Source organism: Stappia sp. MMSF_3263 (assembly GCF_030733745.1).
Lineage (GTDB): Bacteria > Pseudomonadota > Alphaproteobacteria > Rhizobiales > Stappiaceae > Stappia.
Genome location: NZ_JASHIK010000010.1, coordinates 109937 through 167057, shown reverse-complemented (window position 1 = coordinate 167057; position 57121 = coordinate 109937). Strand labels below are relative to the sequence as shown.

48 protein-coding genes and 1 pseudogene (2 of these 49 cut by a window edge) are annotated in these 57121 nt (G+C 66.8%); 31 read left to right on the top strand and 18 right to left on the bottom strand.

Going from position 1 to position 57121, the window contains the following annotated elements; all coding sequences use genetic code 11:
- Positions 1–109: the 5' end (the start) of an ABC transporter ATP-binding protein gene (locus tag RBB46_RS13060; RefSeq protein ID WP_306029427.1), read on the bottom strand. 671 nt of this gene lie to the left of the window's left edge; only the first 109 of its 780 coding nucleotides appear in the window; it begins with the start codon at positions 107–109; the stop codon falls past the left edge of the window.
- Positions 106–927: an ABC transporter ATP-binding protein gene (locus RBB46_RS13055; RefSeq protein WP_306029426.1), complete on the bottom strand. Its 822-nt coding sequence runs from the start codon at positions 925–927 to the stop codon at positions 106–108. Before RBB46_RS13055 ends, RBB46_RS13060 begins: the two co-directional genes overlap by 4 nt.
- 235 nt (positions 928–1162) lie before the next feature.
- Here RBB46_RS13055 and RBB46_RS13050 point away from each other — a divergent pair, with 235 nt between their 5' ends.
- The 5 genes from RBB46_RS13050 to RBB46_RS13030 are packed head-to-tail and all read left to right on the top strand — an operon-like array spanning position 1163 to position 5112.
- Positions 1163–1924: a GntR family transcriptional regulator gene (locus tag RBB46_RS13050; protein ID WP_306029425.1), complete on the top strand. Its 762-nt coding sequence runs from the start codon at positions 1163–1165 to the stop codon at positions 1922–1924.
- Positions 1921–2304: a TIGR04076 family protein gene (locus RBB46_RS13045; protein ID WP_306029424.1), complete on the top strand. Its 384-nt coding sequence runs from the start codon at positions 1921–1923 to the stop codon at positions 2302–2304. Before RBB46_RS13050 ends, RBB46_RS13045 begins: the two co-directional genes overlap by 4 nt.
- A gap of 4 nt (positions 2305–2308) precedes the next feature.
- Complete coding sequence (locus tag RBB46_RS13040) at positions 2309–3379, top strand: aldo/keto reductase (protein WP_306029423.1); 1071 nt, start codon at positions 2309–2311, stop codon at positions 3377–3379.
- Positions 3376–3804, top strand: coding sequence for a hypothetical protein (locus RBB46_RS13035; protein WP_306029422.1), 429 nt, complete (start codon positions 3376–3378; stop codon positions 3802–3804). The genes RBB46_RS13040 and RBB46_RS13035 overlap by 4 nt, the downstream gene beginning before the upstream one ends.
- 33 nt (positions 3805–3837) lie before the next feature.
- Positions 3838–5112 carry an ABC transporter substrate-binding protein gene (locus RBB46_RS13030; protein WP_306029421.1) on the top strand — a complete coding sequence of 425 codons (1275 nt, stop codon included), beginning with the start codon at positions 3838–3840 and terminating at the stop codon, positions 5110–5112.
- A gap of 112 nt (positions 5113–5224) precedes the next feature.
- On the opposite strand, the gene RBB46_RS13025 is transcribed toward RBB46_RS13030, so the two are convergent.
- The gene (locus RBB46_RS13025) at positions 5225–6013 is read right to left on the bottom strand and encodes a hypothetical protein (protein ID WP_306029420.1); all 789 of its coding nucleotides are present in this window, start codon (positions 6011–6013) and stop codon (positions 5225–5227) included.
- A 125-nt stretch (positions 6014–6138) separates the two neighbouring features.
- Here RBB46_RS13025 and RBB46_RS13020 point away from each other — a divergent pair, with 125 nt between their 5' ends.
- From RBB46_RS13020 to RBB46_RS13010, 3 genes are all read left to right on the top strand, one after another.
- Positions 6139–6717: a MarR family winged helix-turn-helix transcriptional regulator gene (locus tag RBB46_RS13020; RefSeq protein ID WP_306029419.1), complete on the top strand. Its 579-nt coding sequence runs from the start codon at positions 6139–6141 to the stop codon at positions 6715–6717.
- Positions 6718–6765: 48 nt separating this feature from the next.
- On the top strand, positions 6766–7455 hold the full coding sequence (locus tag RBB46_RS13015) for an MOSC domain-containing protein (RefSeq protein WP_306029418.1): 690 nt from the start codon (positions 6766–6768) through the stop codon (positions 7453–7455).
- A 287-nt stretch (positions 7456–7742) separates the two neighbouring features.
- Positions 7743–9761 carry a VWA domain-containing protein gene (locus RBB46_RS13010; RefSeq protein WP_306029417.1) on the top strand — a complete coding sequence of 673 codons (2019 nt, stop codon included), beginning with the start codon at positions 7743–7745 and terminating at the stop codon, positions 9759–9761.
- A 67-nt stretch (positions 9762–9828) separates the two neighbouring features.
- Here the strand turns inward: RBB46_RS13010 and RBB46_RS13005 are convergent, their stop codons facing one another.
- The 5 genes from RBB46_RS13005 to RBB46_RS12985 form a co-directional block, all read right to left on the bottom strand.
- A complete protein-coding gene (locus RBB46_RS13005; protein ID WP_306029416.1) occupies positions 9829–10701 on the bottom strand; it encodes a carbohydrate ABC transporter permease in 873 nt (290 codons plus the stop codon).
- A complete protein-coding gene (locus RBB46_RS13000) occupies positions 10698–11612 on the bottom strand; it encodes a carbohydrate ABC transporter permease (protein WP_306029415.1) in 915 nt (304 codons plus the stop codon). The genes RBB46_RS13005 and RBB46_RS13000 overlap by 4 nt, the downstream gene beginning before the upstream one ends.
- 137 nt (positions 11613–11749) lie before the next feature.
- Entirely contained in the window at positions 11750–13045 is a 1296-nt protein-coding gene (locus tag RBB46_RS12995) for an ABC transporter substrate-binding protein (RefSeq protein WP_306029414.1), read from the bottom strand.
- 108 nt (positions 13046–13153) lie between these two features.
- Positions 13154–14236, bottom strand: coding sequence for an ABC transporter ATP-binding protein (locus tag RBB46_RS12990; RefSeq protein WP_306029413.1), 1083 nt, complete (start codon positions 14234–14236; stop codon positions 13154–13156).
- The gene (locus RBB46_RS12985; protein WP_306029412.1) at positions 14233–15024 is read right to left on the bottom strand and encodes a DeoR/GlpR family DNA-binding transcription regulator; all 792 of its coding nucleotides are present in this window, start codon (positions 15022–15024) and stop codon (positions 14233–14235) included. The genes RBB46_RS12990 and RBB46_RS12985 overlap by 4 nt, the downstream gene beginning before the upstream one ends.
- 332 nt (positions 15025–15356) lie before the next feature.
- Here RBB46_RS12985 and RBB46_RS12980 point away from each other — a divergent pair, with 332 nt between their 5' ends.
- From RBB46_RS12980 to RBB46_RS12945, 8 genes are all read left to right on the top strand, one after another.
- Positions 15357–16361, top strand: a complete 1005-nt coding sequence (locus RBB46_RS12980) for a metal ABC transporter solute-binding protein, Zn/Mn family (protein ID WP_306029411.1) — start codon at positions 15357–15359, stop codon at positions 16359–16361.
- A 5-nt stretch (positions 16362–16366) separates the two neighbouring features.
- The gene (locus RBB46_RS12975; RefSeq protein WP_306029410.1) at positions 16367–17194 is read left to right on the top strand and encodes a metal ABC transporter ATP-binding protein; all 828 of its coding nucleotides are present in this window, start codon (positions 16367–16369) and stop codon (positions 17192–17194) included.
- Positions 17195–17202: 8 nt separating this feature from the next.
- Entirely contained in the window at positions 17203–18432 is a 1230-nt protein-coding gene (locus RBB46_RS12970; protein WP_306029409.1) for a metal ABC transporter permease, read from the top strand.
- Positions 18429–19355, top strand: coding sequence for a metal ABC transporter permease (locus RBB46_RS12965; RefSeq protein ID WP_306029408.1), 927 nt, complete (start codon positions 18429–18431; stop codon positions 19353–19355). The genes RBB46_RS12970 and RBB46_RS12965 overlap by 4 nt, the downstream gene beginning before the upstream one ends.
- A 422-nt stretch (positions 19356–19777) precedes the next feature.
- On the top strand, positions 19778–22123 hold the full coding sequence (locus tag RBB46_RS12960) for a hypothetical protein (RefSeq protein ID WP_306029407.1): 2346 nt from the start codon (positions 19778–19780) through the stop codon (positions 22121–22123).
- A 9-nt stretch (positions 22124–22132) separates the two neighbouring features.
- Positions 22133–23335 (top strand): hypothetical protein, encoded by a 1203-nt coding sequence (locus RBB46_RS12955; protein ID WP_306029406.1) that lies wholly within the window; start codon positions 22133–22135, stop codon positions 23333–23335.
- Positions 23328–24293: a hypothetical protein gene (locus tag RBB46_RS12950; RefSeq protein WP_306029405.1), complete on the top strand. Its 966-nt coding sequence runs from the start codon at positions 23328–23330 to the stop codon at positions 24291–24293. The genes RBB46_RS12955 and RBB46_RS12950 overlap by 8 nt, the downstream gene beginning before the upstream one ends.
- Positions 24262–27936, top strand: coding sequence for a hypothetical protein (locus RBB46_RS12945; RefSeq protein ID WP_306029404.1), 3675 nt, complete (start codon positions 24262–24264; stop codon positions 27934–27936). Before RBB46_RS12950 ends, RBB46_RS12945 begins: the two co-directional genes overlap by 32 nt.
- A 565-nt stretch (positions 27937–28501) precedes the next feature.
- Here RBB46_RS12945 and yghX read toward each other — a convergent pair.
- The 3 genes from yghX to RBB46_RS12930 form a co-directional block, all read right to left on the bottom strand.
- Positions 28502–29428, bottom strand: coding sequence for a YghX family hydrolase (yghX, locus tag RBB46_RS12940; protein WP_306029403.1), 927 nt, complete (start codon positions 29426–29428; stop codon positions 28502–28504).
- A gap of 174 nt (positions 29429–29602) precedes the next feature.
- Positions 29603–29902, bottom strand: coding sequence for a GNAT family N-acetyltransferase (locus tag RBB46_RS12935; RefSeq protein ID WP_306029402.1), 300 nt, complete (start codon positions 29900–29902; stop codon positions 29603–29605).
- A 372-nt stretch (positions 29903–30274) separates the two neighbouring features.
- The gene (locus RBB46_RS12930) at positions 30275–32182 is read right to left on the bottom strand and encodes a PhoX family phosphatase (protein ID WP_306029401.1); all 1908 of its coding nucleotides are present in this window, start codon (positions 32180–32182) and stop codon (positions 30275–30277) included.
- Between the two features lie 172 nt (positions 32183–32354).
- Here RBB46_RS12930 and RBB46_RS12925 point away from each other — a divergent pair, with 172 nt between their 5' ends.
- The 3 genes and pseudogenes from RBB46_RS12925 (at position 32355) to RBB46_RS12915 (ending at position 36328) form a co-directional block, all read left to right on the top strand.
- Positions 32355–33245, top strand: coding sequence for a metal-dependent hydrolase (locus RBB46_RS12925; protein ID WP_306029400.1), 891 nt, complete (start codon positions 32355–32357; stop codon positions 33243–33245).
- Positions 33242–34063 (top strand): class I SAM-dependent methyltransferase, encoded by an 822-nt coding sequence (locus RBB46_RS12920; protein WP_306029399.1) that lies wholly within the window; start codon positions 33242–33244, stop codon positions 34061–34063. Before RBB46_RS12925 ends, RBB46_RS12920 begins: the two co-directional genes overlap by 4 nt.
- A gap of 100 nt (positions 34064–34163) precedes the next feature.
- Positions 34164–36328: pseudogene (locus RBB46_RS12915) on the top strand (esterase-like activity of phytase family protein).
- Positions 36329–36450: 122 nt separating this feature from the next.
- Here the strand turns inward: RBB46_RS12915 and RBB46_RS12910 are convergent.
- Complete coding sequence (locus RBB46_RS12910; protein WP_306029398.1) at positions 36451–37152, bottom strand: class I SAM-dependent methyltransferase; 702 nt, start codon at positions 37150–37152, stop codon at positions 36451–36453.
- Positions 37152–38339, bottom strand: coding sequence for a tRNA 2-thiouridine(34) synthase MnmA (gene mnmA, locus RBB46_RS12905; protein WP_306029397.1), 1188 nt, complete (start codon positions 38337–38339; stop codon positions 37152–37154). Before mnmA ends, RBB46_RS12910 begins: the two co-directional genes overlap by 1 nt.
- 544 nt (positions 38340–38883) lie before the next feature.
- Between mnmA and RBB46_RS12900 the strand changes: the two genes are divergently transcribed.
- The 9 genes from RBB46_RS12900 (at position 38884) to flhA (ending at position 50728) form a co-directional block, all read left to right on the top strand.
- The gene (locus tag RBB46_RS12900) at positions 38884–41592 is read left to right on the top strand and encodes a flagellar hook-length control protein FliK (RefSeq protein WP_306029396.1); all 2709 of its coding nucleotides are present in this window, start codon (positions 38884–38886) and stop codon (positions 41590–41592) included.
- A gap of 57 nt (positions 41593–41649) precedes the next feature.
- Positions 41650–42318 (top strand): flagellar hook assembly protein FlgD, encoded by a 669-nt coding sequence (locus RBB46_RS12895; protein WP_306029395.1) that lies wholly within the window; start codon positions 41650–41652, stop codon positions 42316–42318.
- Positions 42319–42606: 288 nt separating this feature from the next.
- Positions 42607–42882: a DUF1153 domain-containing protein gene (locus RBB46_RS12890; RefSeq protein WP_181759451.1), complete on the top strand. Its 276-nt coding sequence runs from the start codon at positions 42607–42609 to the stop codon at positions 42880–42882.
- Positions 42883–43289: 407 nt separating this feature from the next.
- A complete protein-coding gene (gene fliF, locus RBB46_RS12885; protein ID WP_306029394.1) occupies positions 43290–44927 on the top strand; it encodes a flagellar basal-body MS-ring/collar protein FliF in 1638 nt (545 codons plus the stop codon).
- On the top strand, positions 44924–45988 hold the full coding sequence (fliG, locus tag RBB46_RS12880; protein ID WP_306029393.1) for a flagellar motor switch protein FliG: 1065 nt from the start codon (positions 44924–44926) through the stop codon (positions 45986–45988). Before fliF ends, fliG begins: the two co-directional genes overlap by 4 nt.
- An 18-nt stretch (positions 45989–46006) precedes the next feature.
- Positions 46007–46735, top strand: coding sequence for a FliH/SctL family protein (locus RBB46_RS12875; protein ID WP_306029392.1), 729 nt, complete (start codon positions 46007–46009; stop codon positions 46733–46735).
- A 59-nt stretch (positions 46736–46794) separates the two neighbouring features.
- Complete coding sequence (gene fliN, locus RBB46_RS12870) at positions 46795–47097, top strand: flagellar motor switch protein FliN (protein ID WP_306029453.1); 303 nt, start codon at positions 46795–46797, stop codon at positions 47095–47097.
- Between the two features lie 18 nt (positions 47098–47115).
- Positions 47116–48489 carry a sigma-54 dependent transcriptional regulator gene (locus RBB46_RS12865; RefSeq protein WP_306029391.1) on the top strand — a complete coding sequence of 458 codons (1374 nt, stop codon included), beginning with the start codon at positions 47116–47118 and terminating at the stop codon, positions 48487–48489.
- Positions 48490–48565: 76 nt separating this feature from the next.
- Positions 48566–50728 carry a flagellar biosynthesis protein FlhA gene (gene flhA / locus RBB46_RS12860; RefSeq protein WP_306029390.1) on the top strand — a complete coding sequence of 721 codons (2163 nt, stop codon included), beginning with the start codon at positions 48566–48568 and terminating at the stop codon, positions 50726–50728.
- A 75-nt stretch (positions 50729–50803) separates the two neighbouring features.
- Here flhA and RBB46_RS12855 read toward each other — a convergent pair whose 3' ends face one another.
- The 3 genes from RBB46_RS12855 to aguB all read right to left on the bottom strand — a co-directional run bounded on the left by RBB46_RS12855 (position 50804) and on the right by aguB (position 53279).
- On the bottom strand, positions 50804–51136 hold the full coding sequence (locus RBB46_RS12855; protein ID WP_306029389.1) for a hypothetical protein: 333 nt from the start codon (positions 51134–51136) through the stop codon (positions 50804–50806).
- A gap of 156 nt (positions 51137–51292) precedes the next feature.
- The gene (gene aguA, locus RBB46_RS12850; RefSeq protein ID WP_306029388.1) at positions 51293–52384 is read right to left on the bottom strand and encodes an agmatine deiminase; all 1092 of its coding nucleotides are present in this window, start codon (positions 52382–52384) and stop codon (positions 51293–51295) included.
- A gap of 1 nt (position 52385) precedes the next feature.
- Positions 52386–53279: an N-carbamoylputrescine amidase gene (aguB, locus tag RBB46_RS12845; protein ID WP_306029387.1), complete on the bottom strand. Its 894-nt coding sequence runs from the start codon at positions 53277–53279 to the stop codon at positions 52386–52388.
- Positions 53280–53472: 193 nt separating this feature from the next.
- Here aguB and RBB46_RS12840 point away from each other — a divergent pair, with 193 nt between their 5' ends.
- A complete protein-coding gene (locus RBB46_RS12840; protein ID WP_306029386.1) occupies positions 53473–54093 on the top strand; it encodes a GNAT family N-acetyltransferase in 621 nt (206 codons plus the stop codon).
- Between the two features lie 30 nt (positions 54094–54123).
- Here RBB46_RS12840 and RBB46_RS12835 read toward each other — a convergent pair whose 3' ends face one another.
- On the bottom strand, positions 54124–54600 hold the full coding sequence (locus RBB46_RS12835; protein WP_306029385.1) for a YbaK/EbsC family protein: 477 nt from the start codon (positions 54598–54600) through the stop codon (positions 54124–54126).
- Positions 54601–54746: 146 nt separating this feature from the next.
- Between RBB46_RS12835 and RBB46_RS12830 the strand changes: the two genes are divergently transcribed.
- Positions 54747–55367, top strand: coding sequence for a hypothetical protein (locus RBB46_RS12830; protein ID WP_306029384.1), 621 nt, complete (start codon positions 54747–54749; stop codon positions 55365–55367).
- Between the two features lie 33 nt (positions 55368–55400).
- On the opposite strand, the gene RBB46_RS12825 is transcribed toward RBB46_RS12830, so the two are convergent.
- Positions 55401–56312, bottom strand: coding sequence for a metallophosphoesterase (locus RBB46_RS12825; RefSeq protein ID WP_306029383.1), 912 nt, complete (start codon positions 56310–56312; stop codon positions 55401–55403).
- 489 nt (positions 56313–56801) lie between these two features.
- Here RBB46_RS12825 and RBB46_RS12820 point away from each other — a divergent pair, with 489 nt between their 5' ends.
- Positions 56802–57121, top strand: partial view of an NUDIX domain-containing protein gene (locus RBB46_RS12820; protein ID WP_306029382.1) — the 5' portion only. 160 nt of this gene lie beyond the right edge of the window; only the first 320 of its 480 coding nucleotides appear in the window; the start codon lies at positions 56802–56804; its stop codon lies beyond the right edge, outside the window.

Sequence of the window (57121 nt, the reverse complement as noted above, 5' to 3'; positions counted from 1 at the left end):
GCGTGAAGTCGATGCCCTTGACAATGGGCAGGTCCGGCTCGTAGCCGGCAATGAGGCCGCGCGTCGACAGCGGTGGGGACGGGGCGGCGAAGGGCGGAGGCGCGTTCACGGTGTCACCTCGCCGAGATAGGCTTCCACCACCTCGCGATTGGCCATGATCTCGCCGGGCGTTCCCTCGGCGAGTTGGCGGCCGGCGGCCATCACCACGATGCGCCCGCAGAGCCGGGCGATCATGTCCATGTTGTGCTCGATCAGGAGCACGCTGACGCCCATCCGGTTGATCTCCACGATGCGCTCGACGATGACGTCGAGCAGCGCCGGATTGACGCCGGCGGCCGGCTCGTCGAGCAGGATCACCGCCGGTTCGGCCATCATCACCCGGGCAAGTTCAAGCAGCTTGCGCTGGCCGCCGGACAGCACCCGGGCCGGCGCGTCGGCAAGATGGGACAGCGTGACGAAGTCGATCAGCGCCAGGGCCCGCTCGCGCGCCGCCCGTTCCTCGCGTCGCACGGTGCCCGGCTGCAGGAAGTTGCGAAGGATGTTTTCGCCGCTCTGGTTCTGGCCGGCGGCCATGACGTTGTCGAGCACGCTCATGCCGGCGAAGGGGCGCGGGATCTGGAAGGTGCGGCCGAGCCCCATGGCGAGCCGGCGGGCGGCCGGTTGTCTCTCGATGGGTACGCCCTTCAGCCGGATCTCGCCGCTATCGGGGGCAAGGCTGCCGGCCACAAGGTTGAAGAAGGTGGTCTTGCCGGCCCCGTTCGGGCCGATCAGGCCGAGGATCTCGCCGGCATGCAGATCGAGCGACATGCCGTCGACGGCGCGGTTGCCGCCAAAGCTGCGGGCAAGATCGCGAACCTCGAGCACCGGCGGGGTATGCGCGCGGGGCGATCCGGGTCCGTCTTTCCTCTCTCCGGTTCCGCCCTGCACGGCGCGACTCCCTCCGCCGCAAGCCCTGCCCCGAAAGGTTGGATGCTTGCATTTGATGTTTGATCAAACATATCTTGATCACAGATCTCGAATGATTGTAAAGATGGGATGTGAGCTTTTTCAGGTTCCCGGATAGCGGCCTCGAACCGCGCCGGGACGGTCGCCGCCCCGGCATGGGCCGCGTGCCCGGGTCGGGTCCGCGCCGGATGGGCGCGAGGGAGAGGGAAGACTTGCCATGATCGCCAGGGTCGCGACCGGAACGCGTCGCATGCAGCCGTCGGAACAGGTGTCCGCTTCCGCCGACGGCGTGCTCGCGCCGCTCAATCCGGTCGGCCGGCAGACCGTGCAGGACAGCGTCTACGGTGAACTGCGCCGTTCGTTGATCCAGGGGCTGTTCGATCCCGGCGAGGTGCTGCGCATCGTCGATGTCTCCAACCGGCTCGGCACCAGCACCATGCCCGTACGCGAAGCGCTGGCCAGGCTGATCTCGGAGCAGGCGCTGGAGGCGATGCCGAACCGCTCGATCCGCGTGCCGCTGATCTCGCGCGACCGGCTGGAGGATCTCGCCAGAGCCCGGGCCATCATCGAGAGCGAAGTGATCGGGCTTGCCATTCCCAATGTCGACGATGCGCTTGTCGGCGAACTGGCGCGTCTCACCGATGCCTGCGACGCGGTGTTGGCGAGGAAGGGGCGGGAGATGTCGGGCGAGGCGGCCGATCTCAACCACGCCTTCCACTTCACCCTCTACCGCGCCGCCGGATCGCAGGTGCTGATCCCGATCATCGAGAGCCTGTGGCTGCAGTCCGGACCCTACCTGCGCGCCTCCGCCCGGCTGTTCGACGAGGCGGCGGACGGCTCGGCCACCCATTTCCACCGGGAGATCGTCGAGGCGGTGGCGCGGCGCGACACGGTCGCCGCCCAATCGGCATTGAAGGCCGATATCGGGCGGGCCTTCGACATTCTGCGCAGGCATCTTGGCGACGAGGCCGGGCAATGAGCGCGACCGTCACACCGGGCGACGACACGTTCGAGCTCTACGACCTCAAGGTCGAGGTGGTCGCGCCGGAGGGCGCGACGATCTATTGCGGGGCAAGGCCCGGCGATCATTTCGAGCTGCGCGGCGAGATGCTGCACCTGCCGCCGGGCCAGGGTTTCTCGATCTACTCGCTCGCGGCCGTGCTGCCGCTGCTTGCCGCCAAGCAGCGCCCGACGCATGCGAACGACTGGATGACGAGCGATGCCGACGTCGCCTGTCCCGATCCCAATTGTCCGACCCGGATGCGCATCACCCGGCTTGGCCTCCGGCGTTTTTCCCATGCCCAGACGACGGCGGTGCCGCTGCAATGCATCCCTTCTTCCCCTCAGTCCGACGAGTGATCCCGTGACCAACCAGACCGAACCGGAAACCTGGACGCTTGGCGAGGGCGCCGCGGTGTCGCGCGTCATTCGCGGTGGCTGGCAGCTTGCCGGCGGCCACGGCGCGGTCGACAGGACGACCGCGGTCGAGGACATGATCGCCTTCGCCGATGCCGGCATCACCACCTTCGACTGCGCCGACATCTATACCGGTGTCGAGGAACTGATCGGTGCGTTTCGCGATGCCTATCGCAATGCGCGCGGCGCCGAGGCCCTGTCACGCATTCGCGTGCACACCAAGATGGTGCCGGATCTGGACAAGCTGATCGGCATCGACAAGGCACATGTGGAGGCACTGATCGACCGGTCGCGGGCGCGGCTACGCTGCGATACGCTCGATCTCGTCCAGTTCCACTGGTGGGACTACAACGCGCCGGGCTGGCTGGAGGTGGCGTTGTGGCTGGCCGAACTGCGCCAGGCCGGAAAGATCCGCAATATCGGGGTCACCAATTTCGACAGCGATCATCTGGGGGCGATGCTGGCGGCCGGCGTGCCGGTCGTCTCCGCGCAGGTGCAATACTCGGTGCTCGACGCGCGGGCGGAGAAGCGCATGGCCGGACTTGCCGCGCGGCACGGGCTGTCCTTCCTGTGCTACGGCACGGTCGCGGGCGGCTTCCTGAGCGAGAAATGGCTCGGCCGGCCCGATCCCGGCGAAACGCTGGAGAACCGCTCGCTCGTCAAATACAAGCTGATCATCGACGATTTCGGCGGATGGGATCTGTTCCAGGCGCTGCTGGCGACGTTGAAACTCGTCGCCGACCGCCACGGTACGGACATCGCCAGCGTCGCCAGCCGCTATGTGCTCGACCGACCGCAGGTCGGCGCGGTGATCGTCGGTGCGCGCAATCGCAGCCATCTTGCTTCCAATCTCGGCATTCTGGCGCTGCGCCTGACGCGTGACGACATTGCCGGCATCTCCTCGGTGCTGGCCTCGCGGCGGGAGCTCGACGGCGATGTCTACACGCTGGAGCGCGACCGCCATGGGCGCCACGGGCGGATCATGAAATACAATCTCAACGACAAGAGCGCGGCATGAGCGGCGCCGGTCATCTTGCCATGGCAGCCGAGCGCGAGATCGTCGAACGGCACGTCTTCTTCGAGCGCTGGTTTGCCGGCTGTCTTGGCGAGGTCGACTATCGTGAGGCCATCTCCGCGTTCGACGCCGGCTTCGCGCGCATCGATCCGGCCGGCGCGGTACAGGACCTTGCCGGGCTGGGCGCCATGCTGCGCGGCGCGCGGGGCCGGTTTCCCTCGGGTTTTTCCATCTCTGTCGACACGTTCGCTCCCCTGTGGGAGCGCGAGGACGCGGTGCTGATGAGTTACGCGGAACACCAGCGGCACGAGGGGCGGGCGACGTCGCGCCGTGCGGCCGCGCTGTTCCTCAAGGATGCGGATGCCCCCCACGGGGTGGCGTGGCGCTTTGTCCAGGAAACCTGGATCAACGACCGACCGGGCATGTGATCCGGCGGCGCAATGACGAGAAGGGGAACTGCAATGCACAAGATGAAATGGACTACGGCCCTTGCCGCGGGCGCGTTCGCCCTTGCCGGCGCCTCCGCTTCCGCCTCGGCCTGCGAGATCACCGTCGGCCTGGTGCTCGAGCTGACGGGCCCGGCCGGCCAGTACGGACAGGCCGGCGCCAAGTCGGTGGAGATGGCGTTCCGCGACATCAACGAGGCCGGCGGCGTGCATGACGGCTGCAAGCTCGTCACCGACACGCGCGACAGCCAGAGCCAGGGCAATGTCGCCGTCGACCAGGCGACCCAACTGGTCAACATCAAGAAGGTGCCGGTGATCATCGGCGGCATCATCTCGTCGGTGTCGATCCCGGTGCTGACCTCGGTGACGGCAACGGCCGGCGTCGTGCAGGTGTCGCCCGCTTCCTCCTCGCCGACGCTGACCGCGCTGGCGCGCGACGGCAAGACCGGCGGCAACTTCTTCCGCACCATCACCTCCGACGCGCTGCAGGGCACGGCGGCGGCGAAATACGCCATCGACCAGGGGCTGACGAAGCTGGCGCTGATCCACGTCAACAACGACTTCGGCGTCAACATGGCGAAGGAGTTCTCGGCCGCCTACGAAAAGCTCGGCGGCACGATCACCTCGACCACACCCTACAACGAGAAGCAGTCGAGCTACGCGGCAGAGGCGTCGGCGGCGATGTCCGGCGAGCCGCAGGGCCTCTATCTGGTCAGCTATCCGGTCGACGGCGCGACGATCGCCCGCGCCTGGATCTCGCAGGGCGGGCCGCAGACCTTCCTGCTCAATGACGGCATGAACTCGACCGACTTCATCGAGAGCGTCGGCGCCAAGTTCCTGGAGAACGCCTACGGCACCTCCTCGGGCACGACGCCGACCCGCTCGACGGAATATTTCTACGCCAACTACAAGGACTTCTCCGGCGGCATCGAGCCGAGCGCGCCGGCGGCGGACCGGTCCTACGATGCCGGCGCCATTGTCGGCCTCGCCATCGCCCAGGCCGGCTCGACGGAGTCCGCCGCCATTCGCGCGGCCATTCCGCAGGTCGTCGCCGCGGGCGGCGAGCCGATCTATGCCGGCAAGGAGGAGTTCGCCAGGGCGCTTTCCCTGATCAAGGATGGCAAGGCGATCAAGTACGAGGGCGTCATCGGGCCGGTCGGCTTCGACCAGTATGGCGACATCACCGGTCCCTTCCGCCTGTGGAAGATCGCGTCCGGGGAAGTGACGACCGTCGGGCAGATGTCGGCGGCCGACGTGATGGCCGTAAAGGAAGAGCTCGCCTCGAAATAACCCGGGGTCACGGAGCGGCCGGTCGGTCGCTGTGCACGAAAAGACTGCCTCCCATCGAACCTTGACGCCCGCGCCGGACCTCCGGCGCGGGCGTTTTTCTTCAGGGGCGAGGTTACTTCACCTTGCCGGGCAGGCTGAGATCGCCCGAGGCGACGTCGAAGACATCGGTGACGCAGAGCAGCGGCGCGTGCAGGTCGGCATGGACCCGGAGCGCCGCCGTCACGCCGTCATAGGACGTGCCGGCGAGGATCTCCGCGTCGCGGAAGGGCACGGTCAGGCGGATTTCGGGTCCCTCGAAGCGCGGCGAATAGCCGGGACTGTCGATGTAGAGCGGCAGGCCCGGCCAGGTGGCCGGAAGCGCCGGCGTAGCGCCGTCGGGAATGTCGCGCACGGCAAGCGCGCCCGCGCCGCAGGCCTCGTTCGGCGCCAGCACCACCCAGTGGCTGTGCCAGCGGGCGCCGTCATTGGCGAGATCGCCGTCGCCGTCCTCGTCGTAGAGCGGCGTGTCGTCGAAGTCCGGATGGCTGGTGGCCGCCAGCGCGAGGATACCGGAGCCGCCCTCGAAACCGACCGTCGCCGGATCGAGCGAGGTCGGCCAGACATAGGACAGCACCGGTGCGCCGGCAAGCTGCCCGGCCGGGTCGGGCGGCCTGGTTCCCGCATCGGTCGCCAGCGTCATGTGGAAGGTGACGAGCCGTCCGTCGCGATGGACATGGGCGGCGAGAATGTCGAACTCGGCGCTGACCGCCTCCTTGCGCGGCGATGTCACCGCGTCGTCCATTGCGGCGGCGGTCGGTCCGTGGCCGGCATCGGCAAGCGCTGCCGGGGCGGCGGCGGTGCCTGCCAACAGGGTCAGCGCGAGGGCCAGGCCCTTTCGTGTCGTCTCTTGCATCACGGGCATTTTGCTCTCCTCGATCAAGGGCCGGATGCTGGATGCACCGGCCGCGCCTTGCGGCGTCGGAAGCGCAAATTAATAGCGAGTCGATACTATTGCAAGAGAGATATCGACTCGCTATGATTGCGACCATGAACCGCTCCTCTTCCCCTCCGACGGCCGGCACCGATCCGCGCCAGCGTGCCGAAGCCCTGCTCGAACGCCTTGCCCGCCTGCAGGCGGCCGGCGACTGGGCCGATGATCTCAATCCGACGCAATGGACGGCGCTGTCCTATCTGTCCCGCGCCAACCGTTTCTCGCGCGCGCCCTCGCAGGTGGCCGACTATCTGGCGGCAACCCGCGGCACGGTCTCGCAGACGCTGAAGGCGCTGGCCCGCAAGGGGCTGGTCGAGGAAGCGGCCTCGGATGGCGACAAGCGCAGCATCTCCTATCGGGCGACCCATGCGGGGCAGGCGGCGCTGTCGCGCCAGCGGGTGCTGGGCGAGGCCCTTGCGGTCCTGCCGGAAGCGCGCGTGGCGGCGCTGGCCGACGGGCTGTCCGAACTGGTGGCGGCACTTGTCGCGGCCCGGGGCGGGCGCGGTTTCGGGCTCTGCCGAACCTGCCGCCACCATCGTCCGGGCGAACCTGGCGAGGACGGCCATTGCCGCCTGCTCGACCTGCCGCTGGCGCCGCACGAGGCCGACCAGATCTGCCACGAACACGCTGCCTGACGATCCCTCCTGCCGCTGATACTCCCCTCCCGTGAAGGACTGCCATCGATGACCATGCTGACGCGGATTGCTTCGCTCCATACCGGCCGCGCCCGGGATCGCTGGGAGGGCAGGCCGCCTTCGGCGATCGGCAAGGAGCCGGTCTCGTGCTCCCTCTTCCTCGGCGCGGAAGGACTTGTCGGCGACGAGCAGGCGGACCGGACCGTCCATGGCGGCCCGGAAAAGGCGCTGCACCACTATCCGGCCGACCATTATGCCGCCTGGGCGGAAGCCTGGCCCGAGCAGGCGGCGATCTTCGTCGCCGGCGGGTTCGGCGAGAATGTCTCGACCACGGGCCTCACCGAGGCGGACCTTTGCCTTGGCGACCGGCTTCGGCTGGGGCGCGCGCTTGTCGAGGTCTGCCAGGGTCGCCAGCCGTGCTGGAAACTGTCCGCCCATACCGGCATCGGCGAAATGGCGGCCCGCCTGCAGAAGAGCGGACGGACCGGCTGGTACTACCGGGTGATCGAGCCGGGCGAGGTGGCGGCCGGCGACCCGGTCGTGCTGGCCGGGCGGCGGCATCCCGACTGGCCGCTGTCCCGTGTCATCGCCGCGCGTTTCGATCCGCGCCTCGATCCGGCCGTGGCCGCCGCCATCGCCGCCTTGCCGGAGTTGTCCGAAAGCTGGCGGAAGAGCTTCCTGAAGAAGACCGACCCCGCTTTCGCCGAGGATACGAGCGCGCGTCTTTCCGGCGCCTGATCGCCCGCTTCGGCCGCAGCGCCCGCGAGAGGCGCGCCGCCCCGTCGAGGCGTCGCGGCACGATCCGGAAGTCGTGCATGGGCGGCCGGGGCAACACCGCAGCTGCGGACGTTTCGGGGCGAAAAGTGGATGGATTGCAGGAAGTTGACGGACGGGCGAGCCGCCGCCGTGTGACGGGCGTCACACCCGGGCGGCGAATGGCCGCTAAAGTGTGGGCTGTCTGGCAGGGCGCGTTGGCACCTGCCGTCCTTCATTCTTCATGCCTTTGGACTTGTGGAGGTTTCAGCTTGCAGAAATCACGACGCTTTCCCTCGCCGCCAGGGCGCGGCTTGCCGCACCTTGCGCTCGCCGCCCTTCTCGCCGCAACTCTCCCCTTCTCCGCAAGCCGGGCGCAGGACAGTCAGCCGGACACGCTCATCGTCGTCGACATGTCCAATTCCATGTGGGGTCAGATCGAGGGTCGGGCCAAGGTCGAGATCGCCCGCGAGGCGCTGGAAACGCTTGCCGAAAGCCTGCCGGCCGGTACGCCGACCGGTTTGATGGCCTATGGTCACCGACGCACGGGCGACTGCGGCGACGTGCAACTGGTGCAACCGGTCACACCGCTCGATCGCGGCGCGCTTGCGCGTGCCGTCGCTGCCATGAAGCCGCGCGGCAAGACACCGATCACCGAGGCGCTGCGCCAGGCGGCCGCAACGCTCAATGCCAATGACCGTCCGGCGCGGCTGGTGCTGGTGTCGGACGGCATCGAGACCTGCGGCGGCGACCCTTGCGCGCTGGCCCGGGAACTTGCAGCGGGCGGCATCGATTTCACCGCTCATGTCATCGGCTTCGACATCGCCTCGCGTGCCGACCAGGCGAAGATCGCCTGCATCGCCTCGGCGACCGGTGGGCAATACCACAATGCGCGCGATGCCGGGGAACTGGCCGCGGCGCTGAAGGCTTCGACCGTTGAGACCACCGATGTGCCGCCGGGCTTCCCGGTCACCTTCACCGCGGTGGAAGCGGAGACCGGCAATGCGGTCACCGGCACCGTCGACTGGAGCGTGGTCGATGCCGGTGACGAGCGGCTGGTGGCCACCCTTGGCGGCAACGGCGCGAAGATGGACCTGGAGCCGGGCGACTATGTCGTCACCGCAACGTCCGGCGAGCGCGCCGGCGGCGTCGAGGTGAGCATCGGCGGCGAGGGGGCTTCGGTGGTGGTCAAGCTGGCCAGCGACGTTCCCGAGGCGAGCGTCACGCCGGCCGCCAGTGGCGGGTCCGCTTCCTCGGTCCTGTCGGTCGCCTTCACCGGCCCAATGGAGGAGGGCGACTTCCTGCGCATCGTGACGCCGGACGGCGAACGGCTGGAAACGGACCTTTGGGACTACACGCGCGAGGGCAGTCCGCTGGCCATGCGCCTGCCTTCCGAGCCGGGCAGCTACGCCGTTGCCTATGTCTGGGCAAAGGGGGGAGACCGGACCATCGCGAGGGCGGACATCGAGGTGGGCCCGGCGGACCTTGCCATCGATATGGCGGCGGAGCTTCCCGCCGGCTCGATGACCGATGTCAGCTGGCGCGGGCCGGACGGCGAGGGCGACTTCCTTGCCTTCGTTGCGCCGGGCGGCACCGCCGACGGGCACGGCAACCGCTATGCCTATACCCGCGACGGAGCGACGGTTTCCATGCAGGCGCCGGGCGAACCGGGCAGCTACGAGGCGGTCTATGTGGCGGGCAACGACAACACCGTCATGATCCGCAAGCCCTTCAAGGTGGTGGAGGCTCCGGCCACCCTTGCCATGACCGGCGAGCCGGTTGCCGGCGGGCATGTCGATGTTGCCTGGACCGGCCCGGGTGGTGCGTCCGACTGGATCGGCTTCGCGCCGGTTGGCGCGCCGCCGTCGGAATATCTGGGATGGGTGACGCCGGATGGTCCCAGCGTGCGGCTGGCGGTTCCGGCGAGCGCGGGCGACTACGAGCTGCGCTACGTGCTCTCCGCCTCGGACGGGACGAAGGTGCTGGCCTCCGTGCCGGTGACCGTTACCGAGCCGGAGATCCGGCTCGAGGCACCGTCCGAGGTTGCGGCCGGAACCGAGCTCTCGGTCGTCGCGCAAGGGCCTGCCAGCACGTCCAACTGGGTCGGTTTCGCCCGGCCGGGCGAGGGGGACGCCGCCTATGTCGGCGGTGCCTGGAACACGACGGACAATATCGCCGATGGGCGGATTTCCGTCATGGCGCCGTCCGAGCCGGGCGCTTACGAACTGCGCTTCGTCATCGCCGCGGGAGAGGCGCGCGTCGTCGCGCGGGTTCCGGTGACGGTGAAGTAGCGCGTCCATCGCGCAAAACAGGAAACGGGGCGCTTCGGCGCCCTGTTTTGTTTCCGGGCGGGTGACCCTACTTGATGCCCGCGCGCATGAAGCTCTGCACGAACTGGCGCTGGAACAGCAGGAAGGCGATCAGCAGTGGAGCCGTCGTCATCAGCGTCGCGGCGTTGATCACCGACCATTCAATGCCTGAATCGATCGCCGAGAAGACGCTGAGGCCGACGGTCACGGGACGCGTCTCCTCGGAATTGGTGACGATCAGCGGCCACAGGAAGTTGTTCCAGTGGTGGCTGACGGAGACCAGCCCGTAGGCGAGATAGGTCGGCTTGGCCAGCGGGATATAGACCCGCCAGAGAATGCCGAGCACGCTGGCGCCCTCGATGCGGGCGGCCTCGTCGAGTTCGCGTGGCACGGTCAGGAAGGTCTGGCGCAGCAGGAAGATGCCGAAGCCGGAGGCGATATAGGGCAGGGCGATGGCCGGGATCGTGTCGACCAGGTCGAGCAGGCGCATCGTCTTGTAGTTCTCGACGATGAGGATGTCGGGCATCACCAGCAATTGCAGCAAGACCAGGGTGAACAGCACCGAGCGGCCCGGGAAGGTGAAACGGGCGAAGGCGAAGGCGGCGAGCGTGCACAGCAGGAACTGCCCGGCGAGGATCAGCGACACCAGCATGAAGGTGTTGAGGAAATAGCGCGCGAAGGGAGCCGCCGCCCATGCCTTTTCGAAATTCTCGAAAGTGAGCGGGGCGAAGAGCTCGAACCGCGCCTCGTAGGCGGACGGGTGGATCGCTGTCCAGATGGCGAAGGCGAGCGGCAGGATCCAGAGCAGCGCCAGCACCCAGGCGGCGAACGTGTTGAGCGCCGTGTCGAGGTCGAAGGCCTTGCGGCGCGGGGCGCTGGCGGCGACAGCCTGCGGGGTGGTGTCGGTGTGGCTGGCGGTCATTTGTAGTGCACCTTGCGGTCGAAGAGGAAGAACTGGCCGATGGCGAGCGCACACAGGATGACGAGCAGTGCCACCGTCAGCGTCGCGCCGTAGCCGGTCTCCCAGTATTCGAAGGCGGTCTCGTAGATGTAGAACAGCAGCAGCGAGGAGGCGTTGTCCGGGCCGCCGTCGGTCAGGATGAAGATGTGGTCGACGAGGCGGAACGAGTTGATCACCGCGTTGATGGAGACGAACAGCGTCGTCGGCATCATCAACGGAAAGGTGATGCGGCGGAAGATCGTCCACTTGCCGGCGCCCTCGATCTTCGCTGCCTCGACCAGCGAGGGCGGGATCGCCTGCAGGGCGGCAAGATAGAAGATCATGAAGAAGCCGGCCTCCTTCCACACGGTGACGACGATCACCGCGTTGAGCGCGGTGGCCGGATCGCCGAGCCAGTTGGTGTGCGGCCAGCCGAACAGCGACCCCGTCACCTGGTCGATCAGGCCGAACCCGGGCGTGTAGAAGAACAGCCAGATATTGGCGACCGCGATCAGGGGCAGCACGGTCGGGGTGAAATAGGCCATGCGCACGAAGCCGCGCCCCGCCAGCCGGTCGTTGACCCACAGCGCCATGACGATGGCAAGCGCGATGGAAACCGGGATGGTGCCGAGCGCGAACCAGAGATTGTTGCCCATCACCTTCCAGAAGACCGGGTCGGCGATCATCCGCTCGTAGTTGTCGAGGCCGAGAAAACGGGCCGGGCGGCGGCCGCGCGGGGTCGAGAAAAAGCTGTGCCAGAACGTCGCGATCGCCGGGATGTGGGTGAAGGCGAACAGGAAGACGAGCGCCGGCAGCAGCAGCAGCCAGGCATGGATCCATTCGCGGCCGCGAATGGAGAGCGGCGCGCGGGCCGTCGTGTCGGTTGCTGTCATCGTTGTTCGCCCATTATCGTCGGGTCGGGAAATCCGGGAGGCCGGAATGCCTGAAACGGGTGGAAAGCGGCGTGTCTCGCCGCTTTCCTTCTTGTCCTGCCGCCGCCGGCGCGGCCGGCGGCGGATGTCAGGCGGCGTCAGCGATACTCGGCGAGGATCGCGTCGGCCTGTGTCTGTGCTTCCTTCAGCGCGGTCGCGGCGTCCTTCTGGCCGGTGATCGCGGCGGCGAGCGCATCGTTGAAGATGCCGGTGATGCGCTGGTTCTGATAGGTCGCCAGTTCGGCAACGGCATGCTCCAGCTGGTCGCGGGCAACGATGGCTGGCGGGAAGTCGGCCGCATAGGCCTTCATCGTGTCCGTCTCCCAGGCGTCCGGGCGCGGCGCGACATAGCCGGTTGCGATCGTCCACTTGGCGGCCTGTTCGGGGGCGGAGATCCACTTGACGAACTCGGCCGCGGCGGCGAGCTGTTCCTCGGACGCACCCTTGAACAGGTAGAAGTTGCCGCCGCCCGTGGGGGCGCCGCGGCGCTTGTTGGCCGGCAGCATGGCGACGCCGAACTCGAACGGTGCGTTCTTGCGCACGTTGGTCAGGTTGCCGGTGGTGGTCCACATGATCGCGGCCTGGCGCTCGAAGAAGGCCTTCGGCGTCGCGCCCCACTCGACGATGCCCGGCTCCATGACGCCGTGCTTGGTCGACAGGTCGACCAGATACTGCAGCGCTTCGACCACTTTCGGATCGTCGAAATTGGTCTTGTTGCCGTCACTGTTGGCCAGGATCACGTCGTTCTGCGTGCTCAGGCCCTGGAACAGCCAGTAGGGGAAGCCGGAGGAGGGAATGCGCACGCCCCACTGGGTGACGTTGCCGTTGGCGTCCTTCTTCGTCAGCTTCTTGCCGAACTCGACCAGCTCTTCCCATGTCGCGGGCGGGGTGTTCGGGTCAAGGCCCGCTTCCTTGAAGGCTTCCTTGTTCCAGTACATGACCGGGGTCGAGCGCTGGAAGGGAATGCCGTAGGTCTTGCCGCCGGTCTGGCTGTTTTCCATGAAGGCCGGGTAGAAGCCGGCGAGCCAGGCCTTGTCCTCGTCGGTCTTGATGAAATCGTCGAAGGGGACGATCAGGTCCTCGTCGATCAGGGTGAACATGTCGGCCGACAGCGCCACGGAGAGCTGCGGCGGGGTGCCGCCGCGCGAGGCGGTGATCACCTTGGTGATCGTGTCCTGGTAGGAACCGGAATAGACGGCGTCGATCTTCACGTCCGGATTGGCGGCGGCATATTCGTCGGTCAGGGACTGGATGGTCTCCGCCGCCGTGCCGCCGACCGCGACCGGGAAATAGAACTGCAGGTCGACCGCCTGGGCCGAGGCCCATGTGCCAAGCGTCAGTCCCGTTGACAGGGCCGCTGTCGCGACCGCCTTCATCAGTGCTGTCTTCAACATGTCTGACTTCCCTCATGTTGCGCCTGACCGCTCTTTCGGCGGCCGGCTTCGCATCCCGTCTGGCGGGTGCTTTGCGGTTCGGGCCGTCGCCGGCCCGATATTCCTGGCTCAGCCGGCCATACGGCGGCCGGTTTCCTCGGCGAGATCGTCGCGGCGCCGGCCGCTCTGCCCGTCGAAGACATGCAGGTCCTGGGCGGCGAAGCCGAGCCGGATTTCGGACCCGGGCGCGACCTCGCGGTCGCCCGGCAGGCGCATGGTGAAGCCGGCGCCGGCGGTTTCGCAGTCGATCAGCATGTCGGCGCCGAGATATTCAAGGCTCGTCACCCGCGCCTTCAGCGGGCCGTTGTCGGTCGGCACCAGCGCCTCCGGGCGCAGGCCGACGCTGTGCGGCGACAGGCCCGGGTCGATATCGGCAAGGGCTGCGCCCGGCAGCACGTTCATCGGCGGGACGCCGATGAAGCGGGCGGCGAAGGGGGTGGCGGGCCGGCGATAGAGCTCGCGCGGGTCGGCTGCCTGCTCCAGGTGACCGGCATTGAGCAGCACCACCTGGTCGGCCATGGTGATGGCCTCCACCTGATCATGGGTGACATAGACCATGGTGAAGCCGAGCTTCTTCTGCAGCGCGCGGATTTCCACGCGCATCTCGTGGCGCAGCTTGGCGTCGAGATTGGAGAGCGGCTCGTCCATCAGGCAGACGGGGCGTTCGGCGATGATCGCCCGACCGAGCGCGACACGCTGCTGCTGGCCGCCGGACAACTGGCCGGGCTTGCGCTCGAGCAGTTCGGAAAGGCCCAGGAGACCGGCGACGCGGGCGAGCTTTTCGTCGCGCTCGGTGCGTCCCACCCGGCGCACCTTGAGGCCGAAAACGATGTTCTCGGCGACGGAAAGATGCGGGAACAGCGCATAGGACTGGAACACCATCGAGAGGCCGCGCTCGGCCGCCGGCAGGTGGGTGATGTCGCGTCCGCCGATCAGGATGCGGCCCTGGTCGACGCTTTCCAGCCCGGCGATCATGCGCAGGGTCGTCGACTTGCCGCAGCCGGACGGCCCGAGCAGCACCGTGAAGGTGCCGGCGGGAATGTCGATCGACAGGTTGTCGACGGCGCGGTGCCCGCCCCAGATCTTGGAAACCGCCTCGAGGCGGATGTCCTGGCCGCTGCCGGTCCAGGTGTCGTTTGCGCTCGAGCTCATGCCCGCTCCTCCATTCCCGCGCATGTGGCGGTCTCGCGTCCTGCTTCTGCGAGCAGGCTGGCGATTGCCGGCGGCAGCGGCGTGTCGCAGAACACGGCCGCCACCTCGGTGACGTGGCCGCCGCGCACATGCGCGGGTCGGCCGAACTTGCTTGCATCCAGCACCAGAAAGGCGCGGCGGCAATTGGCCAGGATCGCCTGGCGCGCGGCGACCTCGTCCTCGTGAAAGTCGAGCAGCGTGCCGTCGGCATCGACGCCCGCGACGCCGAAAATGCCGATATCGACCTTGTAGGAGGAAAAGAACCGCTCGGTATCGGCGCCGAGAATGTCGCGGTCGCCGTGGCGCAGGCGCCCGCCGGCGATCGTGACCTCGAAGCCCGGGTTCTGCGAGGCGGAAAAGGCGACATGCAGGTTGTTTGTGAAGATCCGCAGGCCCTGGTGACGGGTCAGCGCCTGCATGACGATTTCCGGCGTCGTCCCGATCGAGAAGGCCAGCGAGGCGCCGTCGGGAACGCGGCCGGCAACCGTCTCGGCAATGGCGCGTTTCTGTGGCAGGTTGAGGATCTGCCGCCGGGCGTAGTGGAGATTGCCGACCGGGGCGGGCGGCTCGACGCCGCCATGGGTGCGGCGCAGGATGCCGTGCTCGCACAGCCGGGTCAGGTCGCGGCGGATCGTCTGGGTCGTCACCTCGAACCGCTCGGCCAGCGCCTCGACGGAGGCGAAGCCGTTCGACTGCACGAGATCGGCGATCTCGCGCTGGCGCGCGGTGATGTCGATGTCGCCTGTCATGACCGGCGTTGCTCCTCCCGAATGCGGACGTTTCGTCTCTACTTCGTTCATATGAACATAGCACAACGTTCATATGAACATACAATGACAGAATTCACCTGACCCAACGCCCTGATCCGTCACTGCGAAACTGTCGCTTTTGCGGATGCGGACAATGCTCATGTCACCGCCGGCCGTAGGGCGCAGCTGACGCGTCGCCGCGCCGGGGGTGGCTCAAAGGGAGGCGCGCAGGAGTTTTTGCAAATCGTTCGCAATTGCATTGACAACTGCAACTCGTTCTCATAATCATTCCAAACAAGGGGATGATCCCGTCTGGATGGAAGGGTTTGGCGATGCGTGAGGCGATATGGCGGACGATGCGCGGGTCTGCTGGTGACGTGACCCGGCGTGCGTTGTTGCTGCTAGGGCTTGCCGCCGTTGCCCTGCCGGGCGGCTTGCCGGCCCGTGCCGAGGCGCCGCTTTCGGTCGTTGCCACCACCGGCATGATCGCCGACGCGGCCCGACGCATCGGCGGCGATGCGGTCGAGGTGCGGGCGCTGATGGGGCCGGGCGTCGATCCGCATGCCTATCGCCAGACCCGCACCGACATCGCCGCCATGGTGCGCGCCGACCTGGTGCTCTGGCACGGCCTCTACCTGGAAGCCCAGATGGAGGAGTTCCTGCGCAAGCTCGGCGAGCGCAAGCCGACCGTCGCGGTTGCCGAGAGCCTGCCGCGCGAGCGGCTGATCGCCCATGTCGACTATTCCGACAAGTTCGACCCGCATGTGTGGATGGATCCGCGCCTGTGGTCGAAAGTGGTGGAGAATGTGCGCGAGACGCTGTCCGCGCAGCGCCCGTCGCAGGCGGATGCCTTTGCCGCCAACGCGGCCGCCTACCTGGCCGAGCTGGAAGAGCTTGCGGCCTATTCCGACAAGGTGTTCGGCTCGGTGCCGGAGGGCGCGCGGGTGCTTGTCACCGCGCATGACGCCTTCAGCTATTTCGGCCGGGCGCAAGGGTTCGAGGTGCTCGGCATCCAGGGCATCTCCACCCAGAGCGAGGCCGGACTGCAACGCGTTGCGGAACTGGTCGACACGCTGGTGGACCGCAAGATCGGGGCTGTCTTCGTCGAAAGCTCGGTGTCCGACCGTTCGGTGCGCGCGCTGGTGGAAGGCGCGGCCGCGAAGGGGCACACGGTGATCATTGGCGGCGAACTCTTTTCCGACGCGATGGGCAAGGATGGCACCTACGAGGGCACCTATCCGGGCATGATCGATCACAACGCGACGACCATTTCGCGGGCTCTTGGCGGCAATGCGCCGGAGCGCGGCATGGCCGGCCGGTTGGCGGCGGGGAGCTGAGCGCGATGAGCCGGATCGTCACACCGCCGGCGTTGGGGCTGGTCGCCACCCGGGAAGCGGAGGCAGAGGCGCGGGCCGAGGCGGGCCGCGCCGCCCTGGCCCTGCGCGAAATCACCGTCTCCTATGGCGAAAGCCCGGCGGTGTTTTCCGTCGACGCCACCTTTCCGCGCGACAGCCTCGTTGCCATCGTCGGTCCGAACGGAGCCGGCAAGTCGACCTTGCTGAAGGCGGCGCTCGGCATCGTGCCACGCCTGTCGGGCACGGTCACGGTCTTCGGCATGCCGCTGGAGCGGGCCCGCGACCGCATCGCCTATGTGCCGCAGCGCGCCTCCGTCGACTGGGACTTTCCCACCCGCGTCATCGACGTGGTGATGATGGGGCTCTACCGCGAACTCGGCCTGTTGGGGCTGGTGCGCGCAAGTCACAGGGAAAGGGCGCGCGCCTGCCTTGCCCGGGTCGGCATGGCCGATTTCGCCGAGCGGCAGATCGGCCAGCTGTCCGGCGGCCAGCAGCAGCGCGTCTTCCTCGCCCGGGCCCTGGCGCAAGGGGCCGACCTTTATCTGCTCGACGAGCCCTTTGCCGGCGTCGACGCCGCCACCGAAAAGGCGATCATCGACGTGCTCAAGGAGTTGAAGGCCGAGGCGCGAACCGTCGTTTGCGTCCATCACGACCTTGCGACCGTCACCGACTATTTCGACCGGGTGCTGCTTATCAACACCCGCAAGGTCGCCGAGGGCCCGGTCGCCACCACCTTTACCGGGGCCAACCTGCAGGCAACCTATGGCGGGCGGCTTGCCTCCGCCCATATCGACCAGCTCAAGCTGGCGGACTGAAGGCGGCCATGTCGACATCGCTCTCCGTTCTTGCCGACGCACTGCTGCTCCAGGGCGGTTACAACGCCGCGCTGGTCGCCATCGGTGCCGCCCTTCTGGGCATTGCCGCGGGGGCCGGCGGCACGTTCCTGTTCCTGCGCAAGCGCGCGCTGGTGAGCGATGCGATCGCCCACGCAACCCTGCCCGGCGTCGGCCTTGCCTTCCTTGCCATGGTCGCCTTCGGCCTCGACGGTCGCAGCCTGATCGGGCTGATCGCGGGCTCGGCGCTGTCGGCCGCCGCCGGGCTCTTCGCCGTGGAATGGATCACCCGGCGCACGCGCCTTGCCGAGGACACGGCCATCGGCGCGGTGCTCTCCGTCTTCTTCGGCTTCGGCATCGTGCTGCTGACGGTCATCCAGACCCAGTCGCAGGGCCGACAGGCGGGGCTTGAAGGGTTTCTGCTGGGCTCCACCGCCGGCATGCTGTTCCAGGATGCCGTCGTCATCGCCGTCGGCGGCGTGCTGGCTATCGCGGCCCTGGTCGCGCTGCGCCGGCCGATGACGATGGTCGCCTTCGATCCGGGCTTCGCCGCCGCCACCGGCGTCAACACGGGCCGTGTCGACATGGCAATGATGATGCTGGTGCTGGCCGTCACCGTGACGGGGCTGAAGATCGTCGGCCTGGTTCTCATCGTGGCGCTGCTGATCATCCCGGCGGTCGCGGCGCGGCTTTGGAGCGAGCGCACCGATCGCGTCATTCTGGCCGCCGGCGCCATCGGCGGCGTCTCCGGTTATCTCGGCGCGGCGATTTCCGCCGCCGCGCCCGGCCTGCCGACCGGCCCGATCATCGTGCTTGTCTCCTTCGCCCTTTTCCTCGGCTCGCTGCTGTTCGCGCCGCAACGCGGCGTGCTCGCCGCGGCGATCCGCCACCGCAGCTTCCAGCTGCGCCTGCATCGTCGCCAGGGCTTGCTGTCGCTGGCGCGCAGCGAGCCGATCTTCGATCCGCTGACCCTGCGCGTGCTCCAGCGCGAGGGACTGATCCGGACCGACCGGGTGGCGACCGAGGACGGGCGGGCGGCCGCCGCCCGGGCGCTGCGCGACGAGCGGCGTTTCGAGATCGCCCGCGAGATCCATCGCGATGATCCGTTTGCCCATCGCTACGACGGCCTGACCCCGATCGAGGATGTGATGACCCCTGACGAGATTGCCGAGATCGATCGCCTGGTCAACCGGCCGTTGAGCGTTGGAGCGCCGGCATGATGGGGGCCGAATTCGTCCAGCTGTCGCTTACCCCGATCCTGATCGGCACGCTCTCGGCCATCGCCTGTGCGTTGCCGGGAAACTTCCTCATCCTGCGCCGGCAGGCGCTGATCGGGGATGCGATCAGTCATGTGGTGTTGCCGGGCATCGTCGTCGCCTTTCTCGTCACCGGCAGTCTCGCCAGCCTGCCGATGCTTGCCGGTGCGGCCGGGGCAGCGCTCGTCGCCGTCTTCCTGATCGAGACCATTCGCCGGCTGGGGCGGATCGAGCCCGGGGCGGCGATGGGCGTCGTCTTCACATCGATGTTCGCCGGCGGCGTGCTGCTGCTGGAACAGAGCGACACGAGCGGCGTGCATCTCGATGTCGAGCATGCGCTGATGGGCAACCTGGAAAGCCTGATCTGGTTCGATGCGACGGGCTGGGCCTCGCTTCTCGACCCCGCAGCCGTCGCCGGACTGCCGCCGGAGCTGCCGCGCATTGCGCTGGTGGCTGCCGCCATCACCGTGCTGATGCTCGTCTTCTGGCGGCCGCTGAAACTCTCCACATTCGACGAGGGCTTCGCCGCGACGCTCGGCCTGCCGGTGCGGCTGATCGGCCTTGCCCTGGTCGCGGTCTCCGCGGTGGCGGCTGTCGCGGCCTTCGATGCGGTCGGATCGATCATCGTCATCGCCATGTTCATCTGCCCGCCGGCGGCTGCCCGGCTGATGACCGAGCGGCTCGAACACCAGGTCGCCTGGAGTGTCCTCTTCGCGACGCTTGCCGCCGTTCTCGGTTATGTGCTGGCCGGCTACGGACCGCTCTGGTTCGGTTCGCCCAATGCGGTCAGCGCCGCCGGCATGATCGCCACCGTCTCGGGCGCGATCCTCGCCATTGCCTGCATCGCCGCGCCCCACCGCCGCCGTATCGGCCAGCCGGCGGGCTGATCCTTTTGCCGCAAGCGCCTTGCGCGGGTTGTCCTGGTCGGCCGGGGGTGTCCGGCGACGGGAAAGGCTGACGCCACGCTGCGCGCGATGGTTGCAACCATATTCAGGGTTTCGCTGGATTCGGTTGCAGTATTCTTTCCAATGAAAATAATATCTATTGTCGACCCTGAAATTTCACACGGCTCCTGAGATAATTTCTGATTTAATCGGTAAGTATCTGATTTGAAATGTAATATTGATTTATATTATTTTTCTTCGTTTTTGAAGAATGTCGAAAATTGTATGAATAAATACGAATAGATCCGAAAATCGTCTTTATTTATTTGGCTTTGAAGCCTTGCTAGGTTGTGTCGTTGATGCGACGATGCGCGCATAAGTAGATATTTTGCGTTTCCAGCCAGTTTTTTCCATGCGAGGTTGCGATGTTCGATATCACCACTGTCCGGGAAATCGACTACGGCACGAACAGCGTCGTGTATGTCTACCAGGACCACGACAATCCGAAGCTCTGGTACATGGTTCCGGTGCCGACCCTGAGGACGGTTGGCGGCGCGCCGGCCTTCTCGCTGACGGAGTACACCAAGAACGGCGGCGGCGTTGCCGGTCTGTGCACCTTCGAAATGGAACTGATCCAGCCGATGGCGGCGCGCGCCGCGGCGGAGAAGGTGCTTGGCGACGACATCTCCTGGGGCGGCTTCACCTGGGTCGGCGGCACCGCCTATTTCTACTATGACATCGAGGGCGAGGGGCGGGTCCTGGCCGTCGAGCCGACGCTCTACGGAACCAATGTCGCGGCCTTCCAGATCGAGCTCGAGACGGCGGAGGCGCTCAACACGTTCAAGGGCGCCTACGGTTCGGGGGGCGGTGCCTCGCCCTTCCGCGTCGAATACGACATGCAGGTGCTGACCAAGTTGCTCGGGGCCAAGGCGACCGTCACCTACAAGGCGGAAGCGGCGATCGAGTACGAGAAGAAGTACAAGACCGTGCGTGACACCTGGGGCAACCAGAAGCAGGTGCTGCAGGAGGTCAAGCAGGTACTGACCCAGTCGGGCGCCGGCGACGTCAAGGTCGAGCTTGGCGCCGGCAGCTCGGAAGAGCTGGCGCAGCGGGTCCGCGACTGGGGCTGGACGACGCTGGAGAACCAGGTCTCGACCACGGTGGCGGCGGCGGCGGTGATGGCGACGGGGCCGAACCCGGTCTCGGCGACCACCTCCTTCACCCAGTCCTACCAGGAAGACACGGTGATCGACTGGTCGACACCGGTCAGCACCTTCATGCGCAAGTTCTCCTCCGAGGAGTGGAACAAGCTTTTCGTCAAGGTCGACAACCGCAAGCTCTCGGTCGTCTTCAACCTGATCGGCCAGCTTGACCGCAGCGACAATGGCGATCCGATCGCCCAGTCGGTGACGGTGACGGTGACCTATCCGACCCGCAAGACCGACAACACCTTCACCCTGATCGTCAAGGACGGGGCGCAGTCGTCGCTCATCTACGAGGCGCCGGGCGATTTTTCGGGCGGCGACTACAATGCCGAATTCACCTACAGCTACGTGATCGAGTTCGACGACGGCAAGAGCTACCAGAGCGACCCGGTGACGACGACCGATACGCTGGTCAACATCACCCCGAACAATTTCGGCACGCGACAGGTGACCTTCATCGGCCAGAACGTGCCCTTCGACACGCCGACCGGCGTCAGGGCGGTGAATATCGACTTCTTCTTCGCCCCGCCCGCCGGCAATCCGGCCATCGTCCAGACCAAGACGATGACGGCAAACGGCGAAGAGGAGGCCATTGCCTTCGACAGCTACTACAACCTGCCGATCGGCCAGGGCTATACCTACCGGCTGCGCTACCAGATGGCGGACAATACCGAGATCGTCTCGCAGCCGCCCGGCGCGCTGTCGGCGGCGCCGGACTACACCGGCTCGGGCAATGCCGACATCGTCTTCGTGGTCGATCCCAAGGGCCTGTTCACCCAGTTCACGCTGCGGGCCTTCAACTACACGACCGAGCCGGCGACGCTGGCGCTGGTTGACGTCAACGCCCAGTATTTCGACCCGGCGAACAATGGCGACGAGTGGATCGCCGAGAACACCTGGGCGAACTGGACGCCGGAAGGCTTCCTGAGCTTTGCCGAACCGCGCTGGAACTTCCAGGCTGTCGACAACCTCAACATGGCCTACTACAACATTTCCGGCCAGATCTACTATTCCGACGGAACCAACTTCACGCTCGACAAGTATCGACAGTCGAGCGAGACGAAGACGCTGACGATCACCAACACGATCCAGAACTACAGCGTCAAGGTCGACACCAGCCTCATCGACTGGGACAAGGTGGCGAGCGTCAATCTCACCATGTTCCAGCTGACCACGACGGCGAAGGAGGAGTTCGGCGACACGTTGCCCGATTTCCTGCGCAAGCCGCGCGAGGAGATGAGCCGGAAGGAGCGGGAGCTCGCGGGAGAATCGCAGCAGAACCAGATCCTCTTCAGCATCCTGGGTTCGCCGCAGGGCGTGAAGGTCGACACGGTCGAGCGCTACTACGGCATCCAGCGGCTGCGCTCCGATCCGACGATCGAGTTCTACTACACCGCCGTCTACGTGATGAAGGACGGCGAGGCGCGTGCGATCGAGAAGCAGGAGGTGACCGGACGGTTGTCCGTCGAGCTTCCGGCGGTGCCGCCGGCCAACATCCAGCCGGGCATCGTGCGCCAGCGGATCGATCCGGACCAGCTGCACGCGCATATGCGCAAGAGCGGATAGGCGCGGGTCATGTCCGCGCGGGGACTTGACCAGGCGCAGGGCGCCCCGGACCCGCCGCCCTGCGACCCGCCGCCGGTCTCCGCCATCGCGGAAGCCGACGGGGGAGCGGTGCTCGACCATCTCGCGCGTTCGGCGCGCGACCTGGTGCGCCGTGTCGCCGATGGCGGGCCGCACGCGGCCGAGGGCGTCGCGATGCGGCCGGTGGCCAGCAACCTGACGCCTTCGGGCGCGGCCGTCGAGGCGGCCTTCGTGTGGGGCGGCGTCGGTCCCGACGGGCGACCCGACTGCGATCCCCGCATCAGTCTCGACCCGCTTCCCGGCGGCGCGCCTTCGGGGCGCCTTGCCGCCGCCCTTGCCCTGGTGCGGGCAGCCGGGCCCGCGCGCCTCTCGGTGCAGCAGCAGATGCTGGCGGCCGAGGTGGCGGAGTGGCAGGCATCGTCTCCCGGGCGCTACGGTGCCTGGGCGGGGCTGCGTGCCGGCGCCGTGGCGAGGGCGCCGGACAGCGGCCCGCCGCCGCTGGCCGCCAAGCTCTACCTGGAACTGCCCGAGCGGGCGCGCGAGGCGGCCTGTGCGCTGGAGCAGCGCCTCGCCGGCACGCCGCCCGTTCTTGGCGGACGCGGCATCCGTCCGACCATGCTCGGCCTCGATCCGAAAAATGGCGGCGTCGAGGTCTATTACCGCTGCGACCGCCTGTTTCCCGGCGATCTCGACACGCTGATGCGGCGGTTCCGCCTGCCGGAGCGGGCCGGCGAGGTGGTCGCTCTCATCGAGCGGCTGACCCGGCGCAGCGTCCGCTTGGAGCTTCCGTCCTGGGATGTGGGGTTCTCCATCGCCTACGGGACGCGGGAGGAGGGCGTGCGGCCGGCGCCCGCCGTCTTCACCTTCTATTCGAACGCCGCCTCGCTGCTCGGGCCGGACGAACGGGTGCGCTGCGCCCTGATGCGCGAGGGTCGGGTGCGGGACTGGGACATGACCCCTTACGCGGCGCTCCATGCCCGCACGCCCGAGGCGATCCCGGGCGAGGCGCCGTTGCAGTGTCACGGGCTTGTCGGCGCTGTGCTTCCATCGGGCGGCGACATGCGGGTCACGGCGACCCTGGCGCTGCCGCGCGCGTTCGGCTGCCGCGCGCGCGGCGACGCCATGCCCGCGCAACCGGGAAGCTTGCCGCAAGCGCACGCGGCAGAGGGACGGGAGGAGCCGGGCCATGGCTGATCCCGCTCTGCTTCTGTCGCAACTGCTCGCCCGGCAGGCACCGGAGGGAGCCTTTCCCTCGCAGGTGGACGGGCCCTCGGGGACGATTGCCGACGAGACCTGCTTCGTCACGGCGCAGGTTGCGCTGATCCTTGCCCGCCTGATCGCCGCACCGGACGGACCGGTGGTGCCGCACGCGCTGGCGACGGCGCTTCACCGGGCGCTCGATTTCATCGAGGCCTGCGAAAGCGGGCAGGATGCCGGCGCCTTCCGCTTCTATCCATCCGGCCTTGCAGCGCCGCGCCTCGACATCGACCTTGCCGCCGATGCCGACGACACGGCGCTCGCCTGGATGGCGCTGGTCGCGGGCGGGCGCCGCAGCCGCGCCGAGGCGGGTGTCGCCCTGTCTCGTCTCTTGCCCCGCTTCGCCTGCGGCGCGGCCCGGCGCGGCGATCCCCCGTTTGTCCGGGCGCCGCTGCTGCGCACCTGGGCGGGTGGCGGCGAGCCGGATCCCGTCGACCTGATCGTCAACATCAACATGGCGGCGGTGCTCGCCCTGTGCGCTCCCGCCTCAAGGCCCGTCGTCGGCGAGGCGGGAGAGGCGATCGCAGCACGCGTCGTCGCCGCCTTTGCCGACCATGCGCCGGATCGCTCCGCGCTGCGGGCGCTCGCCCCCTATTACGCGGATCCGGCGGAGGCGGGCATTGCGCTGGAACGCGCGCTCGCGTGCGGGGCGGACGCACTCGCGCCGCTTGCCGCCCGGCTGCTGCCGCTCGCGGACCGTGACCGGGAGGCCGGCCGCCCGGCCTCGCGCCCGCTCTACTGCAACGCCCATGGCCGCCCGTTCTGGCGCGCGCCTGCCCTGCAGCTCGCCCGGCGTCTGGCCGACACGCTTGCCCTTTCTTTCGACCAGCCCTTTTCACCACCCTCGATTTCGGGAGGCTCCCATGACTTTGATGCCCAGGTCCGTTCTTGCTGAATTGCCGGCCGGCGAGCGCCCGGCGGCGCGCGCCAGCACCAAATACATGGAGACGTTCCAGCTCTCCAGGCCGGCGCTCGGCGGCACCGACATCGTCACCTACGCCAACCGTACCGGCGATCTCGACCTCTACACGATCGGCACGGCCGGAGAGATCTACAGGCTGCGCCGCGGCGAGGGGTCCGAGGCGCCGTATCAGGACACGGACCTGCATGTGCGCGGCCGGCAGCTCTTCCTCTACACCTCCGGGACGGAAGGCAGCGACACGCCGAACATCATGACACTCGGCGACAACGGGCAGTTGTCGCTGGCCGAGTTCCAGACGACGACCTCCACCTACTACCAGCGCGAGACCAAACCGGCCAACGCGACGGAGACAATCCGCCAGTTTCGCGGCGTGCGTGGCATCACCGGCAATGTCTACGTCAATGTCATGCTCGACGTGCCGGGCGCCGATTACGGGTTGCTCGCCAACAATTTCTTCAAACCGGGCACCTCCGAGTGGGCGGGTCCCGTCTGGGCGCCGGTGTCGGGGCCGGGGGGCACCCAGGCACAGGTGAAGAGCATCGCCATGGTGTCGAACAGCACCGTGCAGTCGGCGATCTTCGCCATCGGCAAGGACAACGCGATCCTGTTCAGCGAGACGAGCGACCGCACGTCCGAACTCAGGGCGCTCGGCACCAAGAAGGCGACGGCGCTTTCCGTCGTCGTCGATGCCGCCGACAGGCTGAATGTCTTCGCGGTGGAAGAGGGCACCGGAAAGCTCCTGTTGAAGAAGGAGAAGAAATACCAGTCCGGCTCGCTCAAGCAGTTCGACGACTGGATCTATGTCGACGCGTCGCAGAGCGTGCCGCTGACGGAGATCTACGCCTCGATAACTTTCGACGACATGCTGCAGGTCTTCGGCATCGGCACCGACGGGCGGCTTTGGCGTTCCGGCCAGGTGCCGGGCACCGGGCGCAACGCCGAACCGTCCTGGAACGTGCTGTTCCCGCTAGGCAACGAAATCCCGACCGATCCGGGCTCGAAGGCGACGATCTTCACCGTCGGCCGCGACCGGTCCGGCTATGCGGAGGCCTACACGGTCGCGGCCGGCGGCGACCTGACCCGCTTCTGGCAGTCGCCGACCTCGCGCCAGTGGTTCGAGCAACGGGTCGACCTGCTGCGCCAGGACAATGACATGGTGCCGGTGGAGACCCACGCCCTGGAGATGGTGGTGCTGGATGAGGACGGCATGCCGCTCTCCTTCGCGCCGGTCTCCATCCAGGCCTCCTTCCTTGTCACGCTGTTCGTCGACGGGCGCTCCTACCGATGCAGCCAGCTCAACCGCGTTGCGGCGCAGACCGGCCCGGGCGGCAAGCTGGTGATCTACCAGCAGGCGACCGCGCTCGCCGCCGCGACGATCTATCTGGAAACGACGGGCACGCTTGCCGGCAGCCCCATCGTGGTGGAGCCGAACCTGCAATTGCAGGAAAAACTCTCGGCGCTGACGGTGGATGAGATCAAGAACGCCAAGGATGCTTCAGGAAACTACCTGCTGCCGGCCCAGTACCGGACCAACGATTCCTATGCCCAGAGCCTGCAGCAGATCACCCAGGCGTCGATGGAGATCGCCGACCAGCGCGAGGTGAAGGCGTCGAAAGTCGCCTATCACACGGTGTCGCGGCGGATGGCGGCGCGCGGCTTCGACCCGCGGCTCAACCTGCGCGCCATGTCCGGCACGGCCTGGTCCATCGACTTCTCCTCCGGTTTTCCGCAATACCAGGCGATGACCCTGTCCGAGGTGTCGGAATGGAAGACGGGCAAGCTTGCCGCGATGCGCGCGGCGGCGGCCAATGACGACGGCGCGGAGCTTGCCGGTTTCCTCGGTATCGACTGGGGCGATGTGTGGAACGGCATCAAGAACGCGGCAAAATTCGTCATCGACGGGCTGACCAAGATCGTCGTCGAGATCGTCGACGGGATCGGGCGGGTGCTGTTCGAGATCGCCGGCAAGGTGTTCGAGGCGATCATCGAGTTCGCCCAGCAGGCCTTCGATTTCGTGCAAGGGGTGTGGAACTGGCTGAAGGTCAAGCTGAAGCAGCTGTTCGAATGGTTGGCCTTCCTGTTCAACCTCGGCGACTTCAAGCGCGTGGCCGAGGCGGTGGAGCACAACACGCGGGTGATGCTCGATTTCACCGTCGACGGCATCGACCACGTCAAGACCATGATCTTGTCGGGCATCGACACGCTGAAGGATTCGCTCAAGGCGGTCGTCGACGACATGCTCCAGGAGTTCAACAAGGAGGACAATCCGACCATCGGGCAGTTCTCGTCGCAGCAGGAGATGACCGACGAGCAGGCGTACGAGATGGAGCACAATCTCTTTTCCAACGCCTATGAGCAAAATGGCGGCAAGGCGGACGAGCGCAGCGGCAGTACGGTCAGCCTGCTGAGCTCCAGTGCCCTGTCGAGTTCGCTCGACGGGTTGATATCGATGATGGAGGACCTGGCCAACAACTTCCAGTTCGGCGACGGCAAGGAGGCCTTCAACGAGGCGCTCGATTTCTTTACGGCGATCGGGGACAACCCGAACGACGCGCTCAACCTGTTGATGAGTGGCGTGATCAAGGTGATGGAGAGCGTCGCGCTCTTCGCCCTGGATGCCGCCAAGGGCGTGATCGCGACCTTGATGGACCTGATCAAGGAGGTGGTCGCCTCCTTCCGCGATGCGCTTTTCGCGGAGTGGGAAATCCCGGTCCTGTCGCAGCTCTACAAGTTCTTCACCGGCCACAGCCTGTCGATCCGCGTCAGCCAGATCGCCTCCTGGCTGATCGCCATCCCCGCGACGCTGATCTACAAGCTCGCGACCGGCAAGGCACCCTTCCCCGACCAGGCGGCGCTTGATGCCTACACGAACTATGTCACCGTCGACTGGATGAAGTCGAAGTTCGGGATGACCACGCAGAAGGAGGTCGTCTTCGACAGCACGGCGGAGAAGGTGGTGGCGGGTTTTGCCCTCGGTGTCTATGCGGCGGCAATGTTCGTGCGCATCTTCACCGACGGGCTGACCGGTTTCCTGAGTTCGACCGGGGCTATCCCCGACCAGGGCAGCAGGGTGCCGGAGGGCTTGAAGAACTACTCGAAGGGCTGGTCGCCGAAGGGCAAGAACCTGGCCGGCCTCGCCGCCGTGTTGATGCGCTACGTCACCACCTTCGCCACCGCGCCCTGGTTGGTCCGTCCCGGCACGCCGGCGCCGAGCTGCCCGCCGGGCGATCCGGGTTTCTCCGGCGTTATCTGGATCTGCCAGGTGCTCGCCGGACCGACGCGCGGCCTCGTGATCCTGGCCTTCCCGGGCGGCAAGGCACGCACCTACACGGCGGAGCTGACCATCACCCTGTGGGGGTTCGTCAACATCGCCATGGTGTCGTGGAACTACGGGGCGAGTTCGAAGAAGGACAAGCTCGCTCAGCTCGGCCTGTCGCGGGCCTTGACCAATATCATTCCCGGGCAGGCGACCCGCTTCCTCTTCGTCCCGGACGTCCAGGAGGCGCTCTACTACGTCCCGGCGATCGTCGGCGAGGCGCTGATCGTCGTCGGCAATCTCGGGTCGGCCGGTATCGCCGTATGGGAACTGGTCGAGATCACCACGGCTGACGACTGAGGCGAAAGGCGCTGCGGGAGAGGGCGCGCCTCTCTCCCGACACCTGCTGCCTCGCGTCTTTTGCCACCTGGCCGGGGCGGCGTCTCGATTTGTTCCTTGTGGCCCCCACTCATTCTTCCACGCCGCGGTTCCGGCCAGCACTTGTTCGCCGCCCCACCCTCAGGCCGTCCCCTCCAACAACGAGACCGGCACTCTGCCGCGGCCCACTCTCAGGCTGTCACCCCCGTCGGAGCGAAGCGGAGGGCGGGGGTCTATTCGTTGCCAGAGCGGGCATGGGGCACACGTAGGTGGCGTGCCGGTCCGGCCCGCTGCCGGCGACAGTCGCACGGCGCTCCGGCCCATTGCTGGCACAAGGCTCCGCGCCTGCCGCGATCGGCGACGCCGGCAACATCCGCCAAGGTTGCCAATGGGCCCCCGGTCAAGCCGGGGGGGACAGCCGAGTAGGAGGGCGCGCCTCGCGTCCCACCGCTGCCGGGGTTGCCAATGGATTCCCGCCGGGCGAAGCGGAGAGCGGGGCCTGTTGGTTCCCGGAGCGGGCGCGGCGGGATCGCCGCGGCTGCCTCCCTCAGGCGAGATGCTTGCGAAAGAAGGCGATGGTGCGCTCTTCTGCAAGCTTCGCCGCCGTTTCGTCGTAGCGCGGCGTCGTGTCGTTGTGGAAACCGTGGTTGACGCCCGGATAGATGTGGGCCTCGTAGCTCTTGTCATGGGCCTTCAGTGCCGCCTCATAGGCCGGCCATCCGGCATTGATGCGCTCGTCGAGGGCGGCATAGTGCAGTTGCAGCGGCGCCTTGATCGCCGGCACGTCCTCCGCCGAGGCCTGGCGGCCGTAGAAGGGGGCGCCGGCGGCAAGTTCGGGATAGGCGACCGCGATCGCGTTGACGACACCGCCGCCATAGCAGAAGCCGACTGCGCCGACCTTGCCGGTGGCATCGTCGCGGGCCGCGAGATGCTCGAAACCGGCAAAGAAGTCGTTGAGCAGCTTGGTCGCATCGACCGATCGTTGCAACTCCCGGCCCTGGTCGTCATTGCCGGGATAGCCGCCGACGGAGGTCAGGCCGTCCGGCGCCATCGCCATGAAACCGGCCTTGGCCATCCGCCGGGCGACGTCCTCGATATAGGGGTTGAGGCCGCGATTCTCATGGATGACCAGCACGGCGGGCAGCTTGCCGGTCACGCCGGCGGGGCGGACCAGATAGGCGTTCACCTCGCCATGGCCGTTGGGGGAGGGATAGGTGATGCGGGCCGTATCGATCGCCGGATCGTCGGGAGCGACCTGCTGCGCCAGCGCGTAATCCGGCGAGAGCGCGTTCAGTAGCGCCAGCGCGGTGACACCGCCGAACGCGTATTTCGCCGCACGGTCGAGGAACTCGCGCCGGTCGATCTTGCCATGGGCATAGAAATCGTAGAGCTCGAGCAGTTCCTGCGGAAAATCCTTCGCCGTTCTGCGCGCCGGCCGGGTCTTTCCGCTGCCCATCGTTACAGGCTCATCCATGTCGTCCTCCATCCCATGGTGGCGGGGTCGCACCCGTTGCCCCTGCAGGCCGCACCTGCAGATAGTGACATAGGTCGGGCGCTTCCCAAAGCCATGCCTATCGTCAGATTACGCGGGGATGGAGGGTCTCGGATCAGTGGCGGGGCGAGGGGGGAGGCGGCTGGACGTCCACCGTCAGACGTTGAAGGCGTCCGCCCATTCGGGATGCTTCTTGCGCTGGGCGTTGACGAAGGGGCAGAGCGGCATGATCTTGAACCCTTTCTCGCGGGCATCGGCGACGAGGCGCTCCACCAGGGCCAGCCCGGTGCCGGTGCCGCGAAGGCTGTCGGGCACGCCGGTATGGTCCGCGATCACGAGCGTCGGGCTTGCGATCGAGAAGGTCAACTCGGCTTCCTCCGAATGGCCCTCGACACGGGCGACATAGCGCCCCTTGCTGTCGCTGCGTTCGATGTCGATGGTGATGGCGCCGGTCATGTCGTGCGTCTCCTTGTCGTGTGTCGCGGGTCCGTCCTGCCCGACCGCCTCCGATCCTGTCAGGCCGGGACGGGGCGGGGCAAGGGGCGTTTGCCGCGGTTGTCGGGGTCAATGTGATGCGGTCGGCGAGATGAGACAATGGCGCAATCCAAAGTCTCACTGTCTCTGTAGAGTGAACGATTGATGGCAGTCAGATCGAACAATTTCGATCAATTTTCGATCAATTTATGCAAGATTAAAGCCCAATATTGTCGCGATTTGTCGGTTTGAATCAATTTTGGCGCGCCAGGGGGCTGTTCCCGTCCTGCCCGCGCGGGACGGGCAGGATATCCCCGGGTTTCATCCAGGTCTCGGGCAGGTCTCGGGCGGGCCTCAGCCGAGGGGCAGGTTGTCGTCGCGCTTCACCGCGATGATCGAGGAACGGCCGAGCGTACCCTCGCCGTCCGGGAAGGGCGACTTGGGATGCTGGATGCCGACGAACATCGTGCGGCGATCGGCCGACCAGGTCAGGCCGGTCACTTCCGAGCCGTTCGGCCCGGTGAGGAAACGCTCGATACGCCCGGTGGCGGGATCGCCGGCGAGCATCTGGTTGTTGCCCTGGCCGGCAAAGTCGCCCTCGTTGTCGTCATCGCCATCCGTCTGGATCCAGAGCAGGCCGGTCGTGTCGAACATCATCCCGTCAGGCGAGTTGAACATGTTGCCTTCATTGACGTTTTCCGAACCGGCATAGGCATCGTCATGGACGGCCGGGTTGCCGGCCATGACGAAGAGATCCCAGGTGAAACCGGTCGCCGCATGGTCGTCGTCCGCTGGATACCAGCGCACGATCTGGCCGTACTTGTTCTCCGCGCGCGGATTCGGGCCGCCGACCGGCGTCGCGTCGCCGCCGGCATTGGGCTTGACGCCGCGGCGCGAGTTGTTGGTCAGCGCGCAATAGGCCTCGATGGCAACCGGGTTGACGGCAACCCATTCCGGGCGGTCCATCGTGGTGGCGCCGACCTTCGAGGCGGCGATGCGGGTGAGGATGGCGATCTCCGCCGCCGGCATCCCCGTCGTCTCCGGCGTCAGCGCGATCCATTCGCCCGAACCGTCGTCGGAGAAGCGGGCGACATGCAGCGTGCCCTCGTCGAGCAGCGTCGAGGTGTCGCCGCCGGGGGTATAAGTGCCGGTCGAGACGAATTTGTAGAGAAACTCTCCCCGCTCGTCGTCGCCCAGATAGACGACGACGCGGCCATCGCGCGCGACGACCGCCGCCGCGTTCTCGTGCTTGAAGCGGCCGAGCGCGGTGCGCTTGACCGGCGTCGAGGTCGGATCGGCCGGGTCGATTTCCACAATGTAGCCCGCGCGATAGGGCTCGTTGGGGTTCTTCGAGAGGTCGAAGCGGGTGTCGAATTTCTCGTAGGAATAGACGCTCCTGGCATCGATGCCGTAGCGCTTGAAATCCTCCGGCAGGGCAACGGCCTCGTCGGTCGAGCCGAAATAGCCGTTGAAGTTCTCCTCGCAGGTCAGATAGGTGCCCCACGGGGTCTTGCCGGCACCGCAGTTGTTGAAGGTGCCGAGCGAGGAGGTGCCGGTCGGATCGGCTTCCGTCTTCAGCAGGTCGTGGCCGGCGGCAGGTCCCGACAGGCGCATCTCGGTGTTGTGGTCGATGCGGCGGTTGAGCGAACTGTCGACGACGATGTGCCAGCCGTTTTCGTCTTCCGCCACTTCCATGACGGTGACGCCCTGCAGGTTCTGCAGTTTGCGCACGTCCTCGGCGCTCGCCGGCTTGCCGCCCTCGTTCTTCGGCAGGTTGAGCTTCGGATTGACGTATTCGTGGTTGACCGCGATCACCTGGCGGCCGCCGACGACGAAGAGTTCCATGCCGTCGGTGTTCTCTCCGAAGACGCGGTTGGAGGTCGCCGCGTCACCGCCGGTCGCATGGTCGAATTCGGCTGCGTCGGAGAAGAGCGGATCGCCCCAGCGTGCCAGAACCTGCCACGTGTAGCCTTCCGGCACGTGGATGGTGAAGTCGGTGGCGATCGGGATCGGCTTGAAGGCAAAGCGCGAGGTCGCGGCCTCGGCCGAGACGGAGGACAGCAGGCTGCCCATGCCGGTGCCGAGCCCCATGGCGGCGGCGCCCGAGCCGTAGGCAAGAACGCCCAGGAAACCGCGGCGGGACAGGGCCGCCTCGACCACCTGGTCGAAGCCGGTCACGTCCGGGCCGGGCCTGCGGGCCTCGTCGAATGTGTCGAAGGAAAAAGCCTCGTAGTCGATATGCTGGCTGTCGTTGCGATCCATCGCTGGCACTCCCTCAGGCTGGCCGAAAAGGCTCTAGACGCGAGACGGCGCTCCGCCGTCGACCGTCATCTCCTAGCTGCGTGAGGTCTCATACGTGTGACGGAGGCGGAGCATCTTGCCAGCGCGGAGAGCCCATCTTACGCTGCGGCCAACATTGCGGGGATTGATAATAATGACGAGTTTCGCCATGCCCGATTGGGCCGGCGCGCATGGCGACGACGAGATCGTGCCGCGCGACATCCGCTTCAATATCTCGGGCAACCCGGAGCGCCACTGGTTCGGCGGCGATCCGATGCGCACCGCGATGTTCGATGCCTTCTCGATCTTCCTGCCCGAAGGCGAACGGTTCTTCATCCGCTCGCTGAAGCACTATGCCTCTGCGCTCGGCGATCCGGAACTGATCAAGGAAATCAATGGCTACGCGGTGCAGGAGGCGTTCCACACGCGCGAGCACGAAGACTACAACCGCACGCTGGCGGGGCTCGGCTACGATGTGGAGGAGATGGAGCAGCCGGTGAAGGCGATCCTCGGCAGCGTCAAGGTGCCCCTGCTGCGGCTGGCGGTGACCTGTGCGGTCGAGCATCTGACGGCGAACTTCTCGACCATGACGCTGCGCCATCAGAAAATCCTCTCCAGCGCCCATCCGGCCTATCGGCGCCTGTGGATGTGGCATGCGCTGGAGGAGCTGGAACACAAGGCGGTCGCGCTCGACGTCTACAAGCGGGCGGCGGCCGGCATGCCGGCCTGGAAGCGGTACGGGCTGCGCGTCTCGGCGATGAACATCACGGCGTTCCACTTCGTGCGGCTCTCCGTGCGCAATGTGCGTCTGCACGTGCAGGCCGACGGCATCCGCACGGGCTTTCGCTTCTGGTCGCGTTTCGCCTGGCTGCAGATGGTCTCGCCCGGCTATATGCGGGTCAGCCTCAGGTCCTTCCTGTGCTACTATCTGCCGGGCTACGATCCGCGAAAGGCCGACGACAGCGACCTCATCCGCAAGGGGCGGGCCTGGCTCGCCAACGAATACGCCGCCGAGAGCGCGGCGCAGGAGTCCGCCGCCCGATGACCAGCCGTGCCTTCGTTTATGTCCTGCGCGCAGTCGAGCGCGGTGCCTTTCCGAAAAGCCGCAAATGGGCCTGGAAGCGGCTCTACAACATCCTCTCCAGGACCTGGCGCGACAGCGACTGGCGCTTCATGAACTACGGCTACCTGCCGGCGGGCGATGCCTTCGCCCTGACGGCGGAGGACGAGCCGGAACGCGCCTTCATCGGGCTCTACCATCAGGCGATGGCCGGGCTCCGGGTCGAGGGCGCGCGCGTTCTGGAAGTGGGCTCGGGACGCGGCGGCGGGGCGCGCTACATCGCCCGCTACATGGCGCCGGCCGCGGTGACCGGCCTCGACTATTCGCCGGAGACGGTGCACCGGGCGCGGCAGCTCAACGGCGACACGCCGAACCTGACCTTCGAGGTGGGCGATGCGGAGGCGTTGCCCTTTGCCGATGCGAGTTTCGACATCGTCGTCAACATCGAGTCCTCGCATTGCTACGCCAATGTGCCGGCCTTTGCCCGCGAAGTGGCGCGGGTGCTGGCGCCGGGCGGCAGCTTCACCTGGGCCGACATGCGCGCGGCAACGATGATCGAGGGGCTGGATCGGGATCTCGGCGCCTCGGGCCTGGTGCTGGAAAGCGAGACCAACCTGTCGCCGGGCGTGGTCAACGCGCTCGATGCGGTCAACGAGCGCAAGATGAACCGCATCCAGAAGACCGCCCTGATGCGTCGGTTCCTGAAGGAGTTTTCCGGCGCCCAGGGCTCGATCCTCTACGGCACCCTGAAGTCCGGAGCGGTCGTGTACCTTGCCCGTCGCTACCGCAAGCCACTGGTTTAGATTAATTTTCTCACCTCCCTCCGGTTGTCAAGCGGCTGTCATGTCGACCCCCTAACAGTTCCTGATTGGCAAATCCGCCTCTCGCTTTCTGGGGGACATCATGAAATTCAAGGTGCTTGGTGCGCTCGCGGCGGCGCTTCTCGGCTCGACCGTCGCGGCCACGGCCGATCCTGTGTTCAACCGGATCGCCTCCTTCCCGGTCAACACCAACCTGCCGGCCGATCTCGACCAGAAGAGCGAGACCTCGGCGGAGATCATCGCGGCGACCGCGGACGGCTCGACGCTGGTCTATTCCGACAGCCCGCTCGGCGCCATCGGCTTCGTCGACATCACTGACGCCGCCGCGCCGAAGCCGGCAGGTATTGTGAAGCTCGACGGGGAACCGACCTCGGTCACCGTACTAGGTGGCAAGGCGTTTGCCGGCGTCAACACGTCCGAGAGCTACACGGCACCTTCCGGCAACCTCACTGTCATCGACATTGCCGGCAAGACGATCGAGGCATCCTGCGATCTCGGCGGCCAGCCGGATTCGGTGGCGCTTTCGCCTTCCGGCGACCTTCTTGCCGTGGCGATCGAGAACGAGCGCGACGAGGACCTGAATGACGGCGCGCTGCCGCAGATGCCGGCCGGCACTCTCGTCATCCTGCCGATTCGCGACGGCGCTCCCGACTGCGCGGCGATGAAGGTGGTCGACCTGACCGGCCTCGCCGCTGTTGGCGGTGACGACCCGGAGCCGGAATTCGTCGACATCAACGCGGCCAACGAGATCGTGGTGACGCTGCAGGAGAACAACCACATCGTCGTCGTCGATGGCAATGCGGGCGAGGTCGTCTCGCATTTCTCCGCCGGCAGCGTCGATCTCGACAATGTCGACGTCCGGGAAGAGGGCGCGCTGACCTTCGACGGCACGCTGACCGGCGTTGCCCGCGAGCCGGATGCGGTGAAGTGGCTCGACGGCGACCGGTTCGTTACCGCCAACGAGGGCGACTACGAGGGCGGTTCGCGCGGCTTCACGATCTTTTCCAAGAGCGGCGAGGTGCTTCACGAGGCCGGTCTCGACTTCGAGTATCGCGTTGCGCTTGCCGGTCACTATCCCGAGGGCCGCTCGGGCAACAAGGGCGCCGAGCCCGAGGGGCTCGAGGTCAAGCGCTTCGGCGAGGAGACGCTGATCTTCGTCCTGTCCGAACGCGGCTCGGCGATCGGCGTCTATCGCGACACGGGTGCCGCGCCCGAATTCCTCCAGCTGCTGCCGACGGCGCTGGCGCCGGAGGGGCGGTCGCCATTCCCGGCCGCAACCTCCTCGCCGTTTCCAACGAGGCCGATCTCGTTGAGGAAAACGGCCTGCGCTCGCATGTGACGCTCTATGAGCGGGTGGAAGGCCCCGCCGCCTATCCGATGATCGTTTCGAAGATGGACGAGGCCGGCCGGCCGATCGGTTTCGGCGCGCTGTCGGGGCTTGCCGCCGACCCGAGCGAGCCCGGCATTCTCTACGCCGTCAACGACAGCGCCTACGGCGTGCAGCCGTCGATCTTCCGCATCGACGCGACCGCGCATCCGGCCCGCATCACCGATGCGATCCGCGTGACGCGGGCCGGCCAGCCGGCGCAGCTTCTCGATCTGGAAGGCATCGTTTCCGACGGCGAGGGCGGTTTCTGGCTCGCCTCGGAAGGGCGTTCGGACCGGCTGGTGCCGCATGCGCTCTACCATGTGAACGGCAAGGGCGAGATCAGGAAGCAGATCGCCTTCCCGCCGGAACTGCTGGCGGTGGAGACCCGCTTCGGCGCCGAGGGCATCGCGATGATCGGCGATACGCTGTGGATCGCCATCCAGCGTCCGTGGAAGGACGATCCCAAGACCGCCGTGAAGCTTGTCGCCTACAACACCAAGAGCAAGGAATGGGGCGCGGTGCGCTATCCGCTGGAGGCGGCCGAGACGGGCTGGGTGGGTCTCTCCGAGATCGTGGCTCACGGCGAGCACGTCTACGTCATCGAGCGCGACAACCAGATCGGCGACAATGCCAGGCTGAAGAAGCTCTACCGGGTGCCGGTCTCGGGGCCAGCGCCGCTCGGCGGCGAGCTGCCGCTGGTTGCCAAGGAGGAGGTGCGCGACTTCATCCCGGACCTGAAGGCGACCGGCGGCTATGTCGTCGACAAGATCGAGGGCTTCACGGTCGATGCCTCGGGCACCGGCTATGCGGTCACCGACAATGACGGCGTCGACGACAGCAACGGCGAGACGCTGTTCTTCTCCACCGGCAAGATGTGAGACGAGACGGGCCAGCCTCGAGGCGACTCGTTCCGCATCCGAACACAAAAGAAAGGCCCGGGAGCGATCCCGGGCCGTCTGCGTTTCGGCGCCTGCGGGGAGGCGCTGGCCGGGTCCAACCCCTAGCGGCGGAAGACCATCATGGTGAAGAGGCCGAAGGGACCGTGACGGCTCTCGCTCTCCAGCACCATGGAGGTGTTGGCCAGCACCTTTTCGCGGGGGAAGAGCGGATCCCAGCCGAGGTTCTCGGCGAAGCGGGCGAGAAAGCGCTCGATGGCGGCGAGCACACCGCGTTCGGATGCGAAATGGTTGACGATGATGACCGTGCCGCCCGGGCGCACGACGCGTTCCAGTTCCTTGAGCACGGCTGCCGGGTCCGGGACCACGCTGACCACATACATCACCGTGGCGATGTCGAAGCGGGCGTCCTGGAAGTCCATTTGCGAGGCGTCCATGGCCCGCAAGGCGGCGACATTCTTCAGCTTCTTGCGGCGGATCCGGTCGCGGGCGCGCGCCAGCATGGGCTTCGACAGGTCGATGCCGGTGATCGACAGCGACGGATCGTAAAGCGGCAGCGACAGGCCGGTGCCGACCCCGACCTCGACCAGTTCTCCGGCGTGGCGGTTCGCTTCCCTTGCGGCGGCGCGCTGGCCGGCGATGAGCGGCGCGGTGAAGACCCAGTCATAGACAGGAGCCCAGCGGGCATAGGCACTCTCGACCGCGCTGGCGGGCGATAGCCCGTCGCGGCCACCGATGCCGAGGCGGCGCAGGAGCTTGTCGAACAGGCGGCGAATACGGCTGACAGGAAAGAACTCAACGGCCATCAGAGTGTTGCCACCACGCGTGCTTGTGTTGTCTCGTTGGCGCCAAGGCCGGCGCCGGAGGGAATGGTGCGGCCGATCCAGCCACCGCCGAGCACCCGTCCGCCATCGCCGTCATCGTCGAAGAAGACGCAGGCCTGGCCGGGTGCGACGCCCGTTTCGCCGTCGACAAGGTCGAGCATGGCGACGCCGTCGACAAGCCGCAGGATGGCGGGCTTCGGCGGCCGGGTCGAGCGGACCTTGGCGTGCAGCTCAAGGCCGGAGGCGGGGATGTCGGCAAGACTGCCGGGGCCGATCCAGTTGACGTCGCGCAGGACAATCTCGCGGGTGCCGAGTGCCTCGCGCGGGCCGACGACGACCTGGCGGGCTTCCGCGTTGAGGCGCACCACGTAGAGCGGCTCGCCGGTGGCGATGCCGATACCGCGACGCTGGCCGATCGTGTAGTGGATGATGCCCTGGTGGGTGCCGAGCACGCGGCCGTCGACATGAACGACATCGCCGGGCTCGGCGGCATTCGGCTTCAGCCGCTCGATCACGTCGGCATACTTGCCCTGCGGCACGAAGCAGATGTCCTGGCTGTCCTGCTTTTCCGCAACGGACAGGCCGAACTCGCGGGCAAGCTCACGGGTCTCGGGCTTGGTCATGCCGCCGAGGGGAAAGCGCAGGAAATCGAGCTGGTCCGGCGTGGTGGCGAAGAGGAAATAGCTCTGGTCGCGGTCGAGGTCGACCGGCCGGAACATGGCCCTGTGACCATCAATCAGACGGGAGCGCACGTAGTGGCCGGTGGCGAGCACGTCGGCGCCGAGCGTGCGTGCGGTTTCCAGAAGGTCCGAGAACTTGACCGTCTGGTTGCAGGCGACGCAGGGGATCGGCGTCTCTCCGGCGATATAGCTCTCGGCGAACCGCTCGATCACCTTCTCGCGGAAGCGGTCTTCATAGTCGAGCACGTAGTGGGGAATGCCCAGACGCTCGGCCACCCGCCGGGCGTCCTGGATGTCCTGTCCGGCACAGCACGCGCCGGCGCGATGCACCGCCTCGCCGTGATCGTAGAGTTGTAGCGTGACGCCGATGACGTCATAGCCTTCCCGCTTCATCAGCCCGGCCACGACGGAGGAATCGACACCGCCCGACATGGCGACGACGACACGCGTGTCCTGTGGCCGCTTCGGGATATCGAGACTGTTGAGCATGCCTGTCACCTTGCGGTCCTGTTTGCTTGCGGTGCCGGCCGATGGCCTGTCCGGCGACGCGTTTCCGCGCCTGGTCGGCTCCGGATGCCGGCCGTTGCCGTGCCTGCCGTCGTCGCCCCTGCCATTCTCGGCTCCTGGCTGATCCTGCCGTTGCGATATCCGGCCCTGTCGCGTCCGATCCGTTGCCGGTCGCCCTGGCGACACCGTGCCGGTGCGCGGACGGTTTGCTGGGGGACGCGACCGGTCCCGTGTCTGGCAGCCCGCATCTGTTGCGCGCGACTATAGCGGATCGGCCGGGCAAAGGAAAAGGGTGCGCTCAAGGCAACGCGCATCGTGCAGTCCTCGCCCGGCAAAGCTTACCGGTCTCGGCAATGTTTACCCGGTATGTGAGAAATTGCCTGGCCGGAGACAAGGGGGCTCTCTTCCACATTCGCTGTTTTCCGCCATTTTTCATGTTGGCCCGGCATTTGCTGACAAGATTGGCGGAAGAGTGGCCTGCGCAATCCGGATGACGGGGCAGGCGACAGAGAAATCGGAGAGACGCGTGATCCTCGCCAATCCAGTGTCCAGTTTCCCGGCAAGCGTGGCAGGCCTTGCCGGTCAGGCCGGGAGCCAGGTTGCCGGTCGGGCGACCGGCGCCGGGCTGATGGCCGGGACGCCGTCGATGTTCGCGCTCGACCTGGGTGCGGTGACGGCTGGCATGCGGACCACGGCCGGCGACAGCGCGTCTTCACAGGGCTTTGCAGGGCGTGGCGGCATTCCCCTTGCCGGCCTGCGCGAGCTGCATGTGGATGCGAGCATGCTCGTCCAGCTGGATATCGAGGCCGGGCCGCTGGCGGCAGTGGCGCCGCACGGATGGTTCGCCGATGCCGTCCGGGCGAGCGAGGGCGTCATTGCCGGTGCGCTGACGGGCGAGGGCGCGGGGGAACAACTGACAACCGATCTTGCCGTGGATGGCAGTGCGGCGGGCACGACACTCGGCGTCGCGGCGCAGACGGGCATTCCCGCGGGCCTTGCCGGCATCCTTTCGGGCATGATCGCGGCCGGAGGCCAGGCCTCGACCACCCTGACCGACACTCCGGCAGGGACGAGATTTTCAACCGCGCTGTCCGCGCAGGCAGCCCTCGGCGCCACTGAGGGCGTGTCCGGTGCCGTGGAAGGCGGAACTTCGACCGCCGGAAGCGCGTCGAGCGGATCCTCAACCAGGGGGTCCGGTGCTGTGGGAACCGGGAGCGCTTTGACGCAGCCCGCCGTGCCGGGCACGGGCACGGCGCCAGCGGAAATTGCCTCGAACGATGGCGACAGGTCCGGTCTTCCCTCCACCAGCGCCTCACTGTCGGCGAAGGTCGCGGGCGGCTTGGCTGACGGTCTTGCCTTTGCCGCAGAAGCTGATGGGAATTCACAGACAGTCGCCGGAGCGGTGACGAAGGCGGCGACCTCGCCGGCGTCCGACGATGCCGCCGCGCAAGCAGCCCGGACCATGACGCTGCAGGCGGGCGAGATACAGGCGGGAGCCGCTTTGGCCGGCAACGATGCGAGCGGTGCCGGTACGACGGGCGCTGGCGCGGCGGTTGCCGGATCGGCCGGCGCGAGCCTGTCTTATGAAACTCTTTCCGCGGCCGTTGCCCGGCCTGGTGGGAATACCATCGAGGCAACGCTCGCAACCGGTGCCGGCACGTCGACCGCGACCGAGCGCTCCGGCGGGCCGGCTAGGGTGGCGAGCGGTATCGAGGGCCAGGACGGCTCGGCCGCCATGCGGACTGGTAGCGCTCCTGCGACAGCGGGAACGAGTGCCGGACCCGATCCGATGCAAACCGCAGGCGCTTCGCTTGTCGCGACGGTTACAGGCGTTCCGGCGACGGAAACGGACGGGGCTGCCTTCTCCGGGACTGGCGGACCCGGCACCGGCGAAGCCGCGACCGGGGCGGAGGCGTCCGTGCGCGCCGCCTCGCAGCCGCAGGCAGGCAGCGTCCAGGATCTGCTTCCCGGACGCCAGGGCGCGGAAAGCCTGATTGCGAAAAACCAGGGCATCGGTGTTCGGGCCGGGGGCGACCAGGCTCTCGCCATGACGGCCGATGCCGATGCCGGCGCCTTGCCGGGCGAGGCGCCGGGAACGGCAGCGAAGCACCCCGATGCAGCCGCTGATCCGGCTCGGGCGGGGGCAACCCCGACCACGGATGCGGCTGCCAGCGCGGCCGCCGGCACAAATATCCGACCGGCGCCGGATGCAACGGTTGCCGGCAAGCTGTCGGTGTCCGGGATGGCTCCGGCGAGCGCCCTTGCGGGCGCGGTCGTTCCGGCAGGCGACATGGATATCAGCATCACGACCAGCACGGTGGCGGATGACGCAGCCGCGGCCGGCCGGACCGGGACGGTCTCGCGGGAGCAGGGCACGCCGGTTGCCAGCGGCCAGGCCATGTCGGCGCTGACCGGCCAGGTTGGGAACGTCCTGCCGCGCGGCGCGGCTTCGGCCGCCGCCCGCACGAGCGAGCTTGACTACGCGCAGGCCGTCGAAGAGGCGACGACCGGCACGCCCGTACAGGACGGTGAGGGCGCCGGCGCCGCGCGCGAAGGCAGCAGCAAGCCGGCGGGAACCTCGGCGCCGCAGGCGGCCGCGCCCCAGCCGATCGAGATCCAGCGCCCCGGCGTGAGCGCGGCTGCTCTCGCCTTCGCCGCCGCCATGGCGGAGGGCGATGCGAGCCAGGGAGAGGGGAGCGATCCCTTCAACGGCCTGACAGAGATTGCCCGCGCCGAGGCGCAGGCCAGTGTTTCGACCGCCGCCATTCGCGGATCGACGGCGGCACTTCCGCAGAACGCGGCAGTGGCAAGCGCACATCTGGCGGCGGAAGTCGCCAGGTTTGCCCAGAAGGGGCAAACGCGCTTCCAGATCCGTATGGACCCGCCCGAGCTCGGCCGGGTCGACGTTGAATTGAAGGTCTCGCGGGACGGAACGGTGAGAGCGCATCTCGCCGTCGAGCGCAGCGAGACACTGGACATGTTCCTGCGCGACCAGCGCGGGCTGGAAAGGGCACTCGATGCCGCCGGCCTGAAGCTGGAAAATGCAGGACTGGAGATGTCGCTGATGAACCAGAACGGTTCCACGGCTTTCGACCGGGGCGAGGGGGGCGATGGCCGCTCCTCGCAGCCTGGAGAAGGCGGTGTCCTCCAGAAGGAGGACGGCGACACGCTGCCGATGGCAGCGGCACGGGCCTATGTGAGCGGCGCCAGCGGCGCCCTCGATATCCAGATCTAGCCCGGTTCAGGGGCGGGGCAGGCGTCAGTCGCCAGCCCCTGGCAGGAGTAGAATGCGATGACGACAAGCGGCATTACAGGCGGTAGCGGTTCGGCGGGATCGGGATCCTCGATCACGTCGATGTCGGCGCTGTCGAACAATTACGAGCTGTTCCTGTCGATCCTGACGACGCAGATCAAGAACCAGGATCCGCTCGACCCGATGGATTCATCGAAATACACGGAGCAGCTGGTTCAGTATTCCTCGGTCGAACAGCAGATCAAGACGAACGATCAGCTTGGCGACCTGCTGGGCGTCATGGCGGCGACGACGGCGTCGAGCTATGTCAGCTATCTGGGCACCAATGTGGTGGCCTCCGGTGCCACCACGCAGCTTTCCGACGGCGAGGCGAACTGGACCTACGATTCCCCCAGCTCCGGCAAGGCGAAGATCGAGATCCGCAACGAGCTCGGCGCGGTGATCTACACAGCCGATGCCGACCTGTCGTCGGGGCGCAATGCCTATACCTGGGACGGGACCACCACAGCAGGGTCCGCAGCGCCTGAGGGCAACTACACGATCTCTATCGGACGCTACGACGAGAAGGGCAATCCGAGCATTCCGGTCGCGACCGAAGTCTCGGGAACGGTCGAGGGCATCGAGTTCACCTCGTCCGGCGCGGTCCTGACCGTGGGCGGCGTCCGTATCCCGGCCAGCGCGGTGATTTCCGTGAATTCGACCTCGTAGCGGTCGCGGGGGCGCGGCCAAGGCCGCTGCTCCGGGGGACTGGCGACAAACCGGCGCGGACAGGAAAACCTGTCGTCGCCGGTTTATTTTTTTTCCGACCGTCCCGGTTCCCAATTTGCGAAACCGGCGCAGTATCGCCTAGCCCAATGTTTTCCTCGCTTTACGACTGTCGAAAGGTTTTCTGAGTCGTTCCAATTCTTACCGAATTGTTGCTTTGGGCTTAGGCAAATTTTAAAGCCAAACAGTTACATTCATAGTCAACGTGGTCATGTTGAGTGTGAGTGTACAATGACCGACCGAGCGAGTGCGCGTGTCAAATATGTTATCGGCCCTGACGGGTCGCCGCTTACGATTGCCGATCTTCCTCCGGTATCAACGAGGCGATGGGTAATCAGGCGAAAGGCAGAGGTGGTGGCCGCCGTGCGTGGCGGACTGCTGTCCCTGGACGAAGCCTGCAAGCGGTATACGCTGACCGTTGAGGAATTCCTCTCCTGGCAGAGTTCCATCGATCGGCATGGTCTTGCCGGCCTGCGCGCGACCCGCGTGCAGCAATACCGGAACTGATCGGCAAGCTTCCCCGCCCGAACAGTTCCGCAGATCCTCGAACATGACGCAAGGCCGGCCCTCAAGCCGGCCTTTTTGCGTTTGCCGCGCCCCGGGCCTCGTCGCGCACGACGCCCACGGCGGCGCCTGGCCGGGATCCGTGCGGCGCGACTCGTCGACGTTTCAGGAAAGGTTAACGAGGCCGGTCAATCTTGCCGGGTTCCGGTCGCATTTCGCCAATGATTTTCGGCGGAAAACAGCCGTTTTCACCATTTGCTAACGCGCGTTAACACCTTGTTTACCATCTGGCGGGCAAATTTTGCCTACCGGCCATCCGGGGGCGCCTTTTTCCATCCCCTCATCCCCAGGGCTTTCCCGGGTGGCCCGGTCTCAAACGGTTCTTTCCAAGAGCATCGAACGGGTGGCACGTGAACGGACTTGCGGATCTTGTAAAGGCACTGGGACCTGGCCGCCTCGCCGCGATGGGCGCTGTCGCGGCAATCCTGGTCGGCGTGTTCGCCTTGATCATGCTGCGCGTTACCGCGCCGCAGATGACGCCGCTCTACACAGATCTCACCTTCGAGGATTCCTCCGCAATCGTCTCCCAGCTCGACAGCCTCGCGGTGCCTTATGAGCTGCTGAACGACGGCGCGACGATCCTGGTCTCCGACGAGGAGGTGTTCCGCGTCCGCATGCGCCTTGCCGAACAGGGCCTGCCGCTCGGCGGATCCGTCGGCTACGAGATCTTCGACAAGGCCGACACGCTCGGTTCCACCAGCTTCGTCCAGAATATCAATCGCACCCGGGCGCTCGAAGGCGAGCTCGCCCGCACCATCCGCTCCATCGGCCGCATCAAGTCGGCGCGCGTTCACCTGGTGCTGCCGGAGCGCCGGCTGTTCCAGCGCGATGCCCAGCCGCCATCCGCCTCGATCGCGCTGTCCGTGCGCGGGTCGCTCGATCCCGGCCAGATCCGCGCGATCCAGCATCTCGTGGCGACCGCCGTCGAGGGGCTGCAGCCGAATTTCGTCTCGATCGTCGACGAGACCGGCCGACTGCTGGCCAGCGGCGCGGGCGAGGAAGGCGAAGGTTTCCTCGCTTCCTCGCTGCAGGAACGGACCCAGTCGATGGAAGCGCGGCTGCGCTCGCAGGTCGAGGAGATCCTCAATTCGGTGGTCGGCGTCGGCCGGTCGCGGGTGCGTGTCGCGCTGGAGCTCGACCATACCCGCACCTCCGAAACGCAGGAGACCTTCGACCCGGAAGGCCAGGTCGTGCGCTCGACGCAGACACGGGAAGAGAATTCCTCGACCATCGGCCGCCGGGGCGCGGTGACCGCCGGCAACCAGCTGCCCGAGGCCGACCAGCAGACCGGCGAGGACGGCAATCGCGACATCGCCAACCAGAACGAGGAGATCGTCAATTTCGAGATCTCCAAGTCGGTGAAGACCGAGACCATCGAAGCCGGCGGGTTGAAGCGCCTGTCGGTGGCAGTGCTGGTCGACGGCGTCTATGCGCCGGACGCCAACGGCGATATCGCCTACGAGCCGCGCACGGCGGAAGAGCTGGAGCGGATCGAGACGCTGGTGCGCTCGGCGGTCGGCTTCGACGAGCGCCGCGGCGATACGGTCGAGGTGGTCAACCTGCGCTTCGCCCAGGCGCCCAACAGCGTGCTGGCGGAGGAAGAGGCCGGTCTGTTCGAGTTCACCCGCGCCGACATGATGCGTTTCGTCGAGCTGGGCGTTCTGTTCCTGATCGCGGTGCTGCTGACGCTCTTCGCGGTGCGCCCCCTGATCAAGCGCATCCTCACGGTCGAGGAGCCGGCCGCGCCGGTCCTGCTCGGCTCCGACGGCCAGCCGCTGGAAAGCCCGATGCTGGCCGACCAGTCGGGTGACCGCTCGATGCCAGGCGAGACCGACGAGAACGGCGAGCCGCGTATCGAGTGGCTGGAAGAGGCCCAGGCGCAGGGCGCGGTCCAGGTCGCCACCATCGCAAAGGTCGGCGCGCTGATCGACGAATATCCGAAAGAAGCAGTCGGGATCATCCGTAGCTGGATGAATGAAGCGGCATGAGTATCGCAAACAGCATCCAGACCACGGCGCACAGCCACCTGACGATCAGCTCCTCCGAGAAGGAGCGCGATCTCAAGGGAACAGAGCGCGTTGCCGTCCTGTTGCTGGCGCTCGGCGAAAAGCACGGGCGCCGCATCTGGGAACAGCTCGACGAGATGGAGGTCCGCGAAGTCTCCGCCGCGATGTCGCGGCTGGGTCCGGTGACGCCGACGATGCTCGAGGAGCTGTTTGTCGACTTCGTCAAGAAGATCTCCAGCAACGGCGCGCTGAACGGCAATGTCGACGTCACCGAGCGCCTGCTGGCGAGCTTCCTGCCGCGCGATCGCGTTTCCATCATCATGGAGGAGATCCGCGGACCGGCGGGCCGCAACATGTGGGAAAAGCTCTCCAACGTGCAGGAGAATGTCCTCGCCAACTACCTGAAGAACGAGTACCCGCAGACCGTCGCCGTGGTGCTGTCGAAGATCGATCCGGATCACGCCGCCAAGGTGCTCGGCATCCTGCCCGAGGAGCTGGCCCTGGAGGTCATCTCGCGCATGCTGAAGATGGAATCGATCCAGAAGGAAGTGCTGGAGAAGGTCGAGCAGACGCTCCGTGTCGAGTTCATGTCGAACCTGACCAACACCTCGCGGCGCGACAGCCACGAGATGATGGCCGACATCTTCAACAATTTCGACCGCCAGACGGAGGCCCGGTTCCTGGCCGCGCTGGAAGAGGAAAACCGCGACTCGGCCGAGCGCATCAAGACGCTGATGTTCACGTTCGACGACCTGATGAAACTCGATGCGGGCAGCTGCCAGACGCTGCTGCGCAGCGTCGAGAAGGACCGCCTGGCGATCGCGCTCAAGGGTGCGTCGGAATCGGTGCGCGAGTTCTTCTTCTCCAACATGTCCTCGCGCGCCGCCCGGATGATGCAGGACGACATGGACGCGCTCGGACCGATCCGCCTGCGCGACGTGGACGAGGCGCAGTCGGGAATGGTGGCGACCGCCAAGGACCTCGCCGCGAAGGGAGAGCTGATGCTGTCCAAGAGCAAGGGCGATGACGAGATCATCTACTAGGTGGCCTGAAGCACGATGATGACACGAATTGCGAGCACACCGATGAAGGTCAACCGCTTCCTCTTCGACCGCAACTTTGCGGCGATCGACGTGCCTCAGGAGGAAGAGGTCGAGGAGGTCGTGGAGCCGGTGGTTCCCACGATCCCGCTCGCTGAGCACCGTGCACTGGTCGCCGCCGCCGAACAGGCCGCCTACGAGCGCGGCCGCGCTGAAGCGGCGGTCGAGCGCCAGCAGAGCGACGAAGGCCGGTTCGCCGACGAGGCCGGCCGGCTGGCCGAGACCGTTTCGGCGCTGATCGGCCAGCTCGACACCGAGCAGGCCCGTCACGAGAAGGACGCGGTCGCGCTGGCCTTCCTGGTGGCGCGCCGGCTGTGCGCGCATCTGATCGCCCGCGAGCCGCTGGGCGAGATCGTCGCGCTGATCTCCGAGTGCCTCGGGCCGCTGCGGCGGGCGCCGCATCTGGTGATCCGGGTGCGCGACAGCGATCTGGCGGCGCTCAAGGAGCGGGTCGACCCGCTGGTCGCGGAGAAGGGTTTCGAGGGCCGCCTGGTGTTTCTGGGCGAGCCTGATATCAGCGCCGGCGATTGCCGGATCGAATGGGCGGACGGGGGCATCGTGCGCGATCGCAAGGCGATCGAGAAGCAGGTCGACCAGGCCGCCCGGCGGTACTTCGAAAGCCGGCGCGCCGGCAAGGGACAGCAGGCGTCCCTCAACCACGAGCCCGCCGAGGAGCGGATTGACGGATGAGCGATATCGACAAGGACATCGACGGCGACCTGTCCCGGGCGGGAATTCCACTCGCCGAGATGGAAGCGCAGGAGACGCATCGCGAGGGTAGCGATCGCGACCATTCGCAGGCACGCAGCGCGGCCGATCTGGAGGCGGTGTTCGATGTGCCCGTGCAGATTTCCGCCGTGCTCGGCCACTCGCGGATGCATGTGTCGGACCTGTTGCGGCTGGCGCCGGGCACGGTCCTGAAGCTCGACCGCAAGGTCGGCGAGGCCATCGACATCTATGTGAATGACCGTCTGGTGGCGCGCGGCGAGGTGGTCCTCGTGGAGGACAAGCTCGGTGTCACCATGACAGAAATCATCAAGTCCGATCGCTGATCGGAGCAGGAGAAGACCATGCGACTGTTGATCGTCGGCACTCTCGAAGGCCAGTTGATCACCGCCTCGAAGATCGCAATGGATCGGGGCGCCGCCGTCACCCATGCGGCCAGCATCGAGGAGATGCTGAAGGTCCTGCGCGCCGGGCGCGGCGCCGATCTTGTGATGGCGGATGTCGGGCTCGACATTGCCGAGCTGATCGCGCGGCTGCAGGGGGAGCGCTTCCACCTGCCGGTCGTTGCCTGCGGCGTCAAGACGGACGCCAGTGCAGCGGTGAGCGCCATCCGCGCCGGCGCCAAGGAATACATTCCGCTGCCGCCGGATCCCGAGATGATCGCGGCTGTTCTGGCGGCGGTCGCGCGCGACCAGTCGAGCGTCATCTATCGCGACGGGGCGATGGCCGCCGTCGTCCGGCTTGCCGAGCAGATCGCGCCGTCCGATGCCTCGATCCTGGTGACCGGCGAGAGCGGTTCCGGCAAGGAAGTGATCTCCCGCTACGTGCATTCGCGTTCGAACCGGGCCGACAAGCCGTTCATCTCGATCAACTGCGCGGCGATCCCCGAGCACCTGCTGGAATCTGAGCTTTTCGGCCACGAGAAGGGTGCTTTCACCGGCGCCATCGCACGGCGGGTCGGCAAGTTCGAGGAAGCGGACGGGGGCACGCTGCTTCTCGACGAGATTTCCGAGATGGACGTGCGCCTGCAGGCGAAACTCCTGCGCGCCATCCAGGAACGGGTGATCGACCGGGTCGGCGGTACCAAGCCCGTGCCCGTCGACATCCGCATCATCGCGACGTCGAACCGTGATCTTGCCGAAAGCGTGCGGACCGGCACGTTCCGCGAGGATCTGCTCTACCGCCTCAACGTGGTCAACCTGAAGCTTCCGCCGCTGCGCGAGCGGCCGAGCGACATTCTCGAACTGGCCAACCACTTCGTCGAGCGCTATGCGCGCGAGAACGGCGTCGCGAAGCGCCCGATCTCCGAGGACGCGCGCAGGATGCTGCTGTCCAACCCCTGGCCGGGCAATGTGCGCGAGCTGGAAAACACCATGCACCGCGCCGTCCTGCTGGCCAGCGCCGACGAGATCGACCTCGACGCGATCCGCATGCCGGACGGCAGCCCGATCTCGGGTGGACGGACCGCCGATGCGCGGATCGCCGCCGATGCGGCGGCCACGGCGGAGGCCATCAACCGGGTCCTGGTCGGGCGTACGGTCGCCGATGTGGAGCGCGACCTGATCCTCGACACACTGGATCATTGCCTGGGCAACCGCACCCATGCAGCGAAAATCCTCGGCATCTCGATCCGCACCTTGCGCAACAAGCTGAATCAGTATGCCGATGAAGGTCTGGACGTGCCGGGTCCCGGCGAGGCGCGCGTCGCCGTCGCCTGAGGCGGGTGACGGGCGGCGGGCGACGCGACAGGCGAATGGCCACTGAGACGGCTGACAGGGTGACGAAGGGTCGAGAATGAGCGATGTGACGGCGAGCGAGGGCTCTCAGGCCAAGGTTCCGGCAACGGCGCCAGGTGGCGGTTTCCGCCTGCCGGCCGGCACCCCGAGCCTGGCCACGGTCTGGGATACGATCCGGCGCGGCGACATCGCGCTGGCGCTTGGCGTCATGATCATCCTGGTCGTGCTCATCCTGCCGATGCCGGCGATGATGCTCGACATGTTCCTGGCCATCTCGATCATCTTCTCCGTGCTGATCCTGATGACCGGCCTGTTCATCCAGAAGCCGCTCGAGTTCTCCTCCTTCCCGACCGTGCTCTTGATCGCCACGATGCTGCGGCTGGCGCTCAACCTCGCCTCCACGCGCCTGATCCTGGCCAACGGCCACGAGGGAACGGACGCGGCCGGCGAGGTCATCGAGGCCTTTGGCCATTTCGTCATGGGCGGCAACTTCATCATCGGCATCATCGTGTTCTCGATCCTGGTGATCGTGAACTTCGTCGTCATCACCAAGGGTTCGGGCCGTATCGCCGAGGTCGCGGCGCGCTTCACACTCGACGCGATGCCCGGCAAGCAGATGGCGATCGACGCGGATCTTTCCGCCGGGTTGATCGACGAGGGAACGGCACGCCAGCGCCGGCGCGACCTGGAGGACGAGAGCTCGTTCTTCGGCGCCATGGACGGTGCCTCGAAATTCGTGCGCGGCGATGCGATCGCCGGTCTGCTGATCACCTTCATCAACATCATCGGCGGCATCATCATCGGCGTCGCGCAGATGGACCTGAGCTTCTCGCAGGCGGCGACCACCTACACGCTGCTGACGATCGGCGACGGCCTCGTGTCGCAGATCCCGGCGCTGATCGTGTCGACGGCCGCCGGCCTGCTGGTGTCGAAGGCCGGTGTCGCGGGCTCCGCCGACAAGGCGCTCGGCCGGCAGCTTTCCGGCTACCCGAAGGCGCTCGGCATGTCGTCCTTCGTGATGGTGACGCTGGCGATGCTGCCGGGCATTCCGATGATCCCGTTCCTGGGCCTGGCCGGGCTGGCCGGCTATCTCGCCTATCGGTCGAGCAAGACGCAAAGGGTGGCGGCGGAAGAGGTGCGCATGGCGGAAGTCGCCGCGGCCGAGCCGGCCAAGCCGACGGAGCCGCCGGTCACCGAATCCCTGAAGATGGACGAGCTCAGGATCGAGCTCGGCTATGCCCTGCTGCCGCTGATCAACGGCCAGAGCGCGGACGGCGACCAGCTGACCGAGCAGATCAAGGCGCTGCGCCGCCAGCTCGCCGCCGATCTGGGCATATTGATGCCGCCGGTGCGCATCCTCGACAACATCCAGCTGGGCGCCAACGACTATGTCATCAAGGTCAAGGAAGTGCCGGCGGGCAACGGCCAGCTCTTCCCCAGCCACTACATGGTCATGGATCCGGCCGGCGGCCAGGTGAAGCTGCCGGGCACGCACACGACCGAGCCGACCTTCGGCCTGCCCGCAACCTGGGTCGAGGGCCAGTATCGCGAGGACGCGGCGCTGCGCGGCTACACCGTGGTCGATCCCGCGACCGTGCTTGCCACCCATCTCACCGAGACCATCCGCGGCAATGTCTCCGAACTGCTGACCTATGCCGACGTGCAGAAGCTGCTCAAGGAGATCACCGGCGAACAGGCGAAGCTGGTGGAGGACATCGTGCCCTCGCAGATCACCGTCTCCGGCATCCAGCGGGTGCTGCAGGCGCTCCTGGCCGAACGCATCTCGGTGCGCGACCTGGGCACGATCCTGGAAGGGGTTGCGGAGGCGACGGGCTTCACCCGCAATCCGGCGATGATCGCGGAGCATGTGCGCACCCGTCTTGCCCGCCAGATCTCGGCCGCCAACCAGGCACCGGGCGGCTATCTGCCGCTGATCGCCCTGTCGCCGCAATGGGAGCAGGCGTTCATCGAGTCCATCGTCGGCGACGGCGAGGAGCGCTCGCTGGCGATGGCGCCCTCGAAGCTGCAGGAGTTCGTCCGTCTGGTGCGCGACGCCTTCGAGCAGGCGGCCCAGGCCGGCGAGGTGCCGGTGCTTCTGACCTCGCCGCAATCGCGCCCCTTCGTGCGCTCCATCGTCGAGCGCTTCCGCGCCCACACCACCGTGATGAGCCAGAACGAGGTGCATCCGCGCGCCAGGCTGAAGACGGTCGGGTCGGTGTGATGAAAACGCGGGCGCCCGCAGCACGGCGGGTGCCTAACGACGGTTGCCGAAACGAGGGTTTGGGGGAACGAGCGCTCAGACCTTGATGTCGACGCCTTCGGTCTTCTTGTCGCCGGTCTTGGCGGAATCGAGGCTTTCGATGGCCTGGTCGATCGCGCCGTTCTGCTGGGCGATCTTGGCCTTGGCCTCGTTCTTGACGCGCTGGGCGACATTGTTGAATAGCATTTCCGTGGCCGTCTGGGTCTCGCTGACGCCGACGGCGAAGACGTTGCTGGCGACGGCCTGCTGGTTCAGGAACTTCTGGGAATGGGCCTTCTGCTTGGCCTTCCACTGCTGCATCTGCTGGTAGGCGGACACCTTCTTGGTACTGCCGAAGCCGCGGCCAAAAGATTTTCCGATGAGAGCCATGGCGGTGGAAAGAGTCCCTGATCGTGCGCGAGTACCGGCTATTTGGAGCCAGTGTCGCCCCAACGGGGTTAACAACTTCTTAGCGGTTTCGCCTACGGCCAGTGAAGTATTGCGGAATGCGACGAATTGAGCGCAGGAGGGCCGCGCGAGCCCAGTTCAGGCAGGCACCTGCTGGGTGATGCAGTGGATGTTGCCGCCGCCGAGCAGGATCTCGCGCCCGGGAACGCCGACTATCTGGCGGTCGGGGAAGAGGCCGGCGAGGATCGCGGCGGCGGTGGCGTCGTTGCGCTCGTCGAGCAGGGGAAACACCACCCGCGTGTTGGCGATGTAGAAATTCGCGTAGCTGCCGGCGAGCCGTTCGCCTCCTTCGCGCACCATGCCGTTGTCGGCGGTCTCGATGCCCTGTGCCTCGGCCCTGGTCATGGTGAGGGGGCCGGGCATCGGCAGGCGGACGATGCGGATGGCGCGCCCGCGTGCGTCCCGGGCGGCGGAGAGACATTCGAACGCCTCGCGCGAGCGCTCATGCTGCGGATCGGTGCGATCGTCGGTCCAGGTCAGCGCCACGACACCCGGCGCGCAGACATGGATCAGGTTGTCGACATGACCCGTCGTTTCGTCGAGATGAACGCCGCGCGGGATCCACAAGACCTTGCGCGCTCCGAGATAGCGCTTCAGCCCGGCCTCGATCGAGGCGCGCGAGAGCTTCGGGTTGCGGCCGGGGGAAAGCAGGCATTCCTCCGTGGTGTAGACGGTGCCCTCGCCGTCGACATGGATCGCTCCGCCTTCCAGCACGAAGGGCGCGCGGTAGCGCTCGACGCCTTCGATCCGGGCAATCTGCGCAGCGACCTCATCGTCGAGATCCCAAGGGTCGTAAAGGCCGTCATGATCGCCGCCCCAGGCATTGAAGCGCCAGTCGACGGCGCGCAGGCCGCCATTGGCGCCGGTGACGAAGGTCGGTCCGATATCGCGCATCCATGCGTCGTTGGAGGGCAGGCGGACGAGGCGGATACCCGGCGACAGCAGGGCTCTCGCCCTGTCGTGCTCGGCGTTGGAGACGGCAATCGTGACCGGGTCGCTGACATGAATAGCCTCGGCCACGGCGGCGAAGGCCTCCTGGGCGGGACGGGCATTCTCGCGCCAGTTGTCCGGTCGTTCGGGCCAGGCCATCCAGCAGCCCGAATGGGGCTCGAACTCGCCCGGCATGCGGTAGCCGTCATCGGCCGGCGTCGAGGCGAGGGGAGTGTCCATCCTAGCCGCGCCCGCCGGTGCCGACAGCAGAGCCGTCTAATGTCGCTATCGGTCCGTACAGTTCCGGCCGCCGGTCCCGGAAAACGCCCCAGGAGGCGCGCAGGGCAGCGAGCGCGTCCAGGTCGAAGGTGGCGGTCAGCACCGCTTCCTGCGTCCGGTCCGCCTCCGCGACCTTGGCGCCGGTGGCGTCCGCGATGAAGGAGGACCCGTAGAAGACCAGCTCCGTGTCGCCGCGCCCCGGTTCCGTGCCGATGCGGTTGGAGGCGACGAGCGGCATCAGGTTTGCGCCGGCATGGCCCTGCATGACCCGTTGCCAGTGGGCGGCCGAATCCCAACTCGGATCGAGCAGCTCGGAGCCGATGGCCGTGGGGAAGAACAGCATTTCGGCGCCCATCAATGCCATGGCGCGGGCGGTTTCGGGAAACCACTGGTCCCAGCAGATGCCGACGCCGATGCGACCCGCCTTCGTGTCCCAGACGCGAAAGCCGGTGTCGCCGGGGGAGAAATAATACTTCTCTTGGTAGCCCGAGCCCTGCGGGATGTGGCTCTTGCGATAGATGCCGAGATTGCGTCCGTCGGCATCGATGATGGCGATCGAGTTGAAGCGGGCCTGACCGGCAAGCTCGTAGAAGCTCACGGGGATGACGATGCCAAGTTCGGCGGCGAGCGCCTGCATGCGCACGATCGCCGGATGTCCTTCGGCGGCTTGCGCCCGCAGCAGCAGGTCCGGCGCCTCATCCTGGCAGAAATAGGGATACTCGAAAAGCTCCTGCGGCAGCACGATGTCGGCGCCGCGCCCGGCCGCCTCGCGCACCAGTCGCTCCATGGCGGAAAGGTTTGTTTCGCGATCTGGCGTACAGGCCGTCTGCAGGGCGGCAAGCGTGACGTTTCTCATGAGGTTCCCGGGTCGGCGCGTGTCGGGCTCAGGGTAGCGGATGGCGTCTTGAAGGCCAATCGCGGAAGCAGGGGTCGTGCCCGATCTCCCGTTCTGTCTACCATCCCATCTCCGGCTTGATCGCCAGCGCTCGACGGACTACCTCAGAAGCGGTCGGCGGAGCGTCGGCGCATGTGTTGCACAAGGAACCACGATGTCCTCGATCAGCGTCGATCTGGCCGGCTACACCGACCTGCCGCCCGGCAAGGTGGCCACAATCGTCACCTACCTGGAGATGCGAGCGCAGCCGATGCCGCGCCGGGCCGACCGGCCGGATCTCTCGCTTGACCGTATCGAGACACCGGATCCGCAAGAGTACCGCGCCCTGTTCCGCCGGATCGGCGACGAGTGGCTGTGGTTCGGTCGGTTGACGGGAAGCGATGCGGACCTGCTCGCCCAGATCACCCGGCCCGGTCATGAGGTCTATTTCTGCCGCAGGAAAGGCGAGGCCGGACCGGTCGGCCTGCTGGAACTCGACTTCAGCGATCCGCGCGATGTCGAGCTTGCCTATTTCGGTCTGGTTCCGCAGGAGATCGGCAACGGTGCCGGCCGCTGGCTGATGAACCAGGCGCTGTCGAAAGTCTGGTCGCGGCCGGAGACCGCGCGGCTTTTCGTCCACACCTGCACCGCCGACAGCCCGCAGGCGCTGGGCTTTTACCGAGACAGCGGCTTCACGCCCTACAAGCGGGCGATCGAGATTTCCGACGACCCCCGGCTTGCCGGCGTGTTGCCGATGTCGGCGGCGCGGCATGTGCCGGTGATCGAGGGAGAGTAGGGGCGGGTTGCGCCCCGATCCGCCGCGTCGTCAGCCCGTCATGCGCAGAACGGCCGCACCGGTCGCCTTGACGAGGTCTGAAGGAGTTGTGGCAAACACGCTGTTTGGCGATCCGGCAGCGGCCCATATCCCGGCGAATCGGATAAGATCCTCATCGATATAAACGCGTGTCTCGGCGATATAGCCGAGCGGCGCGACACCGCCGATGGCAAAACCGGTGCGCTCGCGCACGGTTCGACCGTTGGGGCGGACAAGATTTTCGCCGATGCGCGCGGCAACGGCGGCTTCGTCGACGCGGTTCACGCCGCTGACGAGAAGCAGGATGACATCGTCGCTCGTCTCGCCGAGGAAGACGAGCGACTTGACGATTTCCGCCACCTGGCACCCGCAGGCGGCGGCAGCTTCCTCCGCGGTTCGGGTGGAGGCCGGCATCTCGACGATGTCGATGACCAGGCCGGCCCTGGCGGCCGCTTCCCGGACGCGGTCCGTGCTGCTGTTGTTTGCCATGGAGAAGTCTTAATCCTCGTTAACCATAAAACGTTGTTTGTTCGTGGACGAATCGGATCTGATGGGCGGGACGGCTGCGGACGAAGTCGCACTATGGTAAGCATGTTTGTTAAGGGTTCGTTTACCTGCCTCGAACGGAACGATGTATGACCAGATCGCGTGACAATGTAGTGCCGCATGCCAAGGTGCGCAGCCTCCGGGAAGCCATCCGGAAGGTCAAGTTCGCCGAGGTCGAGCGCACCGACGTGGTGGTGGACTTGCAGGAATCGGAAAGGGCCCGTCTGGAACTCCTCGCCGAGGAGTTGCAGGACATCTTCAAGGAAGTTCCCGAGGACGACGACCAGTTCTCGTTCCAGATCGTGCCGGGCAACATCCCGCGCCTTTGGATCGATATCACCGGTCACGTGGCGATGGGGCGCGACAAGCGCACCTACCGTTTCCTCAAGGACACGCGGCTGGGCCGCACGGTGATCCTCGAGACGCCCGAACTCGACGACATGGCCGACTGCATCACCGAATACATTGCCGAACGGGTGCTGGAGCGAGAGCGCGCCGTCGAGGGCGACTGGCTCAGCAAGCGTCTGAAGGAGCCGCCGCGCGCGGAAACTTCGGTCGCGGCTGTCCCGCAGCAGCCGACCCAGCCGTCGGTGGCCAGCGTGCCGCATGTGCGCGGGCTGTGGGGGCCGTTCGCGGCCTTTGCCGTCGGCCTTCTGGTCGGCGCCGCGCTGCTGGTTGGCTACGCGTGGTTCGCCAATCCCCTGAACTGACGCCTGCGGCCCGTTTTTCCCCTTGAGCCTCGCCTATCCGGGAATGTCGATCGCGTGCCGCGCGATCGTCGCGACCTGTTGCGCTTCCTCGCGAGGGGCCTTGGAGACGAAGCCGCGCTCTTCCATTTCACACTGCCAGTTGCCCGGTGCGCCATCGATCGAGAACAGGTTGTAGCGGGCGGCGGGGCGCTTGTGCCCCGGTCCGTTGGAGGCCGAGGGCACGCCGATCACCGACACCGGTCCGGCAGGCCCGTCGATGGCGGTGCGGGTGGCAAGATGGGTGTGGCCATGCAGGATGAGTTCGCAGCCTGCCCGCTTGACCGCAGCGCGCACGCGCGAGGCATCGGTCAGGCGCTTGTTCCACCCGGTTGCCCCCGGTTGCGGGGGATGATGGATGAGAAGGACGCGGAACAGGCCTTCCTCGCCAAGCCGTTCCAGGCAGTCCCGCAGCCGGCGTGTCTGGGCGGTGCCGATGCGGCCGGTGGCGAACCACGGGCCGCTGGCGCGCGCGCTGGAAACGCCGACAAGCGCCAGCGGACCGCGCCGGCGAACAAACGGGAAATGGTCGGGCGTCTCGGCGTCGCCGCTCATGTAGGGGCCCCAGGCATGGACGGCACGGCGCAGGGCGCCTGGCACATAGGCGTCGTGATTGCCGGGAACGACGGTCAGCCGGTCGGGCGGGGCGAGGTCGTCCAGCCAGTGCCGTGCCGCTGCGATTTCCAGGTCCAGCGCGATGTTGACGAGGTCGCCGGTCAGCGCGATGTGATCCGGGCTGTTGTCCTGGATATCCTCGACAAGGCCGGGAAGCCAGGCGCCGGTCATGGTCCGGGCGCGCGAGCGGTGCCAGTTGACGTAGCCGATCACCCGTTTGGAAACGAGGTCGCGGAACTTCGCGTCGGGCATCGGGCCAAGGTGGGGATCGGAGAAATGTGCAAGACGGAACATGCGCCCACATCAGGAAAGCATGCGGGTCCGGTCAAGCAAAAAGCGCCGCGGACGGGTCCGGGCGCTTCCATCCGTCCTCTCGGGACGGTGCAGAACGGGAGGTCCCGGCAAGGCGCCATGCGCTCTTGCCAAAGCCGGCCGTGTCAGTTGCCGCTGAACGTGGTCAGCACCGCGGCGATGCGCGGGTTGGTCAGGTCGATGGCCGGCCGCCAAACGTAACGGCGCCGGGCGCGGGTCGGAAACAGGACCGACAACATGGCTCTCTCCTTCGAGAATGCAGCTTGGAGACGATGGGGGTCCGCCGCATGCGGGTGTCGCTCCTTCGGCTGCGTGGCGACAATCCCCGGAATCCCCTGCCTGAACAAGCGCCATTCGGGCATTTCTCCCATGCGCGGCGCGCATGGTGGGTTAAGTATCTGTTATCGGGCACCCGACTTCGAGCGGATCCCATGACGGGTGAAACCGGGTGCGGTGAAGAGGGTCAGTGGCATGCGGACCATCCTTCCGCTGAAAGCGATACGCAGGCTCGCTCTGGCGGCGACCCGCTACCAGCGCGCGATGACACTCGGTGTGCGGATTGCCGCGCGGGACGCGGATGGCGCCGTCCTGCTTGTCCGTCACACCTATCTGCGGGGTTGGTATCTTCCCGGCGGCGCCGTGGATGCCGGCGAGACGCTGGCGGAGGCCGCCTTGCGGGAACTCCGCGAGGAAACAGGCGTGTTGCCGGGCGCGGGCGCGGAGCCGGAACTCTTTGCCATCTACCACAACCGGCGCGACCACCTGCGCGATCACGTTGCCCTTTACCGGCT

Bases quoted from the DNA above. Each gene is read 5' to 3' on its own strand.
- yghX (WP_306029403.1), bottom strand. From the start codon at position 29,428: ATGGATGAGCCTGTAACGATGGGCAGCGGAAAGACCCGGCCGGCGCGC.
- RBB46_RS12865 (WP_306029391.1), top strand. From the start codon at position 47,116: ATGCGACTGTTGATCGTCGGCACTCTCGAAGGCCAGTTGATCACCGCC.
- aguA (WP_306029388.1), bottom strand. From the start codon at position 52,384: ATGGACACTCCCCTCGCCTCGACGCCGGCCGATGACGGCTACCGCATG.
- RBB46_RS12830 (WP_306029384.1), top strand. From the start codon at position 54,747: ATGACCAGATCGCGTGACAATGTAGTGCCGCATGCCAAGGTGCGCAGC.
- RBB46_RS13015 (WP_306029418.1), top strand. From the start codon at position 6,766: ATGACCATGCTGACGCGGATTGCTTCGCTCCATACCGGCCGCGCCCGG.
- RBB46_RS12895 (WP_306029395.1), top strand. From the start codon at position 41,650: ATGACGACAAGCGGCATTACAGGCGGTAGCGGTTCGGCGGGATCGGGA.
- RBB46_RS12920 (WP_306029399.1), top strand. From the start codon at position 33,242: ATGACCAGCCGTGCCTTCGTTTATGTCCTGCGCGCAGTCGAGCGCGGT.
- RBB46_RS12835 (WP_306029385.1), bottom strand. From the start codon at position 54,600: ATGGCAAACAACAGCAGCACGGACCGCGTCCGGGAAGCGGCCGCCAGG.
- RBB46_RS12980 (WP_306029411.1), top strand. From the start codon at position 15,357: ATGCGTGAGGCGATATGGCGGACGATGCGCGGGTCTGCTGGTGACGTG.
- RBB46_RS12995 (WP_306029414.1), bottom strand. From the start codon at position 13,045: ATGTTGAAGACAGCACTGATGAAGGCGGTCGCGACAGCGGCCCTGTCA.
- RBB46_RS12975 (WP_306029410.1), top strand. From the start codon at position 16,367: ATGAGCCGGATCGTCACACCGCCGGCGTTGGGGCTGGTCGCCACCCGG.
- RBB46_RS12875 (WP_306029392.1), top strand. From the start codon at position 46,007: ATGACACGAATTGCGAGCACACCGATGAAGGTCAACCGCTTCCTCTTC.
- RBB46_RS12925 (WP_306029400.1), top strand. From the start codon at position 32,355: ATGACGAGTTTCGCCATGCCCGATTGGGCCGGCGCGCATGGCGACGAC.
- RBB46_RS13035 (WP_306029422.1), top strand. From the start codon at position 3,376: ATGAGCGGCGCCGGTCATCTTGCCATGGCAGCCGAGCGCGAGATCGTC.
- RBB46_RS12890 (WP_181759451.1), top strand. From the start codon at position 42,607: ATGACCGACCGAGCGAGTGCGCGTGTCAAATATGTTATCGGCCCTGAC.
- RBB46_RS12945 (WP_306029404.1), top strand. From the start codon at position 24,262: ATGACTTTGATGCCCAGGTCCGTTCTTGCTGAATTGCCGGCCGGCGAG.
- RBB46_RS12935 (WP_306029402.1), bottom strand. From the start codon at position 29,902: ATGACCGGCGCCATCACCATCGACATCGAACGCAGCGACAGCAAGGGG.
- RBB46_RS12990 (WP_306029413.1), bottom strand. From the start codon at position 14,236: ATGAGCTCGAGCGCAAACGACACCTGGACCGGCAGCGGCCAGGACATC.
- fliG (WP_306029393.1), top strand. From the start codon at position 44,924: ATGAGTATCGCAAACAGCATCCAGACCACGGCGCACAGCCACCTGACG.
- RBB46_RS12950 (WP_306029405.1), top strand. From the start codon at position 23,328: ATGGCTGATCCCGCTCTGCTTCTGTCGCAACTGCTCGCCCGGCAGGCA.
- RBB46_RS12840 (WP_306029386.1), top strand. From the start codon at position 53,473: ATGTCCTCGATCAGCGTCGATCTGGCCGGCTACACCGACCTGCCGCCC.
- mnmA (WP_306029397.1), bottom strand. From the start codon at position 38,339: ATGCTCAACAGTCTCGATATCCCGAAGCGGCCACAGGACACGCGTGTC.
- RBB46_RS13030 (WP_306029421.1), top strand. From the start codon at position 3,838: ATGCACAAGATGAAATGGACTACGGCCCTTGCCGCGGGCGCGTTCGCC.
- RBB46_RS12960 (WP_306029407.1), top strand. From the start codon at position 19,778: ATGTTCGATATCACCACTGTCCGGGAAATCGACTACGGCACGAACAGC.
- RBB46_RS13020 (WP_306029419.1), top strand. From the start codon at position 6,139: ATGAACCGCTCCTCTTCCCCTCCGACGGCCGGCACCGATCCGCGCCAG.
- aguB (WP_306029387.1), bottom strand. From the start codon at position 53,279: ATGAGAAACGTCACGCTTGCCGCCCTGCAGACGGCCTGTACGCCAGAT.
- RBB46_RS13025 (WP_306029420.1), bottom strand. From the start codon at position 6,013: ATGCCCGTGATGCAAGAGACGACACGAAAGGGCCTGGCCCTCGCGCTG.
- RBB46_RS12965 (WP_306029408.1), top strand. From the start codon at position 18,429: ATGATGGGGGCCGAATTCGTCCAGCTGTCGCTTACCCCGATCCTGATC.
- RBB46_RS12825 (WP_306029383.1), bottom strand. From the start codon at position 56,312: ATGTTCCGTCTTGCACATTTCTCCGATCCCCACCTTGGCCCGATGCCC.
- fliN (WP_306029453.1), top strand. From the start codon at position 46,795: ATGGAAGCGCAGGAGACGCATCGCGAGGGTAGCGATCGCGACCATTCG.
- RBB46_RS13045 (WP_306029424.1), top strand. From the start codon at position 1,921: ATGAGCGCGACCGTCACACCGGGCGACGACACGTTCGAGCTCTACGAC.
- RBB46_RS12985 (WP_306029412.1), bottom strand. From the start codon at position 15,024: ATGACAGGCGACATCGACATCACCGCGCGCCAGCGCGAGATCGCCGAT.
- RBB46_RS13050 (WP_306029425.1), top strand. From the start codon at position 1,163: ATGATCGCCAGGGTCGCGACCGGAACGCGTCGCATGCAGCCGTCGGAA.
- RBB46_RS12955 (WP_306029406.1), top strand. From the start codon at position 22,133: ATGTCCGCGCGGGGACTTGACCAGGCGCAGGGCGCCCCGGACCCGCCG.
- RBB46_RS13005 (WP_306029416.1), bottom strand. From the start codon at position 10,701: ATGACCGCCAGCCACACCGACACCACCCCGCAGGCTGTCGCCGCCAGC.
- RBB46_RS12855 (WP_306029389.1), bottom strand. From the start codon at position 51,136: ATGGCTCTCATCGGAAAATCTTTTGGCCGCGGCTTCGGCAGTACCAAG.
- RBB46_RS13000 (WP_306029415.1), bottom strand. From the start codon at position 11,612: ATGACAGCAACCGACACGACGGCCCGCGCGCCGCTCTCCATTCGCGGC.
- RBB46_RS12970 (WP_306029409.1), top strand. From the start codon at position 17,203: ATGTCGACATCGCTCTCCGTTCTTGCCGACGCACTGCTGCTCCAGGGC.
- flhA (WP_306029390.1), top strand. From the start codon at position 48,566: ATGAGCGATGTGACGGCGAGCGAGGGCTCTCAGGCCAAGGTTCCGGCA.
- RBB46_RS12930 (WP_306029401.1), bottom strand. From the start codon at position 32,182: ATGGATCGCAACGACAGCCAGCATATCGACTACGAGGCTTTTTCCTTC.
- RBB46_RS12910 (WP_306029398.1), bottom strand. From the start codon at position 37,152: ATGGCCGTTGAGTTCTTTCCTGTCAGCCGTATTCGCCGCCTGTTCGAC.